The following is a 57671-nucleotide window of genomic DNA, read 5'->3' as shown; positions in this document are numbered from 1 at the left end:
TGCCGCCTGAACGCCCGTAGAACCGGCCTTGGTCGGCGTAGCGCAGAACCCTGTCCAGGCGGCCTCCTGCGCCGCCATCGCGGCCGCCAGGGTGGTGTATCGTGGAACAAGCTCCTCCCGGGCGACGGCCTGGACGAGCTGCCGACGCGCATCGGCGCTGGGCTGCGCATGGAGGGGCGAGGCCATCAACAGGCCCAATGCCATCAGGCTGAACAGCAAACGCATGGCAGGTCTCACAATGCTCTCAAAAAGATCAGCAGCCGCTGGCGATCACGCTCGGGCAGGGAGCGGAAGCCTAGTGCCGCGCGATCCGCCTCGCCACCGTGAAACGCAATCGCCTCTTCGATAGTCGCGGCCCGGCCGTCATGCAGGAAGCCGGCGCCGGCCTCCACGATCCGTGACAGGCCCCACAGGGGTGCCGTGCGCCACTCGCTCGGAGCAACACCCGGATCGGTCGCTCCGCCATCGGTCCGGGGGCCGAGGTCGTGCAGCAGGAGATCGGTGAAGGCAGGGACGGGCCCGCGCGCGCCCGGCAGCGATGGCCGATGGCAGCCGGCGCAGCCGGTGGCCTCGAACAGATGCAGGCCTCGCGGATCGGCATCCGGCGTGACCGGGGGCGCGATGCCCGCCAGATAGGTACTGATCCGCGCGACGATCGCCTCAGACATTTCCGGCGCGCTGGCGTCGCCCCCGTGCGGAGCGCCCAGGCAGGCAGCCTGCCCGGCCGTGCAATCGCCGCTCTCGCGCGGATGGCCCTTGGTCGAGAGGCCGAGGTCGAGCAGGAACGCGGTCTCGACCTGGTCCGAAATGGAGGCCGCAGACGCTTTCCACCCGAACCTGCCGACCCGACGGTGGCCGTTCAAATCAGTCACCCAGTTGACCCGGCCCGTCACGCCATCCGCCGTGCGGGCGCGGTTGTTCGCTCCCGCAAGGATCGCCTCGTCCGGAACAGACTCAAGCGCGCCCAGGCCCCGCAATGCAGGCGCCACGCGCGCGCCGACCCGCGTCTCACCGGCCATATCCCCATAGGCGAGCGCGGAGGCCTGGTAACGCCCGTCGCGAAACGTCACGGTTCCTTCCGGGTCCACGCCGGCCACAGAGCCGGTTTGAAGCTGGCGGCCATAAACAGGGTCCGGATGGCCGTCGCGATCACTGAGGCGCAGAACCAGATGCTCGCCCACCACCACGCCCCCCGTCGCCGCGACAGGCTTGCGGTCGAGCCCTTCATGACAGGCCGCGCAGGAGCGCGCGTTGAACAGGGGACCGAGACCATCGTTGCTGAGGGTCGAAGACGGCGCCGGCACCCACGCGCGCCGGAAGAGCGCGCGCCCGATGGCATCGTCGAGGGCATGGGCAGGCAAGGGGGTCAGGGCTGCCGCGAGCCACGCGATCCGAAAGAGGCTGCAACGCACGGTCATGACTCGACGCGCAGGTAGCCCATCATGCCGAATTCCAGATGCTCCAGCACATGGCAGTGAAACATCCAGTTTCCTTCCTCCGCCACGAACGCGATCTCGACGCGCTCCTTGGGCTGGAGAAGAACCGTGTCGGCGAGATGCCGGGGCCGGGCGAGGCGCGACACGCTCAGGACCTCGAAGGTGTGTCCATGGAGATGGATGGGATGCGGATGGGGCGTCGCGTTCATCAGCTCGAACACATAGGATTGGCCGGCTTTCAGCAGGCCCAACGGCGGCGGCAGCGTGCGATGCGCGCCGGCCGACCAGGACGCCTTGTTGATGGCCCAGAACGCCGTGTCCCGCACGCAGAGCCCATCGAGCAGGATCTTCGCCAGGGGGTCATCGGGCGCGAGCTGTCCCGCCGCGTCCGCAAGCGAACCGGAGCTGGCGCTGAAGGTAAAACTCATCCGTTCGGCCTTGCGCAGATCTGCCCGAGGAACGACCGCCTCATAGAGAAGATCGGGATCGAACGGCCGGGATGGTGCCGCAGGCGCGGATGTCCGAACGGTCGCCAGGGTCCAGGTCTCGGTCGAGAAATAGTCGATCACCTGAAATTCTGCGCCGGCCTTCGGGGCGCGCACCAGCAGGTCGACCCGCATGGCCGGACCCATGCGCCAGGTCTCCAGCGGGAACGGCGCAACCGCGTTGCCGTCGATCGCGATCACCACGGCCTCGGCCCCTTCGACGCCGATGTCGATCAGCCGCGTGTTGTCGAGGTTGAGAAGACGAATTCGTATATCGCCGCGGGCCGGCACGGTGCCCTGAAAGGACCCGGCGCCATTGACGGATCGCACGGTGCCGAAGGTGCCCGCGCGGCTTGCCCCTTCCGGTGTCTCGAAGGCAAGCCAGGTTCCGTCTGTGGCGAGGCGCCAATCCTTGTAGGCCAGAACCAGGTCCGCATCGACCTGACTCCTGGCATCGCCCTCGACGATCAGCACGCCGCTCATCCCGCGGCCCGTCTGGGCGGATTCGTTGCAATGCGGATGGATGAAGAAGGTGCCCGGATCGGGGGGCGTCACCGTATAGACGAAACTCTCGCCCGGCTGGACGGGCGGTTGCGTCAGATAGGGCACGCCGTCCATGGCATTTGGAACACGCACGCCGTGCCAGTGGATCGAGGTATGCTCGCGCAGTCGGTTTTCGAGACGCACACGGATCGTGTCGCCGAGCATGATGCGTCTAACCGGCATCACGTCATCGGTATAGGACCAGACGGCGCTTTCCGGACCCGACGCGCCCAACAGGCGAGCGGGGCGTTCCATGGCGGTCAGATGCCAGTCGTGAATGCGCCCGCCTTTCACTGGCGGGCGCTTGGCAAGCGCATTTCGCGGAGGCGCCTTTGCGAGAAGGCTGGAAGCGCCCGCAATGGACGCAACACTCCCAGCCGCGATGCCTTGCAGGACCTGCCGGCGATCCAGCCTCATGGCCTCAGCGGGCCACGGTGCTGGGATGATCGAGACTATCCGACCCCTCGAGAGCGATGGACAGGCCGAGCTTCTTCACCAGGCCCTCGATGGCGCGCGCCTGAGCCACAAGGGCATCGACGCCAGCCTGCACCATCTTGTTGCCTTCGCTGTTGCCCTCCGCAATCATCTGGTCGTAGGCCTCGCGCCCTGAATCAGCCCGCTCTTTGATGGCGCCGAGCTTGTCCGTCGTGACCTGCATGGCGGCCTCCACCGCGGCAGCCTCTGTCGGCGCCTTGGCCCTGGCATAGGCGGCGAGACTGGGGCCCTCGACGATCTGTCCGTCCGGCCGTGTGTAGCGACCCTGATAGATCGCCACCATGCCGACCTGGTCGTTGAAGTGGGAATTGTGCGTGTTGTCGGAAAAGCAATCGTGCTCTTCTTCCGGATCGTGCAGGATCAAGCCGAGCTTCATGCGCTCGCCCGCGAGTTCCCCATAGGACAGGCTGCCGAGACCGGTCAGGATCGTCGACAGGCCCTGATTCACGCTCTTCTTCGCGAGGTCCTGGCGGGCGTTGCCTTTGATTGTCCATGCCTTCGCCATCTCGGCAAGATCGTCCACCAGCAGATCGGTGACGACCTTCAGATAGGCACGCCGACGTTCGCAATGTCCATGGGTGCAGGCCTGCACCGAATAGTCGGTGGCGGGCCGGGCGCCGGCACCCGCCTGTGTGCCGTTGAGGTCCTGACCCCAGAGCAGAAATTCAATCGCGTGATAGCCGATGGCGACGTTCGATTCGACGCCGCCCGCCTCCTGCAACGTGCCCGAGAGAAGTTTCTTGGTGATCGTCGTGGTGTCGATCTGTTTCCGACCGACCCTGACCTGCGTGTTGGCGATAATGTTGGCGCGATAAAGCGGATTCTCGTCCGAGGTCTCGCCATAGGTCTTGGTGTCGACGTAATCGATCAGTCCCTCGTCCAGCGGCCAGGCATTGACCCTGCCCTCCCATTCGTCAACGATCCTGTTGCCGAACCGGAAGCCTTCGGTTTGCTGGTAGGGCGCCCGAGCCTTGATCCAGGCGCTCTTCGCGGTCTTCTGCGTCCCCTCGGTCGGATCGGCCAGAAACGCATCGATGGCTTTGGCGAGGCTCTGTGCCGTCGCGTGCGCATCGCCGTACATGGCCTCCGCGATGGACCCGTAGGTCTCGACGACAGCCTTGGGCTGCGGCGCTTGAGCAAACGCTACCCCGCCCAGCGCCATCGTGGCCGCCAGGGCGATTCCAGCAGTCAGACGCAACCTCATTCCACGCTCCATCCGTTTGTCGGCGCGGGTCAATTCCTCACGCCAAAACAGGATGCGGAAGATTGCGCCGGACTCGATGGCACTGGCTATTCTGCTTCGCACGCAACTTCAACACAAATTCTTCTTTATGGAATTGTTCTAATCTGATGAAGTCGAATGCGTTGTCAGTTACGCTACAGTCACGGAATTTTCTTGTTTAGAAGAGATGTAGACTTCTGGGATGCGGATACGCTGGTCATCTCGGAAGATCGCCCTGGTGCCCGCTCAAACAAACGGCGGCCATCGTCTCCGACAGCCGCCGTCGATAGCAATGGTGCAGGCGATCAGCCCTTCTTGGAGCCGACCTCCTCGTCCCATCGCCGGAAAGCCTGAACCATCTTGCTTGGCGTCAGCGGCAGCTCGATGGGATTGCCGGAGATGAGTTCGGCGTATTCGGGCCGCCCAAACTGCCGGATGATGTCCTGGCTCTCTTTCGGCGCCATGGACAGAGGCACGTTCTTCACAGCCGGACCGGGATAGAGATAGCCCTCGTCATATGAGAAGGCCTGCTGCTCCGGCTTGAGAAGGAACGCCATGAGATCGAGCAGCACCGCAAGCTTGTCTTCTGACACGCCTTTCGGCACCGTCATGAAGAAGGCGTCGGAGACCCAGTGAAAACCCTTCAGCGTGGCGATCTGCGCGCTGGCCGGTACGATCCCGAGCGCCCGCGGATTGATGTCCCAGCCCGTGGTCGAGATGATCATATCCCGTGAACCTTCGCCGAACTCCTTCATGGTGGCGCCGGTACCGGCCGGGTAGTATTCGATGTAGGGGTTGAGCTCGCGCAGGTAACTCCAGGTCTTGTCCCATCCGTTGATCGGATCCATGGGATCCTTGTCGCCCAGGATGTAGGGCAGGCCCATCATGAACGTCCGGCCGGGCCCAGAATTGGCCGGCCTTGCATACATGAAGCGGTTCTTGTTGGCCTTTGCCCAGGCCAGCAGTTCCTCGGCGGTCTTGGGCACATCCTTGACGCGCTCAGGCGCATATTCGAGGAGCGGGCCGGACGGGTAATAATTGATCACCACGCCGAAGCCCTGGCCCTGCACCTTGTGCAGGTTGAGAGCGGCAGGCTCGTAGTTCTCGTCGAGGCCGGGGAACTTGTCATTATAGGCAGGCAGAAGCTTGATCCAAAGATTCTGCTCGAGGCCTGCGGCGAGGCCATCGCTTCCGGTCAGCACCATGTCGATATCGACGCGCCCCGCATCCTGCTGGGCCTTCACCTTCGAGGCGAGTTCCGGCGCGGGCGCCTTCACGTAGGTGATGCGCGAAACAAGCTCGGGCTTTGCCTTGCGATATTCCTCGAAGGCCTTCTGCATGAGCGCAAGCGCCCCACCCACGTCGATCACATTGAGGGCGACCGGCGCTTTGGGAAGCGGCAGGCTTTGCGCGCGTGCGCCCGTTGCCGCCACGACAGCGATGCTGGCGGCACCTCCGATCAGTGTCCGGCGATCAATCTTGCCTCGGTCATGACTCATGATTTTTCCTCTTCTGGTTCTGTTGATGGTTTGGTGAGACTAGGGAATGCGCGTCCGCTCAGGGTGTCACGACCGCTCCTTTCCGACGTCGTTAGCATCGACCGATCCGCAGAATAGCATTCATCCGCCAGCCGGACCTCGATGACATGCAGGTCCTCGGACCAGACGACCCGGCCACGGTCAGGGGCGTCGATTCCGTGTGCCCGAAGGGCGGGCTCCAGAAGTGCGAACGGATGATCAGACGCCATCGCGATGGCGTCTTCCGTGCTGGCGATTCCGCTCGTGACGATGTTGCGAACCGCACGATCCAGTGTCAGGGCGGAACCCGCAAGCGATCGACCGCCTGGAGCACGGACACTCCCGTCGCTGCCGTGCTCGATCGTCATTCCCGCAAAGCTGTAGCGGCCCGGAGCCGTTCCGGCGGCCGAGACCGCATCCGTGACAAGGATCGCGCGACTGATCCCTTTCGCCCGCACCATCGCCCGCAAGGCCGGTTGCGGCAGGTGGATCCCGTCTGCGATGAAGCTCGCCTGCAGGCCATCCGCGGCGAGCTGCGCAAAAATCGTGTTGTCGAGCTTCGGCAGGAACTGCGGGATGCCATTGCCCAGATGGGTCGACATTTGCGCGCCCGCTGTCGCCGCCATAGCGACAGTCTCGGCATCGGCGGCAGAATGACCGATGGCCACGATCTTTCCGGCCTGCCGCATGGCGCGGATGAACGTCTCGGCACCAGGGAGTTCCGGCGCGATCGTGACGAGAAGGATCGGCCGCGACAGACCTCTCTCGAGGTCGAAAACCAGGCCGGCATCAGGTGCGATCATGACAGCCGGGGGATGGCATCCCGCATAGCCTTCAGCGGGGTTGAGAAACGGCCCTTCGAGGTGATAGCCCGGCGACATCGCGCTCGCCCGCCGATTGTTGCGGATCGCCTCGTCGAGCGCCGCCAAGCGCAGCCGCAGATCCGCGACGGATGCGGTGATGATCGTTGGTAGGCAGGTGGTGACGCCGGTCGCGAACATGGCTGCGAACGCCCGCTCAAATGCCTCGCGATCGATCTGCGACGCGTTAAAATCGACGCCGCCGAAGCCGTTCACCTGAAGATCGACAAGTCCGTGGCTCTGCATGATGGTCCCAGTGTCGCGACGAGAGCGGCAAAGGCCGCCGCTCTCGTCTTCATCAGTCTCAACGAACCTTATTGACGGGCCTTCGAGCCGCCGATTTCCCGGTCCCACTTGTCGAACATGGCCACGAGGGGCTTGGCGTCGAGAGGCGGTTCAATCGGGTTGTCGGCGATCATGGCGGCATATTCCGGCCGCCCGAACTTCTTGATCGTGTCCTGACTTTCCTTCGGCGCCATCTCGATCGGCACGTTGTGAATGGCAGGGCCCGGATACATGTAGCCATGGTCGTACATGTAGGCCTGCTGCTCCGGCTTGAGCAGATAGCCGATCAGTTGCAGCAGCACGTCAACCTTTTCCTGCGGGACGCCTTTGGGAATCGCCATGTAATTGGCGTCCCCAACCCAATGGAAGCCCTTCAGGGTCGCCACCTTGAAGTCTTCAGGCACGATTCCGAGATAGCGCGGGTTGATATCCCAGCCTGTCGTCGTCGCGATGATGTCGCGCGATCCCTCGCCCAGTTCCTTCATCGTCGCGGTGGTGCCGCCCGGATAGTATTCGATGCAGGTGTCGAGTTCGTTGAGATACGACCAGGTCTTCTCCCAGCCATTGACCGGATCCAGCGGATCCTTGTCGCCCAGAAGATACGGCAGGCCCATCACAAACGTCCTGCCCGGGCCCGAATTGGACGGGCGCGCATACATGAAGCGTCCCGGATGGGCCTTGCACCAGGTCAGCAGCGACTCGGCGCTGTCCGGCAGGTCCTTCACGCGTGCGGGTGCATATTCCAGCAGCGGGCCGGACGGATACCAGTCGATCACGAAGGCCTGCCCGCGCCCCATCTTCTGCATCGCGTAGGCGCCCGGCATGTAGAGCTTTGACAGGTCCGCGAACCGATCCTGGAACTTCGGCAGGATTTCCAGCCAGACCCCCTGCTCCATCCCGCCCGCAAGCGCATCGTTGCCGGTCAGCACGAAGTCGATGTCGACGCGCCCCGCATCCTGCTGCGCCTTGAGCTTCGCCGCCAATTCAGGCGCTGTCGCCTTGGTGAAGACGAACCGGGAGACGAGGTCAGGATGATCCGTCTTGAACTTCTCGATGGCCGGCTGGCTGATCTGCAGATCGCCCGCCACATCGATGACGCTGATAGTCAGCGGCTGCTTCGGTTTTGCGGGAGCGGTCTGAGCGTGACTGCCGGTCGACAGGGCGGCGGTCACCGCGAAACCGGCGATCGCGCCGTAGCGGATTATCATAGATCGACGCATGGACCTTACTCCTCTGGCTTGTTGAAGGGGGGTTACTTCGATTGCCCCGAGAGACCGGCGCGAAACGCCGGCGACAAGGCGCTCGCAGATTGCGGATCGAGCAGGATGTGGCACGCAGGATGGCGCTGGACGATGGAGGCCGGACAGAGATTGCTCACCGGACCCTCCAGAGCCTCCCGGGTTGCTGCAGCCTTGCGTTCATCCGGCACGGAGAGGATCAGCAGCTTGCTCTTCATGATCTGGCGGATGCTCATCGAGATGGCGGTCTTCGGCACATCGTCGAAAGCCTTGAACCAGCCCTCGCCGAATTGCTGACGGCGGCACTTTTCGTCCAGCGACACCACGATGTAGGGCACCTCGGTGTCAAAATCCGCGGGCGGATCGTTAAAGGCCAGATGCCCGTTCTCGCCGATCCCCGCGAAGGTGACGTCGATGGGATGTGCGGCAATCAGCGAGGAGACCCGCTCGAGCTCGCCCTCGAGGGAGGGCGCGTCGCCGTTGACGAAATGGAACGCGCCCAGGCGTGGCAGCTGCTCGGTGAAGCGCTCCCGCAGGTAGCGGCGGAAACTGGCCGGATGGTCGTCTGCCATGCCGATATACTCGTCGAGGTGGAAGCCGGTGACCTTCGTCCAGTCGATGGTCTGGTCGGCCACCAGCGCCTCGAGAACCTCGAACTGGCTCGCGCCTGTGGCCACGACGATATTGGCTCGGCCCTTGGCCGCGATGGCGGCGCGGATGGCCTGCGCCCCGAGAGCCGCAGCGGCTTTGGCGAGCGCGTCTTTGGTCGGGAAAACTTGAACGTTCATCATGTCCTGCATTGTGTGAAAAAATCGGGTCTCACGAGAAGGTCGGCTGCTGGCTTCGCCTCTTGGCGGAGGCGCGCGGCTGCGTGGTGGTGGCGCGAACCACCAGTTCGGTCGGAATCAGAATGCGGTCCATTGGGGTGCTGCCGCCCTGGAGGATCGCGGTGAGGAGGTCGACCGCCTGTCCCCCGGCCTCCGCGCAATGCGCCGCGACAGTGGTGAGCGGCGGATAGGTGGTCGAGGCAAGCACGTCGTCGAACCCGATGACGCTCATCTCGTCGGGCACGCGCAGGCCTTGAGCCGCGAGCCCGGCCATGATGCCCTGCGCAACCAGATCGTCGAACGCGATTGTGGCGGTCACATCCGTTTGTGCGAGTTCGGTCGCGGCGGCCTGACCGCCCTGATAGGTGGGCCTGCTCGCCGCGATGGCGATCAGCGTCATGCCGAATTCACGCGCTGCGGCGATCGCCGCGCTCTGCCGCTCCTGATTGGCCCACGACGCCGGCGGGCCGCTCACATAGGCGATGTGCCGGTGGCCGAGATCGGCCAGATGCCGGACCGCCTGGGCAATGCCGGATGAGACATCCATGAGCACCCGCGCAAGGCCGTCGATATCCCGGTTGATGAGGACCAGGGGCCGGCGAGCCGCATGCGCGCGGATTCGGGACTCATCGAGACGCGGCGATGCCAGGATGAAACCGTCGACCTGCGGCGCAATCTTGGTCAGCAGAATGTCTTCGCGCTCCGGCCGTTCGTCCGAATCGCCGAGGAAGACCGCATAGCCTTCCGAGTCCGCCCTCGCCTGCGCGGCCCGGATGAGCGGCGGAAAGAAGGGGTTGGCGATATCCGGCACGACAAGCGCGATGTTGCCCGCCCGACCGGTGCTTAAAGCGCGGGCCACCTGGTTCGGAACGTACCCGAGCTGCGCCGCCGCGGCGCGCACGCGCTCCGTCGTATCAGCATGAAGAAGCTCAGGCCGGCTGAAGGTCCGCGAAACGGTGGCACGCGAGACGCCGGCGAGGGAAGCGACCTCGGTAATCGTCGGCGCTCGTTTCGGCGGAATGGTCACCGGTTTTCACCTCTTGGTGAGCTATGTAACCGGTTGCAGGGGACAGTTGTCAATCGGTCCTCACGCAACGACAGCGGACCCGAGAGAGTGCTGCGGGCCACGGGAGCCGCCTCAAGCGCGGACTCCTCCGGACGGGTTAACAAACAGCTTGTGAAATCTCACAAATTTGATCAGGATCGGGAATGCTTGACTTAACGTCGCCCTTTTTACCGCTTTCGACACTGCCGCAGCCCAAGCGGCAAACGGAGCTTGCGGTGGATCGCCTGCGGCAGGCGATTGTCGAATGCCACCTCCACCCGGGCTCCTACGTCAGCGAGGCGGAGGCCGCCAGCCGGTATGGTCTCGGCCGCGCGGCGGTGCGGGTGGCGCTCACCGCCTTATCGGTGGAAGGCTTCGTGGCCAGGCAGCCGCGCCAGGGCTGGCGGATCACAGCCGTCTCCGAGGCGTTGATCGCCGACGTCATCGCGGGCCGCCGCCGCCTTGAAACCGCCTTTGCCGCCCGCCGCCTAACGGCCCAGGAAATCGCACAGCTCGATCAGTTGACCGGAATGGTCGCGGTCCTCGCCGACAGGGCAGACCGGCAGTCGCTGGTTACCGCACGGGTCGCCAGCCGACAGGTCAAGGAAACGCTCGCCGCCGGACTCCCGCCGATCATCCGTCGATGGCTCCGCGAAACCTGGGATCATGCCGCGCGCATCGAGGCCCGCTTCGATCAGGGCGGGCTTCACCTCTCGCCGCCGGATCACGGTCCTCTCGTTATCGCACTCGCTTGCGGCAACGAGCCGGCCGCGGAAAGATGGGTTGCGGCTGATTGCGACCGATTTTGCCACCTGGCCGGCCTCGCCATGAAGGCGGTCGATCTCTCCCATGACGAACCACGCGCACGATCGGCACGCCGATGGCGCACCCGCTCCCAGCGTCCTCAAGGCCCCATCCATTCCCCCTCTGCCGTCAAGGAATAGACATCATGACTGATCGTTTTCGGTATGCCCGTCTTGTCGCTCTTGCGTTCACGCTTTCGGCTTCGGTAGCGCTTCCGGCGCACGCGTCGAAAGATCGCTTCGTCATCGATCTCGTCAACGAACCCTCGTCCCTCGACCCGCAAGTGCAGTGGAACCCGGACAGCTATTACGTCTACCGCAACATCTTCGACAATCTGCTGACTCGCGACGAAAAGGGCGAGATCGCCCCGCAGGTCGCCAAATCCTGGAAGTATCTGTCGGATACCCAAATCAGTTTCGATCTGCGTGACGACATCGTCTTTCACGACGGGCGCAAAATGACCGCCGACGACGTGGTGTTCAGCATCCAGCGGATCACCGATCCGAAATTCGGCAGCCCACAGCTCGGCCAGTTCGATCAGATCGTGAAGGCGGAAGCCACCTCGCCGACGACTGTCGTCCTGACCACCAAGAGCGCCTATCCGGCCCTGCTCGCGCAACTCGTCAAGCTCTCCATCGTCCCCAAGCACGTGGTGGATGCGGTGGGCAAGGATGCCTTCAACGTCAACCCGGTCGGCAGCGGACCGTATCAGTTCGACGGGTGGCAGCGCGGTGTACAGGTCACGCTGAAGCGTAATGACGCGTATTGGGGCACCAAGGGTCCGTTCCCGGTTGCCGTGTTCCGGGCCGTTCCCGATTCGGCGACCCGCCTCGCAAACCTGCAGGCCGGCGCCAGCGATCTCGGCGTCACGCTCGACAGCGATCAGGCCGGCCAGTTGAAGAATGCCGCCAAGGCCAAGGCTCTCACGGGTCTCACCGAGCGCGTGGCGTATCTGCGCCTCAACACCCTGAAGCCGCCGTTCGACAACGTGAAAGTGCGGCAGGCGGCAGCGCACGCCATCGACAAGGAAGGCATCGTCGACGGCATCCTCGGCGGATACGACAAGGCCGTGCCGGAAATGGCCACTCCTGCAATCTTCGGCTGGAGCGATGCCATCAAGGCCCCAGCCTTCGACCTCGACAAGGCCAAGGCCCTGGTGGCCGAAATGGGACCAGCCGGCAAAGCGGAGATCGAGCTTGCCACGGCACCCGTCTTCGATCAGCGCGTCGTGCAGGCCGTGCAGCAGATGCTCACCGATGCGGGACTGAACGTGAAGATCAACATGTCGGATATGGCGAGCTATCTGAAACGCGCCCAGGCAGGACCCGATGCCACCTCGCTCTTGAGCTACGGACGCTGGTCATGCGCCTGCCAGGACTCGGATGGCGTGTTGTTTCCCCTCCTGCACAACAGCAGCGCCTGGTCGGCCTATCGCAACCCGAAGGTCGATGGCCTTCTGGAGGAAGCGCGCCAGACCCTCGACGCGAAGAAGCGGCAGGACCTGTATCGTCAGGTGCATGAGATCGTGGCCGAGGAGGTGCCCCTGATTCCGCTTTATCAGAGCGCAGCAATCTACGGCGCCACGAAGAATCTGAAGTGGCAGCCGACAGCCAATGAAAGCATGTTTCTCAACCGCATGAGCTGGACGGACTGACCCGGCCGTGTGGCCCTTTCTCCTCCGCAGGGTCGGTCAGGCGCTGGTGACGATGTTCGGCGTAGCCACGCTGATCTTTTTTATCCAGCGCCTGACCGGCGACCCGACCTACCTCCTGGTGCCTGAGACTGCCACGCGCGAGGACATCGCAGCGCTTCGCCATAGCCTGGGGTTCGATCGCCCGCTTGTGGTGCAGTACCTCGAATTTCTGGCAAACCTCGTGCGCTTCGATCTCGGCCGCTCCATCGTGCAGAATGTGCCGGTCGTCACGATCATCGCCTCCCGCCTGCCCTATACGCTTGCGCTCGCGGCGGGCGCATTGGTGGTGGCCTGCGGATTGGGCATTCCGATCGGGATCCTGCTCGCGCAGTTTCGTGACCGCCCCATCGCGAAGGTTGCCACGGGGTTCGTTCTGGCCGCACAGAGCATGCCGACTTTCTGGAGCGGAATTCTGCTGATCCTCGTCTTCGCCATCGCGCTGGGATGGTTGCCGCCGTCATCGTCGGGCGATTTCTCTCATCTGATCCTGCCCTCGGTCACGCTGGGCTTGCTGAGCATGGCGACTTTCGCGCGCATTACACGAACCTCGCTCCTCGACGAGCTCAGCAAGGACTATGTCCGCACCGCAAGGGCCCGCGGTGTTCGCACGAGCAGACTCCTGTGGCGTCACGTGGCACGCAACGCGGCGATCCCGGTGATCACGGTTGCGGCGCTCGAAATTTCGAATCTCCTGGCCGGGGCCGTGATCGTCGAGACGGTCTTCGCATGGCCAGGTCTCGGGCAAGTGACCGTTCAGTCGATCCTGGCGCGCGATTTTCTGATCGTTCAGGGGGTCGTCCTGCTGGGCTCGTTCGTGACGGTCGCGCTCAACCTGCTGGCTGATATCCTCTACAGCGTCGTCGATCCGCGTATCAGGCTGGAGGTTGCGCGATGAGCGGCCTGGTTGCCCAACGCATCACATTCTCTCAAGCCCTCGTCAAGACGAGCCGGTGGTGGCCGGTGGCGCTCATTGCCATGTTCGTGGCCGCGGCCATCTTTGCACCGCTGATCGCACCCTACGATCCCAACGCCCAGAACCTGGTTGGCCGTCTCAAGCCGCCCGGAACAGTCTCGCGGACCTTCCACTATTGGCTCGGCAGCGACGAACTCGGTCGCGACGTCCTGAGCCGGATCATCTACGGCGCGCGCATCTCGCTGACCGTCGCCTTCGCGTCCGTCATACTGTCAGGCGCGGTGGGAGTCTGCCTCGGCATGATGGCCGGCTACCGCCGCGGCTGGGTCGAAATGGTCATCATGCGCGTGGTCGACGTCTTCCTGTCGATTCCGGCTATCCTGCTGGCGATCATCACCGTGGCGGTCCTCGGACCGAGCCTCTTGAACGTCATCCTGGTGCTCGTCCTCACACGCTGGCCCCGCTACGCCCGCGTCGCCTATGGCCAGACGCTCGCTGTCGCGAACATGCCCTATGTGCGTCTTTCCGCCTTCATGGGTGCGAGCGCAACACGCGTGCTGCTGCGTCATGTCCTGCCGAACATCATCGGGGCCATCACGGTGGTGGCGACGCTGGAATTCGGCCTGATGGTGCTGTTCGAGGCCGGCTTGTCCTTTCTCGGCCTTGGCGTCCAGCCGCCGACCGCGAGCTGGGGCGCGATCCTGAGCGTCGGCCGCAACTATCTGGCCAATGCGTGGTGGATTGCCACCCTGCCGGGAGCCTGCCTGTTTCTGCTGGTGCTGGCCATCAATCTTATCGGCGACTTCGTTCGCGACTATCTCGATCCACGAATCCATTGAGGCCGACCATGCAGTTCTTTGACGATCTTAAAGGCAAACGCGCGGTGATCACCGGTGCCAGCGGCGTGATCGGCGAATGGATCGTGGCCACCTTGGAAGAGGCTGGCTGCCATCTCTGTCTCACCGACATGGATCAGGCCGGGCTCGATCGGCTCGCCGCGTCGCACGCCCTCGGAGCGGAGGGTTTCACCCACACGGCCGATCTGACGCAAGAATCCTCGATTGTAGCGCTCGTCGACGCCGTCGGCGCGCGCTGGGGCGCGCCGGATATCCTCGTCAACAATGCGGGCATCTATCCCAGCGGATTCCTGCTCGATATTTCAACGGCGGATTTCGACCGCATCTTCTCGATCAACCTGCGCGCGCCCTTCATCACCACCCAGCGATTTGCGACGCAGATGGTGCGAAGGAGCCTGCCGGGCTCGATCATCAACATTTCATCGGGCGCCTCGCGCAAGATGCGAAGCACGGTTGTGCCCTATTGCACGTCCAAGACTGCCCTCGACCGGCTGACCAAAGGCTTCGCGATCGAGCTCGCGGAATATGGGATTCGTGTCAACACGCTGGAGCCTGGCTTCGCGGCCGGAAGCACGGTCAGCGATCTCACGCAGGATCATATCGCCAACACGGTGGCGGCGATTCCCCTCGGCCGTCCCTCGTCCAGACAGGATGTGGGAAATGCCCTGCTGTATCTCGCCAGCGACGCGTCGGATTACGTGACTGGCAGTACGTTGACGGTCGATGGCGGCAATTCCATCGGCTCGCTCGCGGTTCACCAAGCCAAGAAGAAAGCCCTGTGAGACCCGCCCAATGACGGATCCTGATCTCCACGCGTCGCCGTTTCCTCGCTATTCCTGGCCCGGCGGCAAGACAAGCGCCTTCTGCTTCACCGTCGACGTCGACGCGGAGTCTCCCTATCTCTGGGGTCGAAAAGATGCCGTGCCAGATGCGCTCATCGGGCAGATGGAGCAGCGCCTCTTTGGCCCGCGCACCGGAATCTGGCGCTTGCTCGATCTTCTCGACCGCCATGCCATGAAGGGGACGTTCTTCGTCCCCGGCCTCGTCGCGGAAAATCACCCCGCACTTCTGCCAGCCTTTGTGGCACGAGGCCACGAGGTCGGATTGCACGGTTACTTCCACGAGGTGGTGGCGGACATCCAGGATGACGAGTTTGTCAGGGCGCTCGACGAATCCTTTGCGATCTTCGCACGTCAGATCGGCGCAAAGCCGACAGGCTTCCGATCGCCAGCCTGGGAGATGACTCCCTTCATGTTGGCCGAACTCAAGCGGCGGGACCTGTATGACAGCTCGCTGATGGGTTTCGATCACCCCTACACGATTGATGGCGTGACGGAGATCCCCGTCCAATGGGCAATCGATGATGCGATTTACTTCAAGTTCGTCGGCAGCGGCGCAGACCGCTGGGCGCCCTCCTCTCAGACAGGCGTCCTCGACTCGTGGCTCGACGAATGGGACGTCCTCAAGCGGGAACGCGGTCTGTTCATGCTGACCGTTCACGATTGGATTTCCGGCAGAGCGGGTCGCATCCGCATGCTGGAGCGATTGCTGGAGAGCATCGCGAACGACCCTGCGGTCTGGATTGCGACCGTCGGCGAGGTCGCGCGCCATCATCGCAGCCTCGGGGACGGCTTTTCCGTCACGTCGCGTGTCCCGGACGCGATCGGCGCGCGCCGGTTCAAGGGAGCCCAGTAACATGCAGACATTCCAGGTGCTGAAGCCGTGCGTCCGGTCGCGGAATGGCATGGTGGCCGCGCAGAACCGCCACGCGGCGGCGGCCGGTGCGACCGTGCTTGAGCGCGGAGGCAATGCGATCGACGCGGCGGTCGTCACCGCCCTGGTTCTCAGTATTGTCGAGCCCTGGCTGTCGGGCGTTGGCGGTGGCGGCTTTCTGGTGAGGGCCGACGGCCGCACCGGCGACGTGGACACGCTCGACTTCAACATGCGATCGGCGGCAGCCGTTGATCCGTCCGACTATCCGCTGGCCGAGAACCAGAGCGGCAACTGGTTCAACTGGCCGTCTGTCGTGGACGACCGGAATGTGTCGGGCTATTCGTCCATCTGCATCCCGGGCGCGGTGGCGGGTTTTGCCGCAGCGCTTGAACGGCATGGGACGATGACCTGGGCGGATGCTCTCGAGCCCGCGATTGCGTTCGCGACTCGTGGCTTCGAGGTCGACTGGTTCGCGGCTCTCTCCATCTCGACCGAGGCCCCGGCCCTCGTTCGGGACCCGGAAACGGCCGCGCTCTTCCTCGATCAGGGTCGCGCGCCATCCGTCGGCGACAGCGCTCATCCTCATCTCCGGCCGATGGCGAAAAAAGCCGAGATGTTGAAGCGTCTTGCCCAATCGGGTGCACGCGACTTCTATGAAGGCGAGATCGCCCGTCTGGTGACCGCCGATCTCCAGCAGGGAGGATCCGTCATCTCGGCCGCCGACATGGCATCCTATCAGCCGACGTGGAATCCAGCCCAGACGGGCCGGTATCGCAATTACGACGTTCACGTGGTGCCAGGGTTGAGCGGCGGCCCGAGCTTCCTCGACGCGATGGACCGTCTGTCGGCGCTGACGACTTTCGGACCGGAAACGTCTGACGCCGATGCCGCGCTTGCCTACGCCAACGCCATCCGCGACACCTATCAGCACCGGTTGACCACCCTGGGCCACGCCGCCCGCGCGGCATCCTGCACGTCGCATGTGAGCGTGGTCGATCGCGACGGCACCATGGTGGCGCTGACCAACACCCTGTTGTCTCGCTTCGGATCGAAAGTGGTTCTGCCCAATGCCGGCATCCTCATGAACAACGGCATGATGTGGTTTGACCCGCGACCCGCGCAGCCCAACAGCATCAAGGGCGGCGTGAAGCCTCTCGCCAATATGTGCCCGATCGTCCTGACGCAAGACGGTCGCCCCCACCTGGCGATTGGCGCCGCTGGCGGGCGGACCATCTTTCCAACCGTTCTGCAGATCGTCTCCAGCCTGGTCGATTTCGGCGCAAGTCTAGAGGACGCCTTTCATCGCCCGCGCATTGACGCCAGCACACCCGTCATCAAGGTCGATATCCGGGCCGGCGCCAAGGTCGCCGCAACAGTGGGGCGCCTCCACCCAGTCGAGCGGGTCGACGACACGATCTACCCTGTCAATTTCGCAATCCCCTCCGCCGTCATGCGAGACGATGGCGGTTTTGTCGGGATGGTTCATCCCACAAGCCCGTGGTCCGCCGTGGTGGCTGCCGATGACGCGGCACCCGCCTCATGAATGCAGCCGAGCCCGTCCTGGCCATGAGGGATGTCGCCATCGAGATCGGCGGGGCGCGCGTCGTCGATGGGGTCTCGATCACCGCAAGCGCCGGACGCATCGTGGCGCTTGTCGGCGAGAGCGGGTGCGGGAAAAGCCTGACGGCACTTTCGATTTTGCGATTGCTGCCGAAGGCCGCGCGTTTCACCGGTGGCACCGTTGAACTTGGCGGTCGCGTCCTCAGCGCGATGAGCGAAGAGCAGTTGGCAGGCGTGCGCGGTGACGAGGTCGCAATCATTTTCCAGGAGCCGATCGCCTCGCTCAATCCGCTGATGCGTGCCGGTGAGCAGGTCGAAGAGGCACTTCGTCTGCACAGGGGGCTTGGGTCTGCAGAAGCACGGCGCGAAGCCATCGCGATGATGACGCGCGTCGGCATTTCAGACGCCGAACGACGTGCGGAACAATACCCCTTCGAGTTGTCCGGCGGCATGTGTCAGCGCATCATGATCGCCGCCGCCCTCATCTGTCGCCCCAAGCTCCTGATCGCCGATGAGCCCACCACTGCGCTGGATGTGACGATCCAGGCCCAGATTCTCGATCTCATGCGCGATCTCCGGCAGAGCGCCGGGACCGCGATCCTGGTGATCACCCACGACATGGGCGTGGTGGCCGATCTCGCGGATGACGTCTGCATCATGTATGGCGGACGCATCGTCGAGAGCGGGCCCGTTGACGCGATCTTCGAAGAGCCCCGGCATCCCTATACAAAACTCTTGTTGGCGACCATTCCGAAACTCGACGGACCGCGCAAGGTCGACCTCAAGACGATCGCCGGCGTCGTCCCTGCAGCGGGGACGTGGCCGGACGGGTGCCGGTTCCGCAACCGATGTCCGCTGGCCGACGAGGCTTGCGCAACCGTTCCGCCATTAGTGGAAGTGGGGCCGGACCATGACACGGCATGCTGGCATTCCACCCGTGTCGCGGAGCTCGCCTGATGGCACTTGCCGAAAGCCCACAACCGCTCCTCCAGGTGCGCGACCTCAAGGTCCACTTCCCTCTTCGCGGTGCGCACAAGGATGCAACGGTGAAAGCCGTGGATGGGATTTCGTTCGACGTTCCGGCCGGCCGCACAGTCGCCATCGTGGGCGAATCGGGATGCGGCAAGTCCACCACCGCCTATGCGGTTCTGGGCCTCGAGAAACCGACCTCGGGCCAGGTGTTGTTCGACGGTCGCGATATCACCCATCTGCGCGGCCGCGACCGCCAGGCGCTGGCCTCTGAGATGCAGATCGTTTTCCAGGATCCAAGCGCCGCCCTCGACCCGAAGATGACCATCGGCGATAGCGTGGCCGAACCGCTCGCCATTGCTGGACGGCCCAGGCAGGAGCGTCGGCGGCGCGTGGCGGAGCTCCTCGACCGCGTGGGCCTGTCGCAAACATTTGCGGCCCGGCTGCCGAATGCGCTTTCCGGGGGTCAGCGGCAGCGTGTGGTCATCGCACGAGCGCTTGCCTTGTCGCCGCGCCTGCTGGTTCTCGACGAGCCCGTCTCGGCCCTTGACGTGTCGATCCGATCACAGATCCTGAACCTCCTGCTTGAGCTTCAGCGCGATCTCGGTTTGACCTATCTCTTCATCTCACACGACCTGTCTGTCGTTCGCCACATCGCCGACGACGCGCTGGTGCTCTATCTCGGCACGATTGCCGAGCGAGGCCCGGTCGACGCGCTGTTCGAGGCGCCCCGGCACCCGTACACCCAGGCGCTGCTCTCGGCGATTCCCCTGCCGGATCCCGCCCGTCAACGGCGACGGGAGCGGATCGTGCTGAAAGGGGAATTGCCGAGCGCCCTCGACCCTCCCGTGGGATGTCCCTTTATCGGGCGTTGCCCCATCTCCATCGACCGGTGCGCGCGCGTGCGTCCTCCGCTCGTCCCCTGTCCCACCGGGACAGAGGCTGCATGTCATGTCCGCGCCCCGGCAGACGGCGGCGTCGTGGGTCTTTGAGGGCGGGGCAGAGATCCTGTTCGACCGTCAGATCGGGGACAATTGCCCGAACTTGCACAGGATATCGGTTGTGACTCCGGCCGATGCGGGCCGGGCGAAGTGGAACCCCTGACCAAGAACGCATCCCATCGACAGCAGGCGATCGACCTGTTCCCTGGTCTCGATGCCTTCCGCAATCACCCGGATGTCGAGCTTGCGCGCGATGTCGAGGATCGCCTCGACGATAACGCCGCTGGGCCGATCATCGATGATCCGGTCCACGAAGGATTTGTCGATCTTGATGATGTCGACCGGAAAATTGAGCAGATGAGTCAGGGACGCAAACCCCGTCCCGAAATCATCCAATGCCACGCGGATCCCCTTGGCGCGCAGACTTTCGACCTCCCGCGCCACCATGTGATCACCCGTTCCCATGAAGACGGACTCGTTCACCTCCAGGATGATGTGTTTGAGCGGAACACCGGCCTGCGCGAAAGCATCCGTGATGCGAACCTCTAAATCCCCCCGCTGAAAATCAGCCGTCGTGACGTTGATTCCGACATGTTGAAAGGGAATGCCCATGTCCAGCCATCGACGGAGATCGGCCGCAACACGTGTCAGCATTTGCCCGGTCAGGGCGTAGACGATCCGCGAGTCGGTCAAGGCCTCATGAAACTCCTTTGCGGCCAGCAGCGCCTTTTGGACATCGGTAATGCGCGCAAGTGCCTCGAGCCCGATGACCTCCGCACTGTCCATGCGAACGATCGGCTGGTAGTGGGGGATGATGCGCCCCTCGGCGAGTGCTTCGCCGACCACCCTGACAGCCTTAATCCGCTGGCTGATGGACGTGCGCATCCCTGCCCGGAACGGGACGAAACCGCCGCGATGCGTCTCCTTCCCGTGATAGAGAGCGAAATCCGCATTCTGCCGCAAGGTATCGACATCTACGGCTTCCTCGGCCTGCAGTATGCCACCGATCGTGACAGACGGAATGATCGTCTGATGCGCGTGATGGAACGGCGCACCGATTGTCGAAATTAAATGCTGAGCCGCGTCCGCCATGGCCGCCTCGCTGCGACAGCCCAGCACCATGAGGGCAAATTCGTCCCCGCCGAGCCGGAAAGCCTCCATGGACTGTCCCATCGTTTCCAGGCGACTGGCGACCGCTCGGATCAGCGCATCGCCTGCAACATGTCCGAGCGTGTCATTGACGGACTTGAGTTGATCGATGTCGACCAGCAGAAGTGCGAAGGGCGTGTCTTCCTCGGCAGCTTGCTTTATCCGTCGATCGAAGCTCACGCGGTTCGAAAGCCCAGACAGCGCATCGACGAATGCGAGATCATGGAGGCGCTGTTGAATCTGCTGATGTTCGATCGCAATGGCGCAAAGGTTCGTGCAGGCAGCGACGATATGCCTTTCGAGATCGACAGGCCCGCGCGCTGAATGGAAGTAGAAAGCAAAGGTGCCGATCACATGCCCATCGCGCGCCTTGATGGGGCTGGACCAGCAGGCCTTGAGGCCGAGGGGCAGGGTGAGGAACTCGAAATCGGCCCATCGTGGGTCGGTCGCGATATCCCGGACTTCGATGTCTTCGCCCCGATAGGCTGCTGTTCCGCATGACCCAACATGCGGCCCGATAGGCAAGCCCTCCAGCGCCTGGGAAAAGGAGGCGGGCAGACTGGGGGCCGCCAGCGGGTGGAGAAGTCCGTCCCTGTCGACGGTAAGAACGGAACAGACCGACTTCCCCGTGAACTTCTCGACTCTGCGGCAGAGAAAATCCACGATCGACGCCAGGGGCTCGCCGTATGCAACTCTTGCGAGAACCTCGCTTTGGAGATCAAGCAATTCCTGCTTCAGTGCATCACTTACCTGCGGCGCGGTCTCTCGCCGTCGAGGGGGCGTCGTCTGCACGTCGGTCGCCATCTGCCACACCATTGCGTTGTCCCGCGTCGGACAGTTCCAGTGTCTCCTGCAAACCCTGATGGACAACAACGTGATAACGCCAGACTAGTTCATCTCATTCCATTATACGATTTACTCATGTCCTCCACGATGGTCTAGACACCTGTCCATGCAAGACCACCGAATGCAAAACCAGCCTTTCCCGGGCCGAGACTGTTACGGTATTATCCGGAAAGCACGTTTGCTGGGCGGAATGACCGGTTAAGTGTGCTCAATTGCCATCGTGCGTGTAGGCCGTCTTGACCGTGGTGTAGAACTCCTGCGCGTAGCGCCCCTGCTCGCGCGGACCGTAGGAGGAGCCTTTTCGGCCGCCGAATGGCACATGGTAATCAACGCCCGCCGTCGGGAGGTTCACCATGACCATGCCGGCTTCGCTGTTGCGCTTGAAATGACCCGCGTGCTTCAGGCTTGTGGTGCAAATGCCCGACGAGAGGCCAAACGGCGTATCATTCGCGATCGCCAGTGCCTCCTCGTAGGTTTTTGCACGCGTGATCGTGGCGACGGGGCCGAAGATTTCCTCGCGCGCAATGCGCATCTGGTTGTCCACGTTTGTGAACAGGGCCGGAGACAGGTAGAAGCCCGGATGGTCCCGTGTGAGGCGTTCGCCCCCCTGAACCAGCGTTGCGCCCTCGTCCTGGCCAAGTCGAATGTAGGAGAGATCCTGATCGAGTTGACTCTGGTCGACGACCGGCCCGATCTGCGTGCCGGGTTTGAGCGCATCGTCGACGACAAGGCCTTGCATACGCTCGGTCATCGCCTCCACGAAGCGGTCGTGAATCCCGTCCGTCACGATGAGACGCGAGGAGGCCGTGCAGCGCTGACCTGTGGAGAAAAAGGCGCCGTTGACCGCGCATTCCACCGCGACCTTGAGATCGGCATCGTCGAGCACGACGAGCGGGTTTTTGCCGCCCATTTCCAGCTGCATCTTCTTCATGGGGTCCGACCCGATGCATGATTGGGCGACCTTGCGCCCCGTCGCGACCGAACCGGTGAACGAGATCGCAGCAATCTGCGGGCTCGTCAGCATGGTCTCGCCGACCACCGATCCCCGCCCCATGACCAGGTTGAAAACCCCCGCCGGGACACCGGCCTTGGCGATGATTTCGGACAGGGCATGCGCGGAGGCAGGCACCAAATCCGCCGGCTTGAAGACGACGCAATTGCCATAGGCCAGTGCCGGTGCGATTTTCCAGGCTGGGATCGCGATGGGGAAATTCCAGGGTGTGATCAGCCCCACGACGCCCATCGGCTCACGGGTGATCTCGACTTCGACGCCTGGCCGCACGGAGGCGAGTTTTTCACCCGAAAGCCGCAGGCATTCTCCGGCGAAGAACTGGAAGATCTGGCCGGCGCGCATGGCCTCGCCGATGCCCTCGGGCAGAGTCTTGCCCTCCTCTTGAGACAGCAGGCGACCCAATTCTTCCTTGCGCGCGATGATCTCGTCGCCGGCCTTCTTCAGAATGTCATGGCGAAGCTGGATCGAGGATCGGGACCACGACGGAAACGCCGCGGCGGCCGCATCGATGGCGCGCTGCGCATCGCCAACACTGCCGCGAGCGAATTCCCCCACCACATCCTGCGTGTTCGACGGGTTGATATCGAGCGAAGCATCGGAGGCCGCTACCCACTCGCCTGCGATGTAGTTTTTTGCCTGGATGGTCATGGTTACTGGTCCGACTTGGATTTGAGAAGGCCGCGTTGAGCAAGGTTGGTCATGAGCGCCACGAGACCGAATGTCCAGGGCTCGCAATCCGAACTCGTTCGCATGCGGTTCACGAGCGCACCGAGCTTGGGCGCCGCGATGGTGACGACATCGCCTGCCTTGTGCGTGAACCCGAGACCGGGCTCGTTCCGATCCTGCGTCGGCGCAAACATAGTCCCGAGAAACAGCACGAAACCATCCGGATACTGATGGTCCGGGCCGATGGTCTGGCTCACCAGATCCTCAGGATCCCGGCTGATTTTTGCAATCGACGAGGACCCTTCGAGCCTGAAACCATCCTCACCCTCGACCGTCAGCGTGACGGTCGTGGTGCGGACGTCGTCGAGAGTAAAAGTGTCATCGAAGAAGCGCACGAAGGGCCCGATTGCACAGGAAGCGTTGTTGTCCTTCGCCTTTGACAGAAGCAGGGCGGACCGGCCCTCGACATCGCGCAGATTGACATCGTTGCCGAGCGTGGCCCCGACAATCCGTCCAGCGGGCGACACGACAATCACGACCTCCGGCTCCGGGTTGTTCCAGGTCGATTTTGGGTGGTAGCCCGCGTCCATGCCGGGCCCGACCGCCGAGAGGGTCGGAGCTTTGGTAAAGATCTCCGCGTCAGGACCGATGCCGACCTCGAGATACTGGCTCCATGCCCCTTGCGCCACGAGGACCGCCTTGAGACCCATTGCCTCCGTGGAGCCAGGCTTGAGCTTGCTCAGATCATCCCCGACTAGGCGCGTCACCTCACGCCGGATCGCGACCGCGGCCGCAGCATCGCCACGCGCCCGCTCCTCGATCACCCGCTCCAGCATGGAGACCGCAAAGGTCACGCCCGCGGCTTTGATGACCTGGAGGTCGATGGGAGCCAGAAACCAAGGCTTGGCAGGATCGCGTCCGTCCGGCGGCGTATTGGCCAGAATGTCCTCGAAAGAGCCGAGGCGCGCTCCGGACGCGGTGCGACAGACCAGAGCCGGTTCGCCGAGGGCCGCCAGTTCGCTCATCGTTGCGCACGATTGCGAAAGGTCAACGACCCCGCCCTCGCGAATCGACACGAGCGTCGGTCCGATACCGGGTTGCCAGACCCGCCCAGCGAGGGCGCCGCCAAAACCATCGGTCGGGAGGACCCGGTGGAGGCGCTCGGGCGAAGAAACCTTTTCCATGTCAAGTCCTTGACCTCTGGCTGCGCGACCTGTCCTCGGACAACCCGTTCGCTGTCGCGTCTGCCCAAGCAGACTAGCGAAGTCGCCCCGCAAGGGCCAGAGCGTCGGATCGGGCCGCGCTGCGTCTGGCCTCCAGCATCATTCCCGGCCAGCCGCAAGAATGTCGGTCACCAGGCGTTGGCTCGCCAGCGCTTCCTCGCCGGACACCTGTGGATCCCTGCCCTCGCGGATCGCATCGAGAAAGTCGGCCAGGACGGCCCGATGGGCATCATGGGGGAAATCCATGATGCTGGCTCCGCTCCCGGTTTTTCCTTCCGCTTCGACACGCTCTTCGGTGCCGTCGAGCCAGGACAATTGCAGTGTGCCGCCGATCAGCGAGGCGAAGCCCTTTGTACCGATGATCTCGATCCGCTCGGCATAGCCCGGATAGGCGGCGGTGGTCGCCATAAGCGTGCCCGGTGCGCCGTTCCCAAGGCGAAGGATCGCCGTTACCAGATCCTCGGTCTCCATCTGATGAAGCTCCGTGGTGCGGACGTCGGCCTTGACGACCTCGGAGACCCCCAGGAGCGACCGGAAGAGATCGAGCGAATGGATCGCCTGCGTCAGCAGGACGCCGCCGCCGTCGCGCGCCAGTGTTCCGCGGCCGGACTCATCATAATAGGCCTGTGGCCGCCACCAGGGCACCGTGAGAAAACCCGCCTGCACCTGACCGAGTTCGTCGGTCTCCAAGGCCTGCTTGAGCCGGAGGCTCGCGGGCCGAAAGCGGTGCTGGAGGACAACGCCGAACCGCAATCCGGACGCCCTCGCCAGCGCGACGAGACGCTCGGCGCGTTGCAGGGTCAGCTCGAGAGGTTTCTCGATCAGCACATGCTTGCCGGCGGCCAGGCACTTCTCTGCGATCGCCAGATGTGTGCTTGGCGGCGTCAGAAGCAGCACGGCCTCGACGGCGGGATCGGCAATGGCCGCATCGAGGTCAGTCGTGGTTCGGAAACCGAACTCGGCCTCGAAGGCGCGCGCGCGCTCCGCCGAGCGGCCGACGGCCCAGCGGACATTCACCCTGGACGCAAGATCGATGAGGCTCTTGGAATGCGGCTGGGAGGCGGGGCCCAACCCGATCATCGCCAATTCGATCTTCTTGATCATGAACTCTCCGGATGTCCGGGGCGTGCGCTGCCCGTCAGATATGAGGCATCCGCCTGTGCCTGCAGGGCAAGCCGACAGACGGCAAAGACGTGGTCCTGACGCATGGCGGTCTCTGTGCGGTCACGGACGTCGGTCAGAAATCGGTCGAAATAGACAAGGGGCTCGCGGTGTGCCTCGATATATCGCGTCCCTTGGCGATCGACGACAAAGACATGATCGGTTCCAGGGCGGCCCGCAAGATCGACGTATTTGCGGAGCTCGATCGTCCCTTCGGTCCCGAGGATGAACAGCCGTCCATCTCCCCAGTTCGACAGGCCGTCCGCGGTGAACCAGTCCACCCGGATGTAGCCGCTGGCCCCTTCGCTTCGCAGCAGGATGTCCCCGAAATCCTGAAAGCCCGGATACTCCCCGTCACCGAAATGACCCACGGAGGAGGCGATGATCTGCGCATCCCGCGAGCCGGTGAAATGCAGGAATTGATCGATCTGGTGTGAGGCGATATCGGCCAGAATGCCGCCGTAGGCGGTGGTGTCGAAAAACCAATCCGGGCGGATCTGCCGGTTGAGGCGGTGGGGTCCCATCCCGATGGTCTGGATTACCCGTCCGATGGTGCCGTCGCCGATCAGTTTCTCGGCGACGAGCGTCGCGGGAACGATGAACCGTTCCGAGAAGCAGATAGAGAAAATACGCCCTGTCTCGGCCACACACGCCTCGACTTCCACAAGTTGCGCGATTGTCGTCACGCCGGGCTTGTCGACCATCACGTCCTTGCCGTGCCTCATCGCCTCCACCGCGATGGCCGCACGGTCGCGCGGGATGGCGGCGCAGACGACCACGTCGACGGTCGGATCTTCGATCAGCCGTCGACGTTCCGTGACTTTCGTCAAGGCGGGAAAGCGCTCTTCGAATCCGGCGAGCACGCGAGCGTCGCTCGTGGCAGGATCGTAGCCGACGCACGCGGCACCAGCTGCGAGAAGACCCTCGACCATATGGTAGATATGGCGATGGTCGAGACCGATGACCGCGAAGCGCACGCCTACTTCGCCATGGCGCCGATTTCCTGATCCCAGCGCCTGAACGCCGCCACCAGCTTTTCAGGGCTGAGCGGCACAACGGTCGGTAACTTGGCGATCAGCTCGTCGTAGATTGGCCGGCCGAATTCCTTGATCACGGCCTGGCTTTCCTCCGGCGCCATCGCAAGCGTCACGCCCTTGATCGCCGGGCCGGGATAAAAGTAACCCTTGTCGTAGGTCGCAGCCTGTTGCTGCGGCTGCAGCATGTAGGTCATCAAGGCAAGGAGCGCGCCGATCTTCTCGGCCTGCACGCCTTTGGGGATGCACATGAACTGCGTGTCCGGGACCCAATGGGTGCCCTCGAGCGCAAAGATTCCGGCCTCTTTGGGCACGATGCCGAGCGCGCGCGGGTTGATGTCCCAACCGCAGGTCGTCACGATGATGTCGCGGGTTCCCTCTCCAAGCTCCTTCATGGTCGCACCCGTGCCGGCGGGATAATAGTCGATCCCGGTGCCAAGCTCCTTCAGGAATGCCCAGGTCTTGTCCCAACCGCCCATGGGATCCGTCGGATCCTTATCGCCAAGGATGTAGGGGATGCCCATGAGAAACGTCCAACCGGGGCCCGAATTGACGGGGCGCGCATAGGTGAAGCGCTTCGGGTTCGCCTTGACCCACGCCAGCAGATCCGCTGCCGTGCGGGGAACGCTTTTGACGCGCTCAGGGGCATACTCGAACAAGGGGCCCGACGGCGAATAGACAACAGCCACGCCCTGATCCTGCCCGAAGTTCTTCTGCATCATCAAAGCTTGGGGGTGATAGATCTCGTCGAGCTTCGGCAAGCCGGCCGCATGGGCCTTGACCACGTCGATCCAGAGCCCCTGTTGAATCCCATCCGATAAAGCGCCCGGCCCTGTCAGGACGAGGTCGATATCCACCTTGTCTGCCTGTTGCTGCGCCTTCAGTTTCGAGGGCAATTCCGGCGAGGGCGCTCGCGAAAAGGTGACCCGGGATACGATCTTGGGGTTCTCTCGGGCAAACCGCTCGATCGATGCTTGCGTGAGCTGCAGATTGCCCGCCACATCGATGATGTTGAGCGCAACCGGATTGGCCGGGACGGGTGCCGGCTGACCCCAGGCGCCCGAGCCATAAAGCGCAAGTGCGCCCGTTGCCGTTCCGAGAAGTCCACGGCGCGTCAATGCTTGTCTCATGCGTCCCTCCAGTGAAACATTCTTGCGCCATCGATGCAGGCACAGCGTTCTTATCTTGTATGCTAGTTTGCTAGTGTGGGAGCGCAAGGCTTTAATTTTGTCGGCGCGTCTTCGGGAATGGCGAGGGGCTCTGCCGGCTGAAAGCGCTTGCCTCCGCGCCCATTCACGCCAATGCTCGCGAAAGCAAGAGGTCCCGATGGCTGCAATGAGGTTGCGCATACTGCCCGTACTGGCGGTCGTGATGATGGTCATGTCGACGGTCGCCGCTAAGGCCGAGACAGAAGTCGACCTCGCCCTGGTACTGGCAGTCGACGTTTCGCGCTCGATGGATCCAGACGAACAGGAACTGCAGAGGCAGGGATTCGTCGAAGCGCTGCGCTCGCCGCAGGTGCATCAGGCCATCGCCGGAGGCACGCTCGGTCGTATCGTGGTGTCCTATGTCGAGTGGTCCGGCGAGAACGAGCAGACCGTCATCGTCCCCTGGACTGTCCTCGACGACGAGCCGGACGCCGTGGCGTTCGCCGGACGACTGGCGGCAGCCCCCGTCTCACGCATGCGCCGAACGTCCATTTCCGGCGCAATCGATTTTGGCGTCAGACTGCTCGCAGATACCGGGGTCACGCCTCTGCGCAAGGTCATCGACATCTCCGGCGACGGCCCCAACAGCAGCGGCCGCGCCGTCACTCGTGCCCGAGACGAAGCGGCATCCCAAGGCATCACCATCAACGGCCTGCCCATCATGCTGAAGCGCCCTTCCGGGTTCGGCGACATTGACAATCTTGATGCCTATTATCGTGATTGTGTCATCGGCGGGCGCGGTGCCTTCATCGTGCCCGTTCGCGAGCGGCAGCAATTCGCAGAAGCCATCCGGAACAAAATCATCCGTGAAATCGCCGACCTGTCTTCGACCCCGCTGATCCAACCGGCGCAGGCGGCGAGCCCCGTCGACTGCGCCACGCGCGGGAGCGCCGGCTGGGATCAGTGGCGGAATTAGTCGCCTGCTTTGTTGGACAAGACGACCGCTAGTCGCGCGCACGACGGACTGCGACCTCAGAAATCAGGACACCTCCCACATGGGACTTCTCATTGACGGCACATGGCACGACGACTGGTACGACACCGGTCCGTCAGGGGGGCGGTTCATCCGCAAGGACTCGGCCTTTCGCAGTTGGGTGACGGCCGATGGGGCGGCCGGGCCGACGGGAGAGGGAGGCTACAAGGCAGAGGCCGGACGATATCACCTGTATGTGTCCCTTGCCTGCCCGTGGGCACACCGCACGCTGATCTTTCGGAAGCTCAAAGGCCTTGAAGACTTGATTGGCCTGTCGGTTGTTCATTGGCGGATGGGCAAGAACGGCTGGACCTTCGAGGACGGTCCTGGTGTCGTGCCCGATACTGTAAACAAGGCGCGATATCTCTATGAGGTCTATCTCGCGGCAAAGCGTGACTATACTGGCCGTGTCACGGTTCCGATCCTGTGGGACACGGCAACCGGCGCCATCGTGAGCAACGAATCATCGGAGATCATTCGGATGTTCAATTCCGCCTTCGACGGGATCGGAGCGCGGCCGGCCGATTTCTATCGTCAGCCGCTGCGACCCGCGATCGATGTGCTGAATGCGCGAATCTATGAAACGGTCAATAACGGGGTCTACAGGGCCGGGTTCGCCACAACGCAGGCAGCCTATGAGGAAGCCGTACTGCCGATCTTCGCAAGTCTGGATTGGCTCGACGGTCTCCTGGCAACGCGACGCTATCTCTGCGGCGCGCAACTGACCGAGGCCGATTGGCGCTTGTTCACCACATTGGTGCGGTTCGACGCCGTCTATGTCGGCCACTTCAAATGCAACCTGCATCGTATCGCCGATTACGCGAACCTGTCAGGCTACCTTCGCGATCTCTATCAAATGGATCGTATTTCCGAAACGGTCGACTTCCAGCACATCAAAGGCCACTACTACGAAAGTCATCGCACGATTAACCCGACAGGGATCGTGCCGGCAGGCCCCGTCCTTGCTCTCGACGCGCCACACAACCGAGACCGCCTGGGGAACGCCGACTAGCCCCCGCCTTGGCTGCCTGACGATGTGCCGTTCCGCTGGCTGATCTTTCCGATGATCGCCTCCATGTCCTGGACCAGACCGTTGAGATGCAGAAGCAGTTCGGCGTCGGAAATCTTTGGCCGGAACAGCGCGGGCTGCGGCGAATCCAGCGCGCTTTTGATTTCCTTGATTTCGTCGAGCGCCTTCCGACCGAAGCCGGGCGTACCCAACCAATCGTTGTCTCGGTAGGCCAAAACTTCAGCAATCGTCGGAACGCGCCCCTCAAACTCACGGAGGAGCGCGTTCGCAACGCGCTTGGAGCACCTATCAATTGGGAAAGGCTGATCGAAATTCATCGGTTATGGACTCACAGGTACAGTGTTCATGAGGCAGCCGGCGCGAAATGTCGACGGCGAGAAAGGCGTAATCCGCATGGCCGATGGAGCGGGGCTGCCCGGACCCCGTCGCGGCGGTCTTGGTCACCACTGCGACGGAAGGCGAACTCAAACAGAAACGCAACGCGTGCATCGCGACAGACTGATCGGAAATGATCTGACGTGACATCGGGCCAATCCAGGGCAACGAACCGCGCAACAGGCGCTGCTTCCGGCTATCAAATGCCCTTTGGTCTTCATCAATCCCCGAGATGTGTCGGATCGAGCTTCGTGCCGGAATAGTAAAGTCCATATTGCGTATCACGGGTCGACGATTTCTTGTCCATCTCGGCGAACTGCGCCTTTGCCTTGTCGTACTGGCTCAGTTGATACAATGCCCAGCCGCGCAACACGCCAAGACCCTGATCCTCCGGTGCCTTGGCGGCTCGCTTGTCGAGGACCGCGAGTGCGTCGCGATACTTTCCATCCTTGAACAGCTCCGACGCCTCTTTGGCCAGAAGTCCGGCCTGACTGTCGCCCCCGGCGGTGCGGACAGCACCCTGCCCCTTAGACCGCCCACCCGCCGCAACAACGCGGGTCTTGTCGATCTGCAGAGCAGCAACGGCCGGATAGCGAGATCCGAATTCAGCAACCGTTTTCTTGAACAGAGCCTGATCTTTCGATCGCGATGCCGCGAGCGCCAGGCCAAGGGCGCTGGTTGCCGTCGGCTCCCATGCAACCGACTTCGCAAACCACTGACCGGACTTTGGAAACGCCCCGGTATTGTAATAGTACCAACCGAGCGCCTGCGCGCCAACAGCCGAGCTCGTCTTTGCCACGACCTCCTCGGTTTGCGCCAGGCGCGTTGCCTCAAAGACGGCAGGCTTCGGTTCTGTCAACGCCGTCGCGACAATCTCGACATAGAGCTTCGCGACAAGCGGATCGGATTCCCGCCACTGGTAGGCTGCTGCCTCTGCTTCCGTCAGAAGCCCTTGTTGGCGCAGAGACAGCGCATAGCCTTCGGCGGCCTTCGGCGACTTGTCCCAATCGACGGCCTGCTTGAACCATGTTGCGGCGACTTTCCAGTCCTTCTGGGCATATCTCTGCCAGCCAAGCATGACCGCGTCGTTGCTCAGCCTGCGCTGCGTCACAAGGGCTTCGAACGTCCGCATCTCAGCGGCCGGGACGACGGGGGCCGTCGCGTCGGAGATGGTTGCGCCGATCTGACGACGCAGGAGGTCGAGATTGACGGCCTCCATTTCCTTCTCGCCCATGGTCCGCCGGCCCGATGACGCCATGAGTGCTTTCACGGTGGGAAGCGGCAGAAGCTGCATGGCCTTCTGCAAGGTCGCGACGCGCTCGGCTGGATTGTTGCACTGCACAAGGATGAAACGATACAGATCCTGTGCCCGCTCAGAGTCATCCGTCTCGACAAGGGATTCCGCGACGCGCCACATGACGTCGACATCCGCGCAGACGAGCATGTCAGGTCGCTGTTCCGCGAGCCGGAGAACCGTTGCGGAATCCTTCGCGTCCGAGGCGGCGACCAGATCGGCTCTTGTCACGGCAATTTCGAACTTCTTCGCAAATTCGGGCGAAGGACGCCAGGTTGGATCCTCCGTGCGAATATCCTGCACGGTCGCGAGAATGTCGTCGAACCGTCCAGCTGCAAACAGCTCCCACAACTTGGTATCGAAGGCCGGGTCGCGCGCCTCGTCGAACAGGTCGCCTGGCGGCTCCCAGGCGGGGTGGAGGATCTTGATCCGCTTGATTTCCATCGAGACGCGTGCGGAATCGTTTTGCGAGGCGTAGAAGCGCAACGCGCTCTCGTCGACCTGGGCCGACGTTGCCGCTGGATCTCCTCGCTTCTTTGCGAGCGAAGGTCGCGGCGCTGTAAGGGGGCTGCTGGGCGCCGCCAAGGGAGCAGCAAGCGACCGCTCGAGCGGCGCAGCCGTGGCCGGGCGCAGGACGAACGCTGCCTGTGGAGGTGCATTCTCGGTTCCCAGGGCCTGCGAGAGGCGGCTCGAGAGCTCCGTCGCAATCCCGGATGTTCCCACGAGAACGGAAGTGCTGACGCAGGCCAGGAAAAGCGTCGTGCGGATCAAAGACATTCTGGGTACCTTTCCTGAAGGGCGATCAGAGACAGGATGTGCAGGGTCGTGGAGTAGTACGATCCTTGCTCGATTTTCTGCAGCGCTGCCGGCAGCTTCTTGCGATCGACAGCGCATTTGGCGGTAGCGACGACCGCCTTGAAACCATTGCCTCCGAAGGCATCGAGGGCCGCTCCAGAGGGGAGCTCGACTTCGAAGGGTCCGAGGTTGAGGGTGTCGTTCCAAAGACCCGCGAAGGGCCGGAGAAGATCCCGCTGATTGACGGTCGACCAAGCGAGATACAGCGGGATGCGAATGGCATTGTAGCTGAAGCGAGACGGGAAGGCCTGCGCCGGCGCCGGCTTCCCGGAATCCACCGCGATCCACTCCGATGGGAGACGGGTTGGCCCGAACCGGCTCTCACGGATCAGCCGCAGCCCCGTCGACTGGATGCTGTTCCAGTCGATTTCAGGCGAGATGCCTTTCAGACGCTCGAACGCGGGGAAGACCCAATAGGACAGGTTGAGGACCATGCCGTCCGGCTGGTCCTTGGCGGTAAAACCCGTGCGACCGGGCAGCAGAACAGCTCCGCCGGACCCTTCGGCCACCACGCTTCGCCCGATGGCGGACGCGATCTTGCGCGCGGCGTCCACATAATCCGGCGAATGCCACTTTTCGCCGGCCTCGAGCAATGCCCACGCGATAAGAATATCGCCATCCGTCGCGTTGTTGCGATCGGTTACGTTCGGGGTGCTCTTGTCCTTCCACTGCCAGGCCGCAAGATCGCTCGGATCGATGTAGAGCTCCTTCCGGGTCCAGTTCCAGATCTCATCGAACGCGGCACGATCGGACGCCTTGGTGGCGATCAGCATCGCGTAGCCCTGACCTTCGCTGTGACTGATCTTATTGACGTCGTCGATCACACGACCGGAGCGCACGAACTGGCGCTTGTAATTATCCCACGCCGTTGCCAGCCAATTCTCCGGGAGGCCCTGCCCTTCCTTTGGCGCAGGTCCTGGCCGGACAGAGTCCGCAAGAGGCGCCCGCGCGCGCTCGCCAACCGCCCAGGACGCGGCGTGCGGGCACGTGCTCCCGATCAGGACAATGAGACACATGAGGCCTGCTCGCGCACTCATGGCTCGCGGACGCCGGTGGTGCGGAGTGTGCGCTGCAACAGCATCGTCAGAACCAGAAGAACGGCCAGAAGTGCAACGAGCAGAACGGGAACGTTGCGGGACAGCCAACCTGCGGCGATCAATCGGACGTTCTGCACATCGAGCCCCGCGGTCTTGCTCAACCAGATATTGCCTGAGACCCGCGTGGCGATCTGGTTTGTCTCCGAATCGAAGACGGCAGCCTGCCCGACCAGCTGCTGCCAGAGAGAGCCGGTGAGGAGGTTCGACGTCGAGGCCACGAGATCGGCAGCGGACGGCGCCACAATCACGGTGGTGGACTCGATGCTGGGAAGAAACCCCGGCTGCGAACCGTCCTGAAGATCGCGCGCCCTGGCGCCTTGGGCGATGACGAGAGTGGAATTGTCCGTCACCACCAGCCTTGCGGCTTCAGGCGAGGCGAGAACGCCCGTGCGGCGCAGCGGTTCGGTGACGATGTCGGAGGCCGTCGCAAAGACGGAGCCGACATGACGCGTCAACCAATCGGAGCTGGTGCTGCCCACAAGAGTCTTGAGCCCTCCCAGAGAAGATTGGGTGTTTGCGAGTTGATCGTGGAGGCTGCTGGTCGCCACCGGCGGATCCGTCGGCACACGCCGGGACGGCACCACCAGTTCGCCACTGGCATCCATCGACGCAACCTTAATTCGCTCGGGATTGCTGCTCGTTTGTACCGCTCCCGTTGTGGTTCCCTGCCAAGCACTTCTGAGTTTGTCAGGATCGAGCTCGGCCGCACGGAGCATGGCGTCGGGCACGTCCCCGAAGGCTCCTATTGCGAGAACATGGGATCCGCTCTGCGGCGGCTGCTCGAAACCGACATTCACCGTGGTTGGGTGGCCGGCAACGCTCGCCATCTTTGCCAGCACGGTCAGCGACGCATCAATGGCTTCGCTTCGCCCTTTGGGGATGAAGACAGAGAGTTCTTTGGACAAGAGGCCGAGACCGCCCGACATCGCAGACGAGATGTTCGGCAACGCTCCGATCCGTGCAAGGGTCGGCACAGTGATCTCGCTGCTCCCGGCGAGCAGGAAGCGTTCGCGCTGGTCGAGCAGCGCCACCGCATCGCAGCGAGCGTCCCCGGCTGTTCGCGTCTCGGCTTCGATGTCGATGGTGTTGAGACCCGACTTGAAAGCCCCCGTCGGAAGATAAAGAATATGGCGCTTGAGGACGTCGCCACGCGGGTTGGCCATCGACGCGTCGGCAATGACAGTCCCGTTGACTCTGACGATCAGTTTATTGCTGGGCGAAAGATCCGGCGCGTAGACAGCATCGGTCGTCAACGTCACGCGGCCGTAATCCGCCGCGAGAAAGTCCGGCGGGAGCTGCACTTTCACCGTCTGCCGGCTGAGACGGCCCCGAAACGGTTCCGATTCCAGCCCAAGCTCATTGAGAGTGGCGGATTCGCCGCCCTGCAGCCGCCGCCCACTGACATTCTTCAGCGCCCTGAGCCCGGCAGGAGAGCCCACCGGCACGGCCGCAGAGGCGCGCTCGGCAAGGGCCTCAAGAGCAGCATCGATTTCCGCCTCGTTTGCGCCTGTCACGGCCAGCGTGACGCGTCCATCAGAGGTTCCCTGCAGAACCTGGCTGCGTGGGCCTGAGCCTTGCAGGCGCTGTCCCAGAAGGCTTTCAATGGCGCCAGCCTGCCCCACGATGATATCGAGACCTCCGACGCCGGGCGACGATGGATCGAACTCAACGACGGGGTTCGTATACTGACCGAGCAGCACCGCCGACTGGACGGCGCGAGATGCGCTGACCACGTCTTTGCTGCTGGAGCCGCGCAGGACTTTCACCCGAATGGGCGTCGATCCGTTCTTGCCACTGCCGACCGCAGGAAGATCGCGCAACTCGCGAATATCGGCGACACCGCCTGTGAAGGTGAGTTCGCTCTGGTCGGGCAGGAGCCGCGTCCACAATTCGTAGGTCGACCCCGCCGAACAATCGACGCGGTGAGATTGGCGGACACTGATCCTCACAGAATTGAAACCAACCTCCAGCAGACCGGCCGGGATGTTGAGGCTCAGATCTCCGGGGCGGCTGGATGCCTGCTTGGTTGTCTCGCCCACAACCACATCATTGATCTTCACGGTGAGATGAAATGTCTCGGGCAAAACCGAGATCGCATTCAAATATGCGAGCTTCAGTTTCGCCGGCCGGGTCGCCTCATTGGCTGTCAGATAGACCGGATATTCGTGGCTCGCTGCCTCTCCGACGAAGTCCATCTCGTCCGCTGCGATGGGCAGCGCCCGGCGCGATTCCAGAACCGGGAAACTCAGGGATGACACCGATCCGGCAAGAGAGCGGCGCGGCGATTCGGCTGCACCGACCGCGAGTGGCAGCAGTGATGCGGCGAAGGCAAGGGCCAGGACGGGACGCATTGTCGGCTCCAAAGTCAAAAGTCTTGTCTGAGAGGGTTGTAGGGCGTCGGCGCGCTCAATGCGTCGTGGCAGGGACAGTGGAAGCCGGCTCCCGGCGGAAGAGCGCGTAATAGCCCCCGCGCAAAGTCTGCCTGAACCCCCAGAGCAGGATCTGAGCCGTGCCGAGAACAATGCTCTTGGAGCGTTGGCGGGATTGTCGAACGCCCCGCAGCAGCGTCAGATCGCTGTACATCATCCGGGCGACGGCCCCATATTCGGCCGCGTTCAATGTTTCGAAGCTGACGCCAATGATGCGATCGTCGCCTTCACTGCGCACGTTCGCGATCCGCACGGGAATCGACACAGACGCCGGAGCCTTTCCGGGAAGCGTGAGAGCCAGTCGTGCGGAGGATTGCAAGCGAATCGCCTCCTTGCCGCTCGCGCGCACCAGCATCCCACCCTGCGAAATATCGATCACGCTCCCGACAAACACCAATCCGTCAACGCTGAGCGTTCCCCGCGCCTCGGTGGGCAGGCGATGCGACTGGCGCCGTTCGCGTCGTTCACAGACGGCACCAAGCGCAAGACCCGCCATCATGAGGTTGAACATGTTCCAGAACCCGACGATCAGGAGAAGCCCAGCGGCCTCCGGTTCGGCGTGCATGCGATAGAACACCGTTCCCTGGGCGAGGAGGAGGACGACGAAGATCAGGAAATAGGGCCAGGCGAAGCCGGAGAGATGATCCTGCTCAGTCGAACCGCCCTTGGCCGTGACGTTGAACTTCGGCGATCGCGGATTGCGGATGACGCCTGCAATCGATTTCAGGAGATAGACCGACTGGAGATACTCGTAGAGTTCAGAAATCCACGGCCAGCGGAAGCGCCCATAGGCGTAGCTTTGGAGAAGCACAGCGGCGACCAGATAGGTCATCGTATAAGCGCCGAATTCCGCGACGGTCGAATTGTAGATCTTGAGATTGAAGAAAATGAACAGAAGCGGCGCGAAAAGAAATGCCATGCGCGGGATCGGAAAGAGCCAGAACATGCAGGTGGACAGGTAGCAGATGCGCTGCGCCGGAGAGAGGCCCTTCTTGAACAGCGGGTTCTTCATGAGAAGGATCTGCAGCATCCCGCTGCACCAGCGGGAGCGTTGGCCGATGAAGGATGAGAACGTCTCGGGCTGCAACCCTGCGATCAGCGGCTTGGCCACATAGACGCTGTTCCAGCCTGCCGCGTGCAACTCCAGCGCCGTCTCGCAGTCTTCCGTGATCGAGGTGCCGGCAAAACCGCCGACCTGTTCGAGTGCGCTTCGCCGCAGGACCGCCGCGGATCCGCAAAAGAACGCCGCGTTCCATTTGTCGAGGCCCTTCTGGATCATGCCGTAGAACATCTCGCTCTCGGACGGCATGCTGTCGAAGGTGGACAGATTTTTCTCAATCGGATCGGCATTGACGAAGAAGTGAGGTGTTTGGACGAGAAACAGCTTGGGGTCCTGAGCGAAAAATCCCACCGTCTCGCGGAGGAACTCTCTGGCCGGGGCGTGATCTGCGTCGAAGACCACCACGAGATCCCCGCGGGAATGAAGTAAGCCGTTTGAGAGGTTTCCCGCCTTCGCGTGAACGTTCTTTTCCCGCGTGAGATAGGTCACATCGAGGACGCGGCAGAGCTCCTGCAGTTCGTGGCGTCGCCGCGCAGCCGCATCCGCAACCTTGAAGCTTGTGGAGTTGATCTTCTCCTCCGTCCCGCCGTCGTCCAGGAGGTAGACTTTCATCCGATCCGCCGGATAATCCATGCCCTTCGCGGCAGCCAGGGTCAGGGCCAGCAGGCTCGAATCCTCATTGTAGGACGGCACGAAGACGTCGACCGTTGGAGCTCTGCCCTCTTGAATAGCAGGGGCCCTTCCACGGGTAATAGGCCGCGAGATCACGAAAAGGCTCAGGGCGAGCATGACGACGCAGAACATTTCGGCTGCGTAAAGCAGGATTCCAGGAATGAAGTCTTGCAGATGCTCGGGACTAGGCAGCGTCGACGTGGTCCGCCAGTATACATAGCGCAACACGAGGATGGCCCCGAGTGTAAAAAACAGATGACGCCAATAGCCACTCAGCTTCAACAGCTTGATTGCCAGCATTGCGACGAGGCACGCTTCCGCAATTGCCCATTGGGCGTCTGTTCCCACCGGCTGGAGCAAAAGAAGGAGGATGAGCGATACCGCCACAACTATCATTACGCCATTCAGGACGCGCATCATTACTAAATTCCACTTTGAGTGTGGGAAGCCATGAGCGGAACTTATTCTGAGAGGCTCTTAAATGCTGGGAAACAAAGTGTTAGCGGGCGTCCCTCAAATTTGGCCCAAGACAATTTCGGGCTACCTGATGCGTGACGCTATTGCGTTCAAAAAATTCGTCGCATCATCCGAAGGTCAGTTTCGGCAAAACATGGATTTATTGATCGCGCTTTTCCACAGGATCGGATTGAAGCGAACGCTTCTCCTGTCTCTACTGGGAGCGATGAAGAGATTGGTGGCGGATTGTCGCGGTTAATCTAGCAAAGCCAGTAGGCAAACCCAGCTTGCGGAATGGCACGAAAATTGCTAATGGAGTGCCTCTCTGGGCCTTCCGAACGAAACTGCCTCGCGAAGTGGCAGATGCCGCTTATGGGGGGAGCGAATTGCACCGCCTCGCGACTGACGGCGCTCTAGAGCTATCCAACGCTACCGGTAGGCCGCGGATGATGGGGTGCATGTTGGCCGAAGGGCTTCAACCGCGATCTCGGGGCCGAGGCGGGATCGTGGCGGATTGGACCGATCCGGAGAGCACGAGGCGCCGGATCGGCCGTGTGTCAGGCGCGCGCCGCGATGGGCGCGCCACTCGCTGAAGGGATCTCAACTTCGATCTCGAGGGTCGACACATCGCCGCCCCTGTTCATCTTTACCTGGATATTGTCACGCTCGACGGTGATGTGTCGTCTCACAAGAGCAACGATCTCCTCCCGCAGGAGCGACACGAGATCGCTTTCGCCACCGACGATGCCGCGCTCGTGCGCAAGAAGGATCTGGAGCCGTTCGCGGGCGACTGGAGCTGAACTCCGGCGATTGAAAAAGCTCAAGAGGCTCATGCCGCCCTCCGTCCGAAGATTTTCCCGAACAGGGTCTTCCGATCGCTCGGAATGGTCATCTCGACGGTCTCTCCTTTAAGGCGTCGAGCGGCATCGAAATAGGCACGTCCCGGCGCGCTGTCAGGATTGTTCAGAGTGACGGGCGCACCCACGTTCGATGCACGCAGAACCTCTTCGCTCTCGGGGATGATCCCGAGAAGGGGAATGGAGAGGATCTCCAGGATGTCGTCCGTCTTCAGCATTTCGCCGCGCTCCGCGCGTGCTGGGTCGTAGCGGGTGAGCAGCAGATGCTTCTCCATCCGCTCTCCACGCTCTGCCTTCTCGGTCTTCGAATCGAGGAGGCCGATGATCCGGTCGGAATCGCGGACAGACGACACTTCAGGATTAGTCACCACGACGGCGAGATCAGCGTGACGCATCGCAAGGGTCGCGCCCCGTTCGATGCCCGCGGGGCTGTCACAGATGACCCAGTCGAACTTCTCGCGAAGCTCGGCAAGGACTCGCGCGACGCCTTCCTCGGTGAGCGCATCCTTGTCGCGCGTCTGCGACGCCGGCAGGATCGAGAGGTTCTCAAGCCGCTTGTCGCGAATGAGGGCCTGCGCCAGCTTCGCATCGCCCTGCACCACGTTGATCAGATCGAAAACCACGCGGCGCTCTGCCCCCATGACAAGGTCCAGATTGCGCAAGCCGACATCGAAGTCGACCACAACGACTTTGTCGCCGCTTCGTGCCAGTGCGGCACCGAGAGCAGCCGTCGAGGTGGTCTTACCAACGCCGCCCTTGCCAGATGTCACGACCAATACTTTGGCCATTGTGTGCCTCTTTCTGTGAGATCAGTCGAATGTTTTGAGGATGATCGAATCGCCATCCAGGTTGACCTGGGTGGCGAGGCCCCGGAAGGCAGGGCCGAGATCGTCGGCCGTCTTGTAGAGCCCGTCGATGCTGATGAGTTCAGCTTCGAAGCGGTTGCAGAAAATGCGCGCGCGCGCGTCGCCGGTACAGCCCGCAATCGCACGTCCGCGTAGCGTGCCATAGATATGGATCGATCCACCGGCCACGACCTCGGCTCCCGACGCAACCGACCCGATGATCGTGACGTCCCCCTCCGCATGCAGGATCGATTGGCCCGAACGGACGGACGTCTCGATGAGGAGGGATTTCATCGGTGCGGGCGTCGTCACCGCAGGGGCTGGCGCGGCGGCGGTTGGAACCTCGACGGCACCGGCCGGACGACCGCCATTCACGCTCGGAGGCATGCCGGGCTCGACGATGGCCGGATCGGCACCCTCCATCCCCATGAGCCGGATGTCTCGTGCCTGAAGCGACGCGATCAGGTCCTTCAGTTCGCCTCTGGACAGCCGGATGGTCGACAGATCGAGGATGATGGCGCGCCCTCCGAAGAATCCTGGAGAGCGTTGAGACACTTCGTCGAGATCCGAAAACCATGCGTTCAGGGGCGCTGTCGGGGCCAGAACGAGCGCCATGAAGGATCGGCCACGGAAACGAAGCGAGGGGCGGGGGCGAACGGCGATGGTCACGGGCGGTCAGATTCCTGTTGTGAACCGATCTCGTCGTCTTATGGTTAACCGACAGTTAATATCCGCGGGATTGTGCCGTGATTTCTGTGAGAACGACCGTCAAAAGTTGGGCCCCGGTTTCGCGCGCCGATCCATGATCACGGGGATGGCGGGCGACATCACGCCAGCGATGAACGCGAGTCTGCAGCGCTGCATTTCCCCAGTCCCCGGCTCTCGGCTAAGGTCCTAACCGCGGCAGCCGCCGCGCTCTTGGCAAGGAAGACGAATCCATGACGTGGTCTATCGTCGCGAGAGACAAACGGACAGGACATCTCGGCATTGCGGTCTCGACCTGCGCCTTTGCGGTCGGTGCACGCGTCCCGTTTGTGGAAACGGGGACCGGCGCCGTCGCTACGCAGGCTTTCGTCAATCCGTTCTACGGTCTTCGCGGGCTTGAACTCCTCAGGGCCGGCTTTTCCGCCGAAGACGTGATTGAGCGCATCACGGAGGCGGATGCGGGGCGTGCCCAAAGGCAGGTGCATGTGACCGATCGTGCCGGGCGGTTTGCCGCTTATACGGGCATGGAATGCGTCCCATGGTGCGGTCATCTTCTGGACGAGACGTTTTCGGTGGCCGGGAATATGTTGGCCAATGAGGATGTTGTTCCTGAGACCGCGCGGGCATTCAGGGAGTTGGAAGCGCTGCCGCTGGCGCGCCGGCTGGTTGCCGCATTGAAGGCCGGAGAAGCCGCCGGCGGGGACAAAAGAGGGCGCCAATCGGCGGCCCTCGTGGTCCACGACAGTGAGGAGTATCCGTTGGTCGATCTGCGGGTTGACGACCACGCCGATCCTCTCGCGGAACTGGAGCGTCTGGAGGCGGTGAGCCGCCAACGGTTTCTGCACTACCGCAAGTTCATGCCGTCGCGGGCTCACCCGGCTGGCATCATCGATCGGGCCGAGATCGAGAGCAGGATTGCCCAATCGATCGCAAATGGCGAGCCGTAACCTGCAATGTTGCGGCAGCGAGAATTCTCTCGTAGTCGGGAAACGGGGTTGAAGAGCGGCGGCAATTGGTGGACGTTGGCGACGCCGGTGCGCTCCTGACATCGTCGGCGCGCGCAGCGCCACCCTCACGCGCTGGACATGGTCCAATCGGCTCGTGGACAATGTTTCATCCACGACCGTTCGACGACGCTCACACCCAAGGTCATCTCGTGCACTTCACCCTTCAGTCTGATTATCCGTCTCGCCGGTCCCCGGTCCTTGCCCGGAATGTGGTGACGACATCGCATCCACTTGCAACGCAGGCCGGCCTGCGCATGCTCGCACGCGGCGGCAATGCGATGGATGCCGCCCTCGCGGCTGCCATCGCCCTCGTCGTGGTTGAACCGACCGGTAATGGACTGGGCTCGGACGCGTTCTGCATCCTGTGGGACGGTAAAGAGTTGCATGGGCTGAACGCATCGGGCCGTTCATCCGCTCAGTGGAACCCCGAGCGGTTCGCCCATCTTCCTGCCATGCCGATGCGCGGCTGGGAATCGGTGACGGTTCCTGGCGCTGTGTCTGCCTGGGCCGATCTGTCGGAGCGCTTCGGAAAGCTGCCTTTCGCGGATCTGTTCGGGCCAGCGGTCGACTATGCCGAGCGCGGCTATCTCGTGACGCCGGTGATCGCCGAACAGTGGCGTCGGGGCGCCGCCGAACTCAATGCCCAACCTGGGTTCCGCGAAGCGTTCATGCCCAATGGGGCGGCCCCGAAAGCAGGCGAACTCTACCGCAACGAATCTCTCGGACAGACCCTCGCGCTGATCGCCGAAAGCAAGGGCGATGCCTTTTATCGGGGCGCATTGGCCGCCAAGATCGCGCACTTCGCCAAGGAGCACGGTGCGGTGCTCAACGAGGACGATCTCGCCGCCCACAGCAATGATTGGTGCGGCACCATCGCTCAAGAGATCGGCGATGTGGCGCTCCACGAGATTCCGCCGAATGGCCAGGGCATTGCGGCCCTGATGGCTCTGGGCATTCTGCGACAGTTCGACCTCGCCAGCATGCAACCTGACGATGTCGATGCCGTGCACCTCCAGATTGAGGCCATGAAGCTTTCGACTGCTGACGTGCATGCCTACGTGGCCGATGCGGCCGCCATGACGGATGTGGCGGCCTCGCACTTGCTTGACCCGGCCTATCTCGCCAGCCGTGCGAAATTGATCGACCGGAAGCGCGCGCAGAATTTTGGCGCCGGTTCACCCAAGCATGGCGGTACCGTCTGTCTGGCTGCGGCTGACGAGAGCGGCATGATGGTGTCCTATATTCAATCCAACTATGCTGGCTTCGGCTCTGGAATCGTCGTTCCCGGCACGGGTATCAGTCTGCAGAACCGGGGTTTCGGGTTCACCCTCGAGAAGGGACATCCCAATGAAGTCGGCCCGAGCAAGCGCCCTTTCCACACCATCATTCCGGGCTTCGTGATGAAGGGTCGCGAACCCGCGATGGCCTTCGGCCTGATGGGCGGCCCCATGCAGGCTCAAGGTCACGTCCAGATGGTGCTGCGCACGCAGATCTGGCAGCAGGATCCGCAGACCGCCTCGGATGCGCCCCGCTGGCGCATCCTCCAAGGGCTCGAGGTCGCATTGGAATCAACCATGCGCCCAGACCTCGTCGAAGGCCTCAGCGAGCGCGGACATAGCGTGAAGTCGGAGGCGCCCGATCAGAGCTTTGGATTTGGCGGCAGCCAGATCATCCAGCGCGTTCCCGGCGGCTATGTGGCGGGGTCCGACCCGCGCAAGGATGGCCAGTCCGGCGGCTTTTAACGCCCCTTGCCGCATCCGCTCTCAGAGCGGGTGCGGCAGTCTCCCGCCTCGGGCACCGACAGCTCTCTGGTCCCCGCTAACGCCGTTTGGCGCGCGGTCGCCATGGAAGCGGGCATTCTGGCGGGGGACCTTCACGCCAAAGCCAGAGACCGCCCCACTCGGGAGCAGAATTCAAGTGTCGCCCCTTCAGGTCTTTTGGTCGGCACGTCCCAGCACGACAACAGGGATGATGCCGGCGGCCACGATCAGGAGAGCGGCAATCGCTGCCTCTTCGTAGGTGCCGCGCGCCGCTTCGCCGTAGAGATGTGTGGCAAGCGTCTCGAAATTCAGCGGCCGCAGCAACAACGTCACAGGTAGTTCTTTCATCACGTCGACAAAGACGAGAAGCGCCGCCGCGGCGACAGCGGGTCGGATCAACGGAAAGTGAACCTGCCTGAGCGTGGAGCCTGCCGATTTTCCCAAGGTCCTCGAGGCATCGTCGAGGGACGCCGGAACACGCGTGAAGCCGGCCTCGATTCCACCAATCGAGATGGCCATGAAACGCACCGTGTAGGCAATGACGAGGCCCGATCCTGTGCCAAGAAGCCATAAGCGCAGGGGAACATTCCAGATTGATTGGACAATATCGTCGAGGACAGCATCGAGCCCGGTAATCAGCGGCAGCATGCCGATCGCCAGGACGGTTCCGGGAATGGCGTAGCCAAGCGAAGCCACGCGGAGCGAGATTGCGGACAGCCTTCGACCCCTCTCGAGCCGCGCCGCATAGGCAACGACAAGACCGAGGCAGACGACGGCCAGCGTCGCAATAAACGAGACCGTGATTGTGTTCAGCAACTCCCTGATGATGGACGACGAGATGCCCCCAAAACGGACCCGCTTGATGCTCTCCGACACGAGGTATACGGCGGGCCCCACGAAGCCGAGCACGATCGGGATCACACACAGGACGATTGCTCCGGCTGCCGCGGGCCCCTTCAGGATGACGCGCTTCAAAGGATGAGATCTCTTCGTCGACGCGGCATATCGTCGATGGCGTCGTGCCCATCGCTCGGCCATCACCAGCATGATGACGACCAGGAGCATGACGAGTGCGATCTGCGCAGCTCCGGGGAGGTCCGATCGTGTGATCCAGGTGGTGTAGATCGAGACAGACAATGTCCGCACGCCGAGAAATTCGGACGCACCGATATCGTTGAGAGCCTCCATCAGAGCGAGGCTGACGCCGACTGCGATGGCTGGATGCGCGAGTGGCAGCGCGACGCGAAAGAACAACGCAACCTTGCGCGTGCCGAGCACCCGCGCCGCCTCGATGAGACCAGCGGCCTGCGTCTGGAACATCGCGCGCGTCGTGAGATAGACGTACGGGTAGAGCACGAAGCTTAGCAGAAGAATGCAGCCGCCCATGGATCGGATGTCGGGCAGCCGAAAATCTCGCGGGCTCGCGATTCCCAAGACCGCACGAAGCGCTGTTTGAACCGGCCCGATCGGGTGCAGGATATCGAGATAGGTGTAGGCGATGATGTAGGTGGGAACCGACAGGGGCAGCAGCAGCGCCCATGACAGGGCGCGGCGCCCCGGAAACTCGTAGGCCGACACCAGCCACGCCGTTCCAGTCCCGATGGCGCTGACAAGGATGCCGACGCCGAGGAGCAGCAGGATCGTGTCGTGCAGGGCCGTCGGAAGAACGTTGGTGGCCAAGTGGGACCACAATCCTCCCGAACCCTGCGCGGCCAGGCCTGCAAGGACGACGATCGGCGCCATGACGAGGGCCGCGATTCCCATCGCGGCAACAAGCCATGGTCGCCGCTGAAGCGAGCGCCCGCTTTGCTTCACGAAGTACACTGTGACGGTTCAATTCTCGAAAGAGGAAGGAGGGGCGCCAAGCCCCTCCGTCATGTCAATTGTCGAAGCCGACTTTCTCAGCGAGAAGGCTCGCTTCCTTGCGGTTCTTGGCGATCTCGGTCAGGTTGAGATTGTCCACCTTCAGGTTTCCCAACGCCGCGATCAGAGGATCGGCGGCGACGCCGGCCTTGACCGGGTACTCGTAATTGGCTTCCGCGTAGATCTTCTGAGCGGCATCCGACACGAGAAATTCGAGGAAGCTGATCGCCGCAGCCTTGTTGGGGGCATTGCGCGCCACGGCAGCACCGGACACGTTCACCTGTGTTCCGCCTCCCTCGAAAGTCGGAAGAACGACCTTGATGGCCTCGCCCCATTTCTTCTGATCGGGACCGCCGTTACCACTGCGCATCAGGCCGACATAATACGAATTGCCGACGCCGATCTCGCAGATGCCGCCGAGGATATCGCGCGCGACTTCCCGATCGCCGCCTCCGGCCTTGCGCGCCAGATTGGCCTTGAGACCCTTCAACCAGGTCTCCGTCTTTGCCGCGCCGTGATGGGCCAGATAGGCTGCAATCATTGCCGTGTTGTAGGGGTGCTGTCCCGACCGAATGCAGACCTTGCCCTTCCATTTGGGATCGGCGAGGTCCTCATAGGTGAACGCGGTGAGGTCGAGATCCTTGGCCGCATAGAGGACGCGGGCGCGCATCGACAGCGTGAACCACTCGCCGTTCGCACCGCGAAGATTGGCCGGAATGGCGCTGTCCAGCAGCGATGACTTCACCGGCTGCGTGAGCTTCTTGTCCACCAGATCGATGAGGTTGCCAATGTCCACGGTCATGAGCACATCCGCCGGCGACTTGTCGCCCTCGGCCTCCACGCGCTCCGCCAGGCCATCCTTGACGAAGATCGTGTTGACCTTGACCCCTTTGGCCTGCGTGAACGCATCGATCAGCGTCTTGATCAGACCCGGCTCACGGGTCGTATAGAGATTGATCTCCTGGCTGAAGGCAGCGCCTGACGACACGCCCAGGCTTCCAGCAAGGAGAGCGATCTGAATACCGCGTCGCAAAAGGGTGGTAGGCATCATGGATCGTGTCTCCGTAGCGTTTATGATCAGATGACGGGCGATATCCACCCGTCCGGTGCGCTACTGCACGATCGTTCTAGCATCGGCAATGCCCTTCGGCCCAAAAACCAGGCCGAATAGGCAAGATGTTACCACAATTAGAACCACTCCAGACTTTGATTAGAACTGTTTTAAACAGGCGCGCATAAAGTTTTACTTCCGCTACGGTCTGCTTTTTCCAGAGGTCGGTTCGACCATTGCGGTCAGAGAGCCAGGATGGCGAGCCCTGCCACAGCAACCGCGGCCCCGGCAAGCCGAACGACGGAAGGGCGGGACGACGCGATCCCCGCACCGACGCCGACCGCGTGCAGAAGGGCGGTCGCAGCCACGAAGCCGAGGGTGTAAAGGCCGGCTCCCGCCGCGACGGGCATCTCGGCTCCATGAGCGTAGCCGTGAAAAATCGCGAACCCGCCGACCATGCCGGCAGCCGCGCCGATCGGCCATGCCTTCCCCACCATCACCACCAGCCCGAGGACGACCACTGACAGCGATATCCAGCCCTCCACGCCCGGCAGCGAAAGCCCCGCAAACCCGAGCGTGCCGCCCAGAATCATCATGGCGACGAATGTTGCCGGAAGCGCCCACCGGGCACGCCCGCCCAACACCGAGGCAAAGAGGCCTGCTGCCACCATGGCAAGGACATGATCGAGGCCTCCGATCGGGTGGAGGAATCCGGAGGTGAGATCGGACGTGGTGCCGACGCCGGTATGCGCGAGCGCCGGGCTTGCCAGGAGCGAGGCGATAAGAACGGCGACAACTCGAGTGATTTTCATGGATGCTGCTTTCAGGTTGTTGGCGTGAGGCCGCCGGTCCTCTCGATGAAATCGGCGATGAAGTCGACACCGAAGCCGCTGCGGATGGCGCTGAAAATGTACGGCCGGTGACCGCGCATGCGCTTCGTGTCCTCTTCCATCACGGCAAGGTCAGCGCCCACATAGGGGGCGAGATCGATTTTGTTGACCACCAGCAGATCCGACCGGGTGATGCCGGGTCCGCCCTTGCGGGGAATTTTCTCACCGCCCGCCACGTCGATGACATAGATGGTCAGATCAGCCAATTCAGGTGAGAAGGTCGCCGAAAGATTATCGCCACCCGATTCCACAAGGACGATGTCGAGATTTGGGAAGCGACCTCGCATCGTTGCGATGGCCGCGAGATTGATCGATGCATCCTCCCGGATCGCGGTATGCGGACAGCCTCCTGTCTCCACGCCCATGATGCGCTCTTCCGGCAGCGCGTCCGCGACTGTCAGCAGGCGCGCATCCTCCTTGGTGTAGATGTCATTCGTGATGGCGCAGATATCATAGCGGTTACGGAAGGACTTGCAGAGCGCCTCCATGAGGGCGGTCTTGCCGGATCCAACAGGTCCCCCGATTCCCACGCGAAGTGGCCCGGTCGCCGACGTCATGATCGAAAAATCCTCGTATATTGGGTTTCATGATGAAACGAGCCGAGATCGGCTCGAAACGTCGCGCTCGACAACGCATCGAGGTCCGCGCTTTCCGCGTCCCGGGCTGTCGCGATCACGACCGATTGCAAAGACGCGCAGACGCGGGTTCCCGATGTCTGACCGATGGGCGCCAACCGGATGGCGGCCGAGACCTGGTTCTGGACAAGAGCAAAGAGGAACGCCTCCAGCGTCACCGGCAAGGGGATGCCGTGAGCCGCCGCCGCAGCCCCGACCGCCACCGGATAGGCAATCTCTCCCGCGCAGGACGGCAGGAGAGCAGCCGACCAGGCAGCCCGCGTCGCGTCGAGAAAGCTGCGGCCCTGTTGCGAGGTCTCAAGATAGATTTCTGCCGAGGGTGAGAGCGCGAGCGCCAACGCGTTGACCGCGTCGAAAGATGCGTCATCGCGGGCGCCGATCGCGTTGTAGGCGTGCACCAGTAGAATTGCGTCATTGCGACCGGCGCCGAGTGTCAGCATATCCGAAAGCCACACGATGAGTGTCGCATCATCCAAAACATCGCCGGCTTCGACCGCCCATTCAAGACCCCGGGAATATGCATAAGAGCCGACCGGATAGCCCGGTGAAAGCCACGCAAAAAGCGGGATCAGGGACGCGGAAGCGGACACGGATTTCGACTCAGCCATGGGCGTGGCCGGCATGATGCGAATCGTGGTGATAGGCGCCGCGAACAGGACTGAAAGCGCGCTCGACCAGACTTGTGGACGCACCCTGCCCCTGAAGCATCGCGACAAGAACATGGTCGTACAGAATATAGATCGCCTCAGGGGTGATCTCCGCCGGGACGTGACGGTTGCCGATGTGCCAGGCAAGCGTCAGAAGGTCCAATGCAGTGTCGGCGCGGATCTCGACAAGTTTCTCAAGCGATGCACGCACCTCGATGAGCCAACCTGTCTCGAGCCTGATCGCATCCCCATCCGCGAGGACATCCGCCTTGTCGAGATCGAGCAGAAAGGCCGTCCCCCCATCCGCTGTGAGAAAGATACGCCTGCGATGACGGTCGCCATGATCGAGGGTGATGACGTCGACGATGCGGTCGGGATCAACGTCGGGCTGGCGGGTGATGGTGGAGGCGCGCATCATGTCAGAACAGGAAATAGCGCTGGGCCATTGGAAGCTCAGATGCCGGTTCGCAAACGAGAAGCTCGCCATCCGCACGAACGTCGTAGGTTTCCGGATCGACCTCGATCACCGGCATGGCGTTGTTCAGAATCATATCCTTCTTGCCGATTCCGCCACGGACGTTCTCGACAGCGACGAGTTGCTTCTGCACGCCGAGCCGGGCCGCCAATCCATCCTCGATCGAGGCTTTGGACACAAAAGTGAGTGAGGTCGCGGTGACGGCGCGTCCAAATGCACCGAACATCGGCCGGTAGTGAACCGGCTGCGGTGTCGGAATCGAGGCATTCGGGTCCCCCATGGCGGCGGCGGCGATCGTCCCGCCCTTGATGATGAGATCCGGCTTGACCCCAAAGAACGCCGGCGTCCACACGACGAGGTCAGCCAGCTTTCCCACCTCGACTGAGCCAACGTGTTTCGAAACCCCATGTGCGATGGCGGGATTGATGGTGTACTTCGCGATGTAGCGACGGGCACGCAGGTTGTCGTTGTCGCCGCTCTCGCCGGGAAGCGGGCCCCTTTGCAGCTTCATCTTGTGCGCGGTCTGCCAGGTGCGGATCACGACCTCGCCGACCCGGCCCATCGCCTGGCTGTCGGACGACATCATGGAGAGCGCCCCGAGATCGTGCAGGATATCCTCGGCGGCAATCGTCTCCTTGCGAATTCGACTCTCTGCGAAAGCCAGATCCTCGGGAATTGACGGATCGAGATGGTGGCACACCATGAGCATGTCGAGATGCTCGTCGATCGTATTGACCGTGTAAGGCCGCGTGGGATTGGTCGACGAGGGCAGTACGTTGGGAAGCCCCGCCACCTTGATGATATCCGGCGCATGCCCGCCGCCCGCGCCCTCCGTATGAAAGGCGTGGATGGTGCGCCCCTTGAAGGCCGCAATGGTGTCTTCCACAAAGCCGGACTCATTCAGCGTGTCCGTATGGATCATGGTCTGTACGTCATAGGCATCCGCCACGGACAGGCAGCAATCGATCGCCGCCGGTGTCGTTCCCCAGTCCTCGTGGAGTTTGAGCGCACAGGCGCCGCCGAGAATCATCTCCTCGAGCGCGCCGGGTTTCGAGGCATTGCCTTTGCCGGTGAAGGCGAGATTCATCGGAAAGGCATCGGCCGCCTCGATCATCCGGGCGAGGTGCCAGGGCCCGGGCGTGCACGTCGTCGCGAAGGTTCCGGTGGCCGGACCGGTGCCGCCGCCCAGCATCGTCGTTACGCCGGACATGAGCGCATCGTCGATTTGCTGCGGGCAGATGAAATGAATATGCGAGTCGAAGCCGCCGGCAGTGACAATTTTTCCCTCAGCCGCAATGACCTCGGTGCCTGGCCCGATCACGATGTCAACATTCGGCTGAACGTCGGGGTTGCCGGCTTTTCCGATCCGGACGATACGGCCGTCGCGAAGCCCGATATCGGCTTTCACGATTCCCCAATGATCGAGAATGACCGCATTCGTAATCACCGTGTCGACGGCCCCGTCGCGGCGCGTCACCTGGCTTTGGCCCATCCCGTCACGAATAACCTTGCCGCCGCCGAACTTCACCTCTTCGCCGTAGGTGGTGAAGTCCTTCTCCACTTCGATATACAATGCCGTATCGGCGAGGCGGATGCGGTCGCCCTTGGTGGGCCCAAACATATCCGCATAGGCAGCGCGGCTGATCGATGCAGGCTTGCGCTGATTGCTCATGACAGGCGTCCCATCACATCACCGCGGAACCCATGGACCTCGCGACCGCCGACGAACGGAACCAGACTCACTTCTCGCGTCGAGCCGGGCTCGAAGCGAACCGCGGTCCCCGGCGCGATGTCGAGACGCATGCCGCGTGCGGCGGCGCGATCGAAGGTGAGGGCCGGATTGGTCTCGAAGAAATGATAATGGCTTCCGACCTGGATGGGCCGATCGCCCGTATTGGCAACGGTGAGCGTGACCCGTGGCGCGCCCTCGTTGAACAGGATTTCACCCGGAAGGGTCACGACCTCGCCGGGGGCGTGTACAGATGCTGCGCCCCGGATCGGGTGATGGACGGTCACGAGTTTCGTCCCATCCGGAAACGTCGCCTCGACCTGAATGTCATGGATCATGTCAGCCACGCCCTCCATGACCTGATCGGCCGAGATGACATAGGCCCCGGCCTCCATCAGGTCGGCGACGGAGCGACCGTCGCGGGCTCCCTCCACGACCGTATCGGTGATCAAAGCGATCGCCTCCGGGTAGTTGAGCTTCACGCCCCGTTCAAGCCGGCGGCGCGCGACCATCGCGGCCATGGCGATCAGGAGCTTGTCTTTCTCACGGGGCGTCAGATTCATAATTTGTCCCTAGCTCAACCAGACACGTGGCAGAGGCGCCGCCCTGAAACCGACGAGGAATCGGCTTGCCGCATCGCGCAACGATTCAATTGTGACTGCGCAGAACCGGACTGCCAAGAGGCCATTCCACGCGCTGGCTGCTGCTTGGCATCCGGGCACGGTCCCGAGCAGGTTGCGGGCGTCTTCAAGACGCGCCTCGGCATCCGGCGCAATGTATAGGAATGTGGCCAGCGCCCTTGCTCCGCCTGCGATGGTCTTCTTTTGAAGAAGCTCTGCGATGGCGCCTGAAAGCTTCAGCGTGTCGGCATAGGCCATGCGCTGCCCCCGCCTGATCCGCCACCGATCGATAAATAGACCCTCGGTCATGGTCTCATGTCGGGCCGCGCGCCCAAAGACGACAGCCTCGAAGATGCTGAGGACCGCGGTCTCGGCGATGTCGGCATCGAGACGCCGTGACAGGCGCGCCCGATCGTAGAGGATTGTTTCCTGAGGCAGCCAGTCGAGTCTGGCGCCCTCGCCTAGTGTCAAAGTCGTGGACAGCTCGGAGATCGGGCCGTCGGAGCGATAGATCTTCTCGGCAGCCGGCGTAGCGACGGTCACGAAGGTTCCCGCCTGCGCCTCGATGTCGATATCAAAGCGGTCCCCACAGGCGACGCCACCGGCGGTGTTCACGATCACCGCATCGATTCCCGAACTGGCGTTTTTTGGAAGTCTGATCCGCATCGAACCGCTTTCGGCGATGCGCATGGGGCGGGTGAGGCCTTCAATCTGCTGGGCACTGAAGGCAATGCGGCCGACCGCCCGTTGGCGTCCGACGACTGGCACGCGCGCTGAATTGTCAGATGGCCAGTCGTTGGCGTACATCGTCCCCCGCGAGAGCTGCGCGATCGCCATATTGCACGATCGCTCCGCGCTCCATTACGACAAAGCGGTCGGCCAAGTCACGGGCAAAGTCGAAATACTGCTCGACGAGCAGGATCGCCATGTCCTTGCGGTCCCTCAGGAACGAGATGGCCCGACCGATATCCTTGATGATCGACGGCTGAATGCCTTCTGTTGGCTCGTCAAGCAAGAGGAGCCGGGGCCGCATCACTAGCGCGCGTCCGATCGCGAGCTGCTGCTGCTGTCCACCCGACAGATCGCCGCCGCGACGGCCAAGCATGGAGGAGAGAATCGGGAAGAGCTCGAACACCTCGTCTGGAATGACACGCTTGTCGCGTTTCAAGGGCGCGAACGCCGTCTCGAGATTCTCCTTCACGGTGAGAAACGGAAAGATCTCTCGGCCTTGCGGCACGTAGGCGATTCCGAGGGCGGCGCGCTCGAAAGGCTTCAGACGGGTGATGTCCTGTCCGTCGAAGTGAATGCTCCCGGCCGATACCGCGCGCTGTCCCGACAATGCCCGCAGCAGCGACGTCTTGCCGACCCCATTGCGACCGAGCACACACGTGACTTCGCCCACAGGCGCCGAGAGCGACACGTCGCGCAGGGCCTGGGAGGCGCCATATTTCAGGGAGAGGTTGTCGATCGAGAGCATCGTCACCGTCCCAGATACACTTCGATCACGCGCTCGTTGGCGCTGACGACGTCGAGCGGCCCTTCGGCCAGAACAGATCCCTCATGCAGACACGTGACCTTCACGCCGAGGTCACGCACAAACGTCATGTCGTGTTCGACGACGACGACGGCGCGCGTCTTTGCGATGTCTCGCAAGAGGTCGGCGGTATCGGCCGTCTCCTGGTCCGTCATGCCGGCGGCCGGCTCGTCGACGAGGAGCAGCTTTGGCTCCTGAGCCAACAGCATGCCGATTTCGAGCCATTGCTTCTGGCCATGGGACAGCTCTGCCGCAAGCCTATGCCGATGGCGGTTCAAGCGCACGCGCTCAAGCAAAGCATCGATCCGCTCGCGCTCGACCTTGTCGCGACGGGACAGCAAGGCTGAAAACGGACGGCGATCTGCCTTCAGCGCAAGCAGGATATTGTCCTCGACCGTGTGATGCTCGAATACCGTCGGGGTCTGAAATTTGCGGCCAATCCCCAACTCGGCGATGGTGGCTTCGTCGAGGGCCGTCAGGTCGTGCGAACCGTCGAAAACGGCTTGCCCATCGTCAGGTTTCGCCTTGCCGGTGATCACGTCCATCATGGTCGTTTTGCCCGCCCCGTTCGGGCCGATGATTGCGCGCATTTCATGATGGTCGATGGCGAGCGACAGGGCGTTGAGAGCACGGAAGCCGTCGAACGTGACCGTGACGTTGTCCAGGTAAAGCAGGGTTGGGGTAGTGGGTGCGCTCATCGCCTATTCCGCCGCCTGCGAGGCAAGTTCGCCGCGCGTATCCTCTGGCCGTGATCGCAGCCGCTTCCACACTTTGTCGGCAGCCCCGAGGATACCCGTCGGCATGAAGAGCGTCACCAGGACGAACAGGCCCCCGAGCGCAAAGAGCCAGTATTCCGGCACCGCCCCCGTGAACCATGTCTTTCCGGCATTGACAACCAAGGCGCCAAGAATCGCGCCCGCCAGCGTCCCGCGACCGCCAACCGCCACCCAGATCACTGCCTCGATGGAATTGGCCGGCGCGAACTCGCCCGGATTGATGATGCCGACCTGAGGAACGTAGAGCGCACCCGCGACACCCGCCAGCATGGCCGACAAGGTGAAGACCACGAGTTTGTACTGCTCCACATGGTAACCGAGGAAACGCGTGCGGCTTTCCGCGTCGCGGATGGCCACGACCACCTTGCCAAGCTTTGAACTCACCACCCATCGGCACAGGACATAGCCCGCCGCCAGGGCCGCCACCGAGAGGACAAACAGCGCGATACGCGTCGATTTCGCCTGAACGGAAAATCCCAGGATATCCTTGAAGTCCGTCAGCCCGTTATTGCCGCCGAAGCCCATATCGTTGCGAAAAAATGCGAGCATCAGCGCGAAGGTCATCGCCTGCGTCATAATCGACAGATAGACGCCCGTCACGCGGGACCGGAAGGCGAACCAACCGAACACGAAGGCCAGGGCTCCGGGCACCGCCAGGATCATCAGCAGCGCATAGGGGAAATGATTGAACCCTTCCCAGAACCACGGAAGTTCCTTCCAGTTCAGGAACACCATGAAGTCCGGCAGCACCGGATCGGCATAAACCCCGCGCGACCCCACCTGTCGCATCAGATACATGCCCATGGCATAGCCGCCGAGTGCGAAGAAAGCCCCGTGCCCGAGCGACAGAATTCCGCAAAAGCCCCAGACGAGATCGACCGAGAGGGCGAGCAGCGCAAAGCAGAGATACTTCCCGAACAACGGCACGAGATGATCGGAGAGGTGAAAGACCGATCCGGGCGCGGCGGCAAGGTTCATCGCTGGAATGACGATCGCCGCCAACGCGAGGAGCACGAGGACCACCACGGCCTGCCGATTGATGATAGTGCTCATCGTCATGCCTCTGCTGCCCTGCCCTTGAGCGCGAAGAGCCCGCGCGGCCTTCGTTGGATGAAGAGGATAATGGCGACCAGCAGAAGGATTTTTCCCAGCACCGCTCCGGCGAATGGCTCAAGCAACTTGTTGGCGACGCCGAGCGTCATGGCGCCCACCAGGGTTCCCCACAGATTGCCGACACCCCCGAACACCACCACCATGAAACTGTCGATGATGTAGCTCTGGCCGAGATTGGGGCTCACATTGTCGATCTGCGACAGCGCGACGCCGGCAATCCCTGCGACCCCCGATCCGAGACCGAACGCCAACGCGTCGATCCGGCTGGTGCGAATGCCGACCGAACCGGCCATGCGGCGGTTCTGTGTTACCGCGCGCATGTAGAGCCCGAGGGAGGTGTAGCGCAGAACGAGAAGCAAAGTCGCAAAGACCGCAAAGGCAAAGATGACGATCGCAATGCGATTATACGTCAGGCTGAGGCCTCCAAGTTGAAGCGCTCCGCTCATCCATTCCGGCGTGCCGACTTCACGGTTGCTCGGGCCGAACATGGTTCGCACGCCTTGCTGCAGAATGAGGGACAGGCCCCATGTGGCAAGCAGAGTCTCAAGCGGACGCCCGTAGAGAAAGCGGATCACCAGGCGCTCGATGGCGATGCCGATCGCCCCGGCGATCAGGAACGCGAGCGGCAAGGCGATAAACAGCGAGGCGCCGAAGAGACCAGGGGCATGGTTGCGGATCACCTCCTGGACCATGAAGGTCGTGTAGGCGCCAATCATCACCATCTCCCCATGGGCCATATTGATCACGCCCATGGTGCCGAACGTGATTGCCAATCCGATGGCGGCGAGGAGCAGGACCGAGCCGAGGGAAATGCCGTACCAGACGTTTTGTGCGGCGTTCCAGAGCGCAAGATTGGCCGCAATGGTCTCAGAGGCCTGGCGGGCCGCCGCCGTGAGTTCGGGCGAGGCCCCGGCAGGAAGGTTGGCGAGAAGCGCAAGTGCGTTCTGGTTGCCGAGATTGCCAAGGGTCGCAACCGCCGCGAGCCTGTCGCCAGGAGAGGAATCGGGCTGGTTGAGGATGATGGCCGCCCGTGCTTCGAGCATGGCAATCTTGACCCGTTCCACCTTTTCCTGCGCGAGAGCCTTGTCCAGGGAAGGAAGCGCTGCAGCATCGCGGGATCTGAGGACGGCAGCAGCAGCGTCGAGCCGCCTGCGTTGATCCGGGCTGAGCAGTGTCATGCTGCCGAGGGCTGCCTCGACGGCACGCCTCACACGGTTATTGACCCGCACCGGTTTGAGCGATCCCGCGTCACTGGCGACCAGCGGTGTTGCCGTTGTCGCGTCGACAGCGACGCCTGCCGGACCACGGATGGCAAGCTTCCCATCGCCATAAAGCAACGTTCCTGCCCGCAAAGCCTCGATGATCGCTTCAGCCCGCGGATTGCCGCTTTCGACGAGAGCCGCCACACCCGCATCCGTGTCCGCATAATTATCGGTGGTCAGTTTGATCAGTGCGTCGTCGTACGGCCCTGCATGGGCTGATGACAAGGCACCGACCACGACAAGAGGTCCCAGCAGCGCGCGGAGAGCGTTTCGAAAGCTGATCATGCGGTGAGCCCAGAAGTTGAGGATGAGGGCGGCCATGGCCGCCCTCCGTCAAACCGTCACGCGCCGCACTTCTTTGTGACTGTGTTGTAGTTGCCGCATTTGAGCGTCTTCCAATCGGCCACAAGGTCTTTCGAACCCTCAAGCTGCTTGGACCAGGCTTCGCCCGGAACCAGACCCTCTGTCTTCCACACCACGTCGAACTGGCCGTTATCCTTGATCTCACCAATCAGGACGGGCTTGGTGATGTGGTGGTTCGGAAGCATTTCGGAGATCCCGCCGGTGAGGTTGGGGACCTGAACCCCAACGATGGCGTCGATGACCTTGTCGGGATCGGTCGAACCCGCCTTCTCGACTGCCTTGACCCACATGTTGAAGCCAATCACATGAGCTTCCATCGGATCGTTGGTGACCCGCTTGTCATTCTTGGTGAAGGCCTTCCACTTCTGAATGAACGCCTTGTTGTCAGGCGTGTCGATCGACTCGAAGTAGTTCCAGGCAGCCAGGTGGCCGACGAGGGGCTTGGTGTCGATGCCTGCGAGTTCTTCTTCACCGACGGAGAATGCCACGACCGGGATGTCGGTGGCCTTGATGCCCTGGTTGGCAAGCTCCTTGTAAAACGGGACGTTGGCATCGCCATTGATCGTGGAGACGACGGCCGTTTTCTTGCCAGCTGAACCGAACTTCTTGATGTCTGCCACGATGGTCTGCCAATCGGAATGCCCGAACGGCGTGTAGCTGATCATGATGTCTTCGGACTTCACGCCCTTGGACTTGAGAAAGGCCTCGAGGATCTTGTTGGTGGTGCGCGGATAGACATAGTCGGTGCCGGCCAGGACCCAGCGCTCGACCTTCTCTTCCTTGGCCAGATACTCGACAGCGGGGATTGCCTGCTGGTTGGGCGCAGCACCCGTATAGAACACGTTGCGCTCGCTCTCCTCGCCCTCGTATTGGACGGGATAGAACAGGACGCTGTTCAGCTCCTTGAACACCGGGAGCACCGATTTCCGCGAAACCGAGGTCCAGCAGCCAAACACCGCCACGACCTTGTCCTTGCTGATGAGCTCGCGCGCCTTCTCGGCGAAGAGCGGCCAGTTCGAAGCCGGATCGACGACCACCGCTTCGAGCTTCTTGCCCAGGACACCGCCCTTCTTGTTCTGCTCTTCGATGAGCATCAGCATCGCGTCTTTCAAGGTCGTCTCGCTGATGGCCATCGTGCCTGACAGCGAGTGTAGCACGCCGACCTTGATCGTCTCCTGTGCTTGCGCGGCGCCCACGAGGCTGGCCGAAACCGCCAGTGTGGCGGCCAGAATGCGCGTACTTTTTTTCGTCCAGTTCGCAATCGACATAGGTGTCTCCCATTGCCCAGGCTGCCCCCGGAGCAGCCAGTGGTTCAGAGCAAGTTCCGTGCCAGTGCCGAGCCGGAAACGGCATGACCCCGACGGGCGAGACAAAGCGAAGAGACCGGCGAGCCGCAGCGCTCACAAATGATGCGCGTGCTTAAAGAACAGGCTTCAGCGCTTCACCTGCGGACGAATGTGAGATTTGTATGATAAGAAATAATGCGCGCTTTGCTCGAAAACGATCCTGTCGCGGAGCGCTCTAACGAGCCATGGAGACTTCTGTCCTCCCGCGACGGCGGCGGGCGGCGCCATGCAATGGCTTTCAATCGCCCTT

The 57671-nt window shown here is 62.5% G+C and carries 51 protein-coding genes (1 of these 51 only partly in view); 13 read left to right on the top strand and 38 right to left on the bottom strand.

Annotation, left to right across the window (positions count from 1 at the left end):
* The 9 genes from J4G32_RS14790 to J4G32_RS14750 all read right to left on the bottom strand — a co-directional run.
* Window positions 1-225 carry the beginning of an imelysin family protein gene (locus J4G32_RS14790; protein ID WP_210496038.1) on the bottom strand. Its footprint begins 828 nt before the window's first position, so only the first 225 of its 1053 coding nucleotides appear in the window; it begins with the start codon at window positions 223-225; its stop codon lies off the left edge, out of view.
* Window positions 226-233: 8 nt separating this feature from the next.
* Entirely contained in the window at window positions 234-1418 is a 1185-nt protein-coding gene (locus J4G32_RS14785) for a di-heme oxidoredictase family protein (protein ID WP_210496036.1), read from the bottom strand.
* Complete coding sequence (locus J4G32_RS14780; RefSeq protein ID WP_210496034.1) at window positions 1415-2881, bottom strand: multicopper oxidase family protein; 1467 nt, start codon at window positions 2879-2881, stop codon at window positions 1415-1417. Before J4G32_RS14780 ends, J4G32_RS14785 begins: the two co-directional genes overlap by 4 nt.
* A 4-nt stretch (window positions 2882-2885) precedes the next feature.
* Complete coding sequence (locus J4G32_RS14775; RefSeq protein ID WP_210496032.1) at window positions 2886-4163, bottom strand: imelysin family protein; 1278 nt, start codon at window positions 4161-4163, stop codon at window positions 2886-2888.
* A 323-nt stretch (window positions 4164-4486) separates the two neighbouring features.
* Window positions 4487-5680 carry an ABC transporter substrate-binding protein gene (locus tag J4G32_RS14770; protein WP_210496030.1) on the bottom strand — a complete coding sequence of 398 codons (1194 nt, stop codon included), beginning with the start codon at window positions 5678-5680 and terminating at the stop codon, window positions 4487-4489.
* Window positions 5677-6804, bottom strand: a complete 1128-nt coding sequence (locus J4G32_RS14765; RefSeq protein ID WP_210496029.1) for an N-acetylglucosamine-6-phosphate deacetylase — start codon at window positions 6802-6804, stop codon at window positions 5677-5679. The genes J4G32_RS14770 and J4G32_RS14765 overlap by 4 nt, the downstream gene beginning before the upstream one ends.
* Window positions 6805-6872: 68 nt before the next feature.
* Window positions 6873-8063: an extracellular solute-binding protein gene (locus J4G32_RS14760; protein ID WP_246505080.1), complete on the bottom strand. Its 1191-nt coding sequence runs from the start codon at window positions 8061-8063 to the stop codon at window positions 6873-6875.
* A 32-nt stretch (window positions 8064-8095) separates the two neighbouring features.
* Window positions 8096-8869: a glucosamine-6-phosphate deaminase gene (locus J4G32_RS14755; protein WP_246505079.1), complete on the bottom strand. Its 774-nt coding sequence runs from the start codon at window positions 8867-8869 to the stop codon at window positions 8096-8098.
* 31 nt (window positions 8870-8900) lie between these two features.
* On the bottom strand, window positions 8901-9935 hold the full coding sequence (locus J4G32_RS14750) for a LacI family DNA-binding transcriptional regulator (protein WP_343232658.1): 1035 nt from the start codon (window positions 9933-9935) through the stop codon (window positions 8901-8903).
* 182 nt (window positions 9936-10117) lie between these two features.
* Between J4G32_RS14750 and J4G32_RS14745 the strand changes: the two genes are divergently transcribed.
* From J4G32_RS14745 to J4G32_RS14705, 9 genes are read left to right on the top strand one after another with little or no spacing between them, the layout of a single operon-like run.
* Window positions 10118-10897 carry a GntR family transcriptional regulator gene (locus tag J4G32_RS14745; RefSeq protein ID WP_210496024.1) on the top strand — a complete coding sequence of 260 codons (780 nt, stop codon included), beginning with the start codon at window positions 10118-10120 and terminating at the stop codon, window positions 10895-10897.
* 5 nt (window positions 10898-10902) lie between these two features.
* Complete coding sequence (locus J4G32_RS14740) at window positions 10903-12411, top strand: ABC transporter substrate-binding protein (RefSeq protein ID WP_210496023.1); 1509 nt, start codon at window positions 10903-10905, stop codon at window positions 12409-12411.
* A gap of 7 nt (window positions 12412-12418) precedes the next feature.
* Complete coding sequence (locus tag J4G32_RS14735) at window positions 12419-13345, top strand: ABC transporter permease (protein ID WP_210496021.1); 927 nt, start codon at window positions 12419-12421, stop codon at window positions 13343-13345.
* Window positions 13342-14202, top strand: a complete 861-nt coding sequence (locus J4G32_RS14730; RefSeq protein ID WP_210496018.1) for an ABC transporter permease — start codon at window positions 13342-13344, stop codon at window positions 14200-14202. Before J4G32_RS14735 ends, J4G32_RS14730 begins: the two co-directional genes overlap by 4 nt.
* Window positions 14203-14210: 8 nt before the next feature.
* The gene (locus J4G32_RS14725) at window positions 14211-15002 is read left to right on the top strand and encodes an SDR family NAD(P)-dependent oxidoreductase (RefSeq protein WP_210496015.1); all 792 of its coding nucleotides are present in this window, start codon (window positions 14211-14213) and stop codon (window positions 15000-15002) included.
* Between the two features lie 10 nt (window positions 15003-15012).
* Entirely contained in the window at window positions 15013-15915 is a 903-nt protein-coding gene (locus J4G32_RS14720) for a polysaccharide deacetylase family protein (RefSeq protein WP_210496012.1), read from the top strand.
* 1 nt (window position 15916) lies between these two features.
* Window positions 15917-17476 (top strand): gamma-glutamyltransferase family protein, encoded by a 1560-nt coding sequence (locus J4G32_RS14715; protein WP_210496009.1) that lies wholly within the window; start codon window positions 15917-15919, stop codon window positions 17474-17476.
* Window positions 17473-18450 (top strand): ABC transporter ATP-binding protein, encoded by a 978-nt coding sequence (locus J4G32_RS14710; RefSeq protein WP_210496007.1) that lies wholly within the window; start codon window positions 17473-17475, stop codon window positions 18448-18450. The genes J4G32_RS14715 and J4G32_RS14710 overlap by 4 nt, the downstream gene beginning before the upstream one ends.
* Window positions 18450-19454 carry an ABC transporter ATP-binding protein gene (locus J4G32_RS14705; protein WP_210496005.1) on the top strand — a complete coding sequence of 335 codons (1005 nt, stop codon included), beginning with the start codon at window positions 18450-18452 and terminating at the stop codon, window positions 19452-19454. Before J4G32_RS14710 ends, J4G32_RS14705 begins: the two co-directional genes overlap by 1 nt.
* A 27-nt stretch (window positions 19455-19481) precedes the next feature.
* Here J4G32_RS14705 and J4G32_RS14700 read toward each other — a convergent pair whose 3' ends face one another.
* The 6 genes from J4G32_RS14700 to J4G32_RS14675 form a co-directional block, all read right to left on the bottom strand.
* The gene (locus tag J4G32_RS14700; protein ID WP_210495999.1) at window positions 19482-21356 is read right to left on the bottom strand and encodes a putative bifunctional diguanylate cyclase/phosphodiesterase; all 1875 of its coding nucleotides are present in this window, start codon (window positions 21354-21356) and stop codon (window positions 19482-19484) included.
* Window positions 21357-21606: 250 nt separating this feature from the next.
* A complete protein-coding gene (locus J4G32_RS14695; RefSeq protein WP_210495994.1) occupies window positions 21607-23058 on the bottom strand; it encodes an aldehyde dehydrogenase family protein in 1452 nt (483 codons plus the stop codon).
* Window positions 23059-23060: 2 nt separating this feature from the next.
* The gene (locus J4G32_RS14690; protein ID WP_210495991.1) at window positions 23061-24260 is read right to left on the bottom strand and encodes a fumarylacetoacetate hydrolase family protein; all 1200 of its coding nucleotides are present in this window, start codon (window positions 24258-24260) and stop codon (window positions 23061-23063) included.
* Window positions 24261-24398: 138 nt separating this feature from the next.
* Window positions 24399-25403, bottom strand: a complete 1005-nt coding sequence (locus J4G32_RS14685; protein WP_246505078.1) for a Gfo/Idh/MocA family protein — start codon at window positions 25401-25403, stop codon at window positions 24399-24401.
* On the bottom strand, window positions 25400-26392 hold the full coding sequence (locus tag J4G32_RS14680; protein WP_210496115.1) for a Gfo/Idh/MocA family protein: 993 nt from the start codon (window positions 26390-26392) through the stop codon (window positions 25400-25402). The genes J4G32_RS14685 and J4G32_RS14680 overlap by 4 nt, the downstream gene beginning before the upstream one ends.
* A gap of 47 nt (window positions 26393-26439) precedes the next feature.
* On the bottom strand, window positions 26440-27624 hold the full coding sequence (locus tag J4G32_RS14675; protein ID WP_210495989.1) for an ABC transporter substrate-binding protein: 1185 nt from the start codon (window positions 27622-27624) through the stop codon (window positions 26440-26442).
* Window positions 27625-27820: 196 nt separating this feature from the next.
* On the opposite strand from J4G32_RS14675, the gene J4G32_RS14670 reads away from it, so the two are divergent.
* Entirely contained in the window at window positions 27821-28618 is a 798-nt protein-coding gene (locus J4G32_RS14670; RefSeq protein WP_343232657.1) for a DUF1194 domain-containing protein, read from the top strand.
* Between the two features lie 79 nt (window positions 28619-28697).
* Window positions 28698-29687 (top strand): glutathione S-transferase family protein, encoded by a 990-nt coding sequence (locus J4G32_RS14665; RefSeq protein WP_210495986.1) that lies wholly within the window; start codon window positions 28698-28700, stop codon window positions 29685-29687.
* Here the strand turns inward: J4G32_RS14665 and J4G32_RS14660 are convergent.
* The 9 genes from J4G32_RS14660 to minC form a co-directional block, all read right to left on the bottom strand.
* Window positions 29684-30022, bottom strand: a complete 339-nt coding sequence (locus J4G32_RS14660) for a DNA-directed RNA polymerase subunit alpha C-terminal domain-containing protein (RefSeq protein ID WP_210495983.1) — start codon at window positions 30020-30022, stop codon at window positions 29684-29686. The two genes, J4G32_RS14665 and J4G32_RS14660, sit on opposite strands and share 4 nt — an antisense overlap.
* Window positions 29994-30230 (bottom strand): hypothetical protein, encoded by a 237-nt coding sequence (locus tag J4G32_RS14655; protein ID WP_210495980.1) that lies wholly within the window; start codon window positions 30228-30230, stop codon window positions 29994-29996. The genes J4G32_RS14660 and J4G32_RS14655 overlap by 29 nt, the downstream gene beginning before the upstream one ends.
* A gap of 70 nt (window positions 30231-30300) precedes the next feature.
* Window positions 30301-32151: a hypothetical protein gene (locus tag J4G32_RS14650; protein ID WP_210495978.1), complete on the bottom strand. Its 1851-nt coding sequence runs from the start codon at window positions 32149-32151 to the stop codon at window positions 30301-30303.
* Window positions 32142-33245 (bottom strand): family 8 glycosyl hydrolase, encoded by a 1104-nt coding sequence (locus tag J4G32_RS14645; RefSeq protein WP_210495975.1) that lies wholly within the window; start codon window positions 33243-33245, stop codon window positions 32142-32144. The genes J4G32_RS14650 and J4G32_RS14645 overlap by 10 nt, the downstream gene beginning before the upstream one ends.
* A gap of 17 nt (window positions 33246-33262) precedes the next feature.
* Entirely contained in the window at window positions 33263-35677 is a 2415-nt protein-coding gene (locus J4G32_RS14640) for a cellulose biosynthesis cyclic di-GMP-binding regulatory protein BcsB (RefSeq protein ID WP_210495972.1), read from the bottom strand.
* A 55-nt stretch (window positions 35678-35732) separates the two neighbouring features.
* Entirely contained in the window at window positions 35733-37907 is a 2175-nt protein-coding gene (gene bcsA, locus J4G32_RS14635) for a UDP-forming cellulose synthase catalytic subunit (protein WP_210495965.1), read from the bottom strand.
* Window positions 37908-38500: 593 nt separating this feature from the next.
* Window positions 38501-38776 (bottom strand): cell division topological specificity factor MinE, encoded by a 276-nt coding sequence (gene minE / locus J4G32_RS14630; protein WP_210495960.1) that lies wholly within the window; start codon window positions 38774-38776, stop codon window positions 38501-38503.
* The gene (gene minD, locus J4G32_RS14625) at window positions 38773-39588 is read right to left on the bottom strand and encodes a septum site-determining protein MinD (RefSeq protein WP_210495955.1); all 816 of its coding nucleotides are present in this window, start codon (window positions 39586-39588) and stop codon (window positions 38773-38775) included. Before minD ends, minE begins: the two co-directional genes overlap by 4 nt.
* 21 nt (window positions 39589-39609) lie before the next feature.
* Complete coding sequence (gene minC / locus J4G32_RS14620) at window positions 39610-40314, bottom strand: septum site-determining protein MinC (protein ID WP_425515522.1); 705 nt, start codon at window positions 40312-40314, stop codon at window positions 39610-39612.
* A 269-nt stretch (window positions 40315-40583) separates the two neighbouring features.
* Here minC and J4G32_RS14615 point away from each other — a divergent pair, with 269 nt between their 5' ends.
* Window positions 40584-41297, top strand: a complete 714-nt coding sequence (locus tag J4G32_RS14615; RefSeq protein WP_210495952.1) for a DUF1028 domain-containing protein — start codon at window positions 40584-40586, stop codon at window positions 41295-41297.
* A 161-nt stretch (window positions 41298-41458) separates the two neighbouring features.
* The gene (locus tag J4G32_RS14610; RefSeq protein WP_210495949.1) at window positions 41459-43099 is read left to right on the top strand and encodes a gamma-glutamyltransferase family protein; all 1641 of its coding nucleotides are present in this window, start codon (window positions 41459-41461) and stop codon (window positions 43097-43099) included.
* Window positions 43100-43285: 186 nt separating this feature from the next.
* On the opposite strand, the gene J4G32_RS14605 is transcribed toward J4G32_RS14610, so the two are convergent.
* The 14 genes from J4G32_RS14605 to urtA all read right to left on the bottom strand — a co-directional run bounded on the left by J4G32_RS14605 (window position 43286) and on the right by urtA (window position 57343).
* Window positions 43286-44881, bottom strand: coding sequence for an ABC transporter permease (locus J4G32_RS14605; protein WP_210495939.1), 1596 nt, complete (start codon window positions 44879-44881; stop codon window positions 43286-43288).
* 115 nt (window positions 44882-44996) lie between these two features.
* A complete protein-coding gene (locus tag J4G32_RS14600) occupies window positions 44997-46031 on the bottom strand; it encodes an extracellular solute-binding protein (protein ID WP_425515521.1) in 1035 nt (344 codons plus the stop codon).
* A 242-nt stretch (window positions 46032-46273) separates the two neighbouring features.
* Window positions 46274-46843, bottom strand: a complete 570-nt coding sequence (locus J4G32_RS14595; RefSeq protein ID WP_210495936.1) for a HupE/UreJ family protein — start codon at window positions 46841-46843, stop codon at window positions 46274-46276.
* A gap of 11 nt (window positions 46844-46854) precedes the next feature.
* A complete protein-coding gene (gene ureG / locus J4G32_RS14590) occupies window positions 46855-47481 on the bottom strand; it encodes an urease accessory protein UreG (protein WP_210496111.1) in 627 nt (208 codons plus the stop codon).
* Window positions 47475-48179, bottom strand: coding sequence for an urease accessory protein UreF (locus tag J4G32_RS14585; protein WP_210495933.1), 705 nt, complete (start codon window positions 48177-48179; stop codon window positions 47475-47477). Before J4G32_RS14585 ends, ureG begins: the two co-directional genes overlap by 7 nt.
* Window positions 48157-48621 carry an urease accessory protein UreE gene (locus tag J4G32_RS14580; RefSeq protein WP_210495930.1) on the bottom strand — a complete coding sequence of 155 codons (465 nt, stop codon included), beginning with the start codon at window positions 48619-48621 and terminating at the stop codon, window positions 48157-48159. The genes J4G32_RS14585 and J4G32_RS14580 overlap by 23 nt, the downstream gene beginning before the upstream one ends.
* 1 nt (window position 48622) lies before the next feature.
* Complete coding sequence (ureC, locus tag J4G32_RS14575) at window positions 48623-50350, bottom strand: urease subunit alpha (protein WP_210495927.1); 1728 nt, start codon at window positions 50348-50350, stop codon at window positions 48623-48625.
* A complete protein-coding gene (locus tag J4G32_RS14570; protein ID WP_210495924.1) occupies window positions 50347-50970 on the bottom strand; it encodes an urease subunit gamma in 624 nt (207 codons plus the stop codon). Before J4G32_RS14570 ends, ureC begins: the two co-directional genes overlap by 4 nt.
* A 9-nt stretch (window positions 50971-50979) precedes the next feature.
* On the bottom strand, window positions 50980-51864 hold the full coding sequence (locus J4G32_RS14565; RefSeq protein WP_246505076.1) for an urease accessory protein UreD: 885 nt from the start codon (window positions 51862-51864) through the stop codon (window positions 50980-50982).
* Entirely contained in the window at window positions 51809-52504 is a 696-nt protein-coding gene (gene urtE, locus J4G32_RS14560; protein WP_210495922.1) for an urea ABC transporter ATP-binding subunit UrtE, read from the bottom strand. The genes J4G32_RS14565 and urtE overlap by 56 nt, the downstream gene beginning before the upstream one ends.
* A gap of 2 nt (window positions 52505-52506) precedes the next feature.
* Window positions 52507-53259 (bottom strand): urea ABC transporter ATP-binding protein UrtD, encoded by a 753-nt coding sequence (gene urtD, locus J4G32_RS14555; protein ID WP_210495919.1) that lies wholly within the window; start codon window positions 53257-53259, stop codon window positions 52507-52509.
* 3 nt (window positions 53260-53262) lie between these two features.
* Window positions 53263-54390, bottom strand: coding sequence for an urea ABC transporter permease subunit UrtC (gene urtC / locus J4G32_RS14550; RefSeq protein WP_425515520.1), 1128 nt, complete (start codon window positions 54388-54390; stop codon window positions 53263-53265).
* Between the two features lie 2 nt (window positions 54391-54392).
* Window positions 54393-55997, bottom strand: a complete 1605-nt coding sequence (urtB, locus tag J4G32_RS14545) for an urea ABC transporter permease subunit UrtB (RefSeq protein WP_210496109.1) — start codon at window positions 55995-55997, stop codon at window positions 54393-54395.
* A gap of 56 nt (window positions 55998-56053) precedes the next feature.
* Window positions 56054-57343 (bottom strand): urea ABC transporter substrate-binding protein, encoded by a 1290-nt coding sequence (gene urtA, locus J4G32_RS14540; RefSeq protein WP_210495914.1) that lies wholly within the window; start codon window positions 57341-57343, stop codon window positions 56054-56056.
* Between the last annotated feature and the right edge of the window lie 328 nt (window positions 57344-57671).

It is taken from the genome of Microvirga antarctica (assembly GCF_017921815.1).
Lineage (GTDB): Bacteria > Pseudomonadota > Alphaproteobacteria > Rhizobiales > Beijerinckiaceae > Microvirga > Microvirga antarctica.
The sequence above is the reverse complement of the archived record's forward strand: the minus strand, read 5'-3'. Positions and strand labels throughout refer to the sequence as shown.

What these genes read in the sequence shown, in the direction of transcription:
- J4G32_RS14785 (WP_210496036.1), bottom strand. Translation starts at nt 1,418, where the DNA reads ATGACCGTGCGTTGCAGCCTCTTTCGGATCGCGTGGCTCGCGGCAGCC.
- J4G32_RS14780 (WP_210496034.1), bottom strand. Translation starts at nt 2,881, where the DNA reads ATGAGGCTGGATCGCCGGCAGGTCCTGCAAGGCATCGCGGCTGGGAGT.
- J4G32_RS14775 (WP_210496032.1), bottom strand. Translation starts at nt 4,163, where the DNA reads ATGAGGTTGCGTCTGACTGCTGGAATCGCCCTGGCGGCCACGATGGCG.
- J4G32_RS14770 (WP_210496030.1), bottom strand. Translation starts at nt 5,680, where the DNA reads ATGAGTCATGACCGAGGCAAGATTGATCGCCGGACACTGATCGGAGGT.
- J4G32_RS14765 (WP_210496029.1), bottom strand. Translation starts at nt 6,804, where the DNA reads ATGCAGAGCCACGGACTTGTCGATCTTCAGGTGAACGGCTTCGGCGGC.
- J4G32_RS14760 (WP_246505080.1), bottom strand. Translation starts at nt 8,063, where the DNA reads ATGCGTCGATCTATGATAATCCGCTACGGCGCGATCGCCGGTTTCGCG.
- J4G32_RS14755 (WP_246505079.1), bottom strand. Translation starts at nt 8,869, where the DNA reads ATGAACGTTCAAGTTTTCCCGACCAAAGACGCGCTCGCCAAAGCCGCT.
- J4G32_RS14745 (WP_210496024.1), top strand. Translation starts at nt 10,118, where the DNA reads ATGCTTGACTTAACGTCGCCCTTTTTACCGCTTTCGACACTGCCGCAG.
- J4G32_RS14740 (WP_210496023.1), top strand. Translation starts at nt 10,903, where the DNA reads ATGACTGATCGTTTTCGGTATGCCCGTCTTGTCGCTCTTGCGTTCACG.
- J4G32_RS14730 (WP_210496018.1), top strand. Translation starts at nt 13,342, where the DNA reads ATGAGCGGCCTGGTTGCCCAACGCATCACATTCTCTCAAGCCCTCGTC.
- J4G32_RS14725 (WP_210496015.1), top strand. Translation starts at nt 14,211, where the DNA reads ATGCAGTTCTTTGACGATCTTAAAGGCAAACGCGCGGTGATCACCGGT.
- J4G32_RS14720 (WP_210496012.1), top strand. Translation starts at nt 15,013, where the DNA reads ATGACGGATCCTGATCTCCACGCGTCGCCGTTTCCTCGCTATTCCTGG.
- J4G32_RS14715 (WP_210496009.1), top strand. Translation starts at nt 15,917, where the DNA reads ATGCAGACATTCCAGGTGCTGAAGCCGTGCGTCCGGTCGCGGAATGGC.
- J4G32_RS14710 (WP_210496007.1), top strand. Translation starts at nt 17,473, where the DNA reads ATGAATGCAGCCGAGCCCGTCCTGGCCATGAGGGATGTCGCCATCGAG.
- J4G32_RS14705 (WP_210496005.1), top strand. Translation starts at nt 18,450, where the DNA reads ATGGCACTTGCCGAAAGCCCACAACCGCTCCTCCAGGTGCGCGACCTC.
- J4G32_RS14700 (WP_210495999.1), bottom strand. Translation starts at nt 21,356, where the DNA reads ATGGCGACCGACGTGCAGACGACGCCCCCTCGACGGCGAGAGACCGCG.
- J4G32_RS14695 (WP_210495994.1), bottom strand. Translation starts at nt 23,058, where the DNA reads ATGACCATCCAGGCAAAAAACTACATCGCAGGCGAGTGGGTAGCGGCC.
- J4G32_RS14690 (WP_210495991.1), bottom strand. Translation starts at nt 24,260, where the DNA reads ATGGAAAAGGTTTCTTCGCCCGAGCGCCTCCACCGGGTCCTCCCGACC.
- J4G32_RS14685 (WP_246505078.1), bottom strand. Translation starts at nt 25,403, where the DNA reads ATGATCAAGAAGATCGAATTGGCGATGATCGGGTTGGGCCCCGCCTCC.
- J4G32_RS14680 (WP_210496115.1), bottom strand. Translation starts at nt 26,392, where the DNA reads ATGGTCGAGGGTCTTCTCGCAGCTGGTGCCGCGTGCGTCGGCTACGAT.
- J4G32_RS14675 (WP_210495989.1), bottom strand. Translation starts at nt 27,624, where the DNA reads ATGAGACAAGCATTGACGCGCCGTGGACTTCTCGGAACGGCAACGGGC.
- J4G32_RS14670 (WP_343232657.1), top strand. Translation starts at nt 27,821, where the DNA reads ATGGCTGCAATGAGGTTGCGCATACTGCCCGTACTGGCGGTCGTGATG.
- J4G32_RS14665 (WP_210495986.1), top strand. Translation starts at nt 28,698, where the DNA reads ATGGGACTTCTCATTGACGGCACATGGCACGACGACTGGTACGACACC.
- J4G32_RS14660 (WP_210495983.1), bottom strand. Translation starts at nt 30,022, where the DNA reads ATGAATTTCGATCAGCCTTTCCCAATTGATAGGTGCTCCAAGCGCGTT.
- J4G32_RS14655 (WP_210495980.1), bottom strand. Translation starts at nt 30,230, where the DNA reads ATGTCACGTCAGATCATTTCCGATCAGTCTGTCGCGATGCACGCGTTG.
- J4G32_RS14650 (WP_210495978.1), bottom strand. Translation starts at nt 32,151, where the DNA reads ATGTCTTTGATCCGCACGACGCTTTTCCTGGCCTGCGTCAGCACTTCC.
- J4G32_RS14645 (WP_210495975.1), bottom strand. Translation starts at nt 33,245, where the DNA reads ATGTGTCTCATTGTCCTGATCGGGAGCACGTGCCCGCACGCCGCGTCC.
- J4G32_RS14640 (WP_210495972.1), bottom strand. Translation starts at nt 35,677, where the DNA reads ATGCGTCCCGTCCTGGCCCTTGCCTTCGCCGCATCACTGCTGCCACTC.
- bcsA (WP_210495965.1), bottom strand. Translation starts at nt 37,907, where the DNA reads ATGATGCGCGTCCTGAATGGCGTAATGATAGTTGTGGCGGTATCGCTC.
- minE (WP_210495960.1), bottom strand. Translation starts at nt 38,776, where the DNA reads ATGAGCCTCTTGAGCTTTTTCAATCGCCGGAGTTCAGCTCCAGTCGCC.
- minD (WP_210495955.1), bottom strand. Translation starts at nt 39,588, where the DNA reads ATGGCCAAAGTATTGGTCGTGACATCTGGCAAGGGCGGCGTTGGTAAG.
- J4G32_RS14615 (WP_210495952.1), top strand. Translation starts at nt 40,584, where the DNA reads ATGACGTGGTCTATCGTCGCGAGAGACAAACGGACAGGACATCTCGGC.
- J4G32_RS14610 (WP_210495949.1), top strand. Translation starts at nt 41,459, where the DNA reads ATGTTTCATCCACGACCGTTCGACGACGCTCACACCCAAGGTCATCTC.
- J4G32_RS14605 (WP_210495939.1), bottom strand. Translation starts at nt 44,881, where the DNA reads ATGGGAATCGCGGCCCTCGTCATGGCGCCGATCGTCGTCCTTGCAGGC.
- J4G32_RS14600 (WP_425515521.1), bottom strand. Translation starts at nt 46,031, where the DNA reads ATGATGCCTACCACCCTTTTGCGACGCGGTATTCAGATCGCTCTCCTT.
- J4G32_RS14595 (WP_210495936.1), bottom strand. Translation starts at nt 46,843, where the DNA reads ATGAAAATCACTCGAGTTGTCGCCGTTCTTATCGCCTCGCTCCTGGCA.
- J4G32_RS14585 (WP_210495933.1), bottom strand. Translation starts at nt 48,179, where the DNA reads ATGCCGGCCACGCCCATGGCTGAGTCGAAATCCGTGTCCGCTTCCGCG.
- J4G32_RS14580 (WP_210495930.1), bottom strand. Translation starts at nt 48,621, where the DNA reads ATGATGCGCGCCTCCACCATCACCCGCCAGCCCGACGTTGATCCCGAC.
- ureC (WP_210495927.1), bottom strand. Translation starts at nt 50,350, where the DNA reads ATGAGCAATCAGCGCAAGCCTGCATCGATCAGCCGCGCTGCCTATGCG.
- J4G32_RS14570 (WP_210495924.1), bottom strand. Translation starts at nt 50,970, where the DNA reads ATGAATCTGACGCCCCGTGAGAAAGACAAGCTCCTGATCGCCATGGCC.
- J4G32_RS14565 (WP_246505076.1), bottom strand. Translation starts at nt 51,864, where the DNA reads ATGGCGATCGCGCAGCTCTCGCGGGGGACGATGTACGCCAACGACTGG.
- urtE (WP_210495922.1), bottom strand. Translation starts at nt 52,504, where the DNA reads ATGCTCTCGATCGACAACCTCTCCCTGAAATATGGCGCCTCCCAGGCC.
- urtD (WP_210495919.1), bottom strand. Translation starts at nt 53,259, where the DNA reads ATGAGCGCACCCACTACCCCAACCCTGCTTTACCTGGACAACGTCACG.
- urtC (WP_425515520.1), bottom strand. Translation starts at nt 54,390, where the DNA reads ATGAGCACTATCATCAATCGGCAGGCCGTGGTGGTCCTCGTGCTCCTC.
- urtB (WP_210496109.1), bottom strand. Translation starts at nt 55,997, where the DNA reads ATGATCAGCTTTCGAAACGCTCTCCGCGCGCTGCTGGGACCTCTTGTC.
- urtA (WP_210495914.1), bottom strand. Translation starts at nt 57,343, where the DNA reads ATGTCGATTGCGAACTGGACGAAAAAAAGTACGCGCATTCTGGCCGCC.